Raw genomic sequence first — 55,525 nt, 5'->3', positions numbered from 1 at the left:
CGGATGACAGACATGCACACCAAAGGCGTTGACCTTATACTTGGCCAGCATGGCCACCAACTCATCAGTGACCCGAAATGGATTGAAACTCAATGCCCTTGAATGCACACGAATCAGCAAGTCATCCCTGATCGCGCGTAACGCCGCCAGATTTTCCTCAAGTTTGCGATCCGCGAGCATCAGCGGGTCGCCGCCACTGAGAATGACCTCCTCGATCGCCGGGTTATTACGGATGTACTCCAGGGAGTCCAGGAATGAGTGAGTGTTGGCGTTGGCCTTGTCCGAACTCACTTGCAAGGTACGCAGGGCTTCGAAACAAAACTGGCAATAGGCATTGCAGGTATTGGTCATCCGCAGGATGACGCGATTATCATATTTATGCTGGCAAATGGGCGTTTTCATCTCATGATGCAACTCCCAGTTCTCCGACGCACCATCGTATCCGCCAACTGCATTGTCGTCCCAATAAGGAACGACCTGCCGCCACAAAGGATGCTCGGTGATGGGGGTATCATCCAGCGACTTTTTAATCAATTCAATATAGTAAGGCGTTACTTGCATCTTGCGACTTTGCAGATTGTGCTCGATGCGCGTCGTCACCTCTGCCTGCCAACCGCCACAGCGCTCTCGAAGTGTCAATTCATCACGTATCGCATTCTTCTGTTGCCAGCGCCAATCACTCCAATTGCCAACGGGGTAAATAGTGTTTTCGAAGACGGACATCCCTGAAGCCTCCAGTGAAATAACCATGAGCGTCATGTTCCCGGCAGGCAGGCTTGCGTGGGCAGCGCTTACGAACGCCCCCCTGCCGCGCATGACTTTAGGTGTTTTAGCTAACGCTATGGATGGACCCCGACGATCGCATGGCGGTATTCCCTATACCGAGCGCGATAGTGTTTTCAACGTATCAGGGTCGTCACCACGAACCGACAGGCTGGTCTAACCGGCCCGGCACTGACTAAACGGCAATATATTCTTTTTTTAACATCCACTCATCGTTGAACATTTTCCCAAGGTAGCGCGTTCCGTGATCGTGAAATATCACAACCACGACATCTTCTTCAGTAAGTTGGTCGGCCATCTGCACCAACCCCGCCAGCGCGGCCCCCGCCGAGTTGCCGACAAAAATACCTTCTTGCCGCGAGATTTCGCGCGTCATCAGTGCCGCATCCTTGTCCGTCACCTTTTCGAAATGATCAATGATCGAAAAGTCGACATTCTCGGGTAGAAAATCCTCGCCTATGCCTTCGGTCACATAAGGGAAGATCTCCTCTTTGTCAAAAACTCCGGTGTCCTTGTACTTCTTGAATACCGAACCATAGGTGTCGATACCCCACACTTTCAAGTGTGGGTTTTTTTCTTTCAGGTAACGCCCGGTGCCACTGATCGTTCCACCCGTGCCAACGCCAACCACCAAGTGCGTGACTCGACCGTTGGTTTGCTGGAAAATTTCTGGCCCCGTTGTTTCATAATGGGCAAGCGCGTTACTGGGGTTGTCGTACTGGTTCGGTTTCCAAGAGTTCGGAATTTCCTGCTCAAGTCGTGAAGAGACCGAATAGTAGGAGCGTGGGTCATCTGGCTCGACATCCGTCGGGCAAACGATAACTTCGGCACCCAGCGCCCTCAAGGCATCAACCTTTTCTCGCGACTGCTTGTCGGTGGTGGTGAAAATACACCGGTATCCCTTGATCACCGAGGCAATCGCCAGGCCCATGCCAGTATTCCCGCTCGTCCCCTCGATAATAGTGCCCCCTGGTTTCAACAAACCCGCTTTTTCCGCGTCCTCGATCATCCGCAAGGCCATTCGATCCTTGATCGAGTTCCCAGGGTTGAACGTCTCCACTTTTGCCAGCACCGTGGCAGGAATGTGGCTGACGATCTTGTTGAGTTTCACCATGGGCGTATTGCCAATGGTCTCGAGAATATTCTGCTTCCACATATGCCTTTCCTTTTGCCTGTGTGTCCTGAGAGCGGATGACTTGAAACGACAACTCATTGCCTGCAGCCCCATCCCACTGCAAGCACAACACCTCCATCACGGGAATGGCCGCCTCACCGTCTATGTACCCAAGTTCTCGTCTTGGCAGACAGCCCTTCAATGGCCACCGGAAAAAATCAACCTGCGGCCTAGAAGCAACTGCACGATGCCATAGCCGATATAAATAGCTGACGTGGTGATAAAGGCAGCCAATAGCGTCATTGTTGCAAAAATGGCTGACAAGCCGAGGATGGCCAGTGCACTGGTCCCCATTATGAACATGCCCTGAATACCAAGAATCCGCCCCGAGGCGCCGACCTCGCTGACAATACCTTGCATCAGATTCCTGAACCCCAGCGCAGAGGCAGTAAAGAGCAAGTTGAAGAGGATTGCCGATAAAGACGCCAGCACAGCAGCCATTGCCAACGCGCCTGACTGGGCAACATGTACAGCGACAGGCATCAATGCCGTTGCCAGTGTGCCGGCGAATGCCAAGGGAAAGAAAAACTTGTACCTCTGCCACTGCGACACGGCTCCGGAAGATGCCCGCCAGTATTTATGCATTGCCCAGGCCGAAATGATGGATCCCACTTTTCCGACGGCGATCAGCAAGGCCGTATAGAAGGCGCCCTTCGCCAGATCCCCTGGCGCCAGGACCTTCAACGCAAAGGTGGCCAGCACGATGAGCAGCATCGAGTCTTCGATGGCGCGCTCAGCTGAATTCAGCAGAATCCGCCATCGAATGCGCTTTACTTGCCACGTAAGCTGCAAACCCGACCTCAGCCCCGCGTAGATGTCAGCGATTTCAGAAAGCGCCGAAGCTCCAACCACTCTTGGCGGCAACACAGGGTCCGACGGTATGTAGCGCAGATAGAAAAAGGCACCGACCAGGGCAGGCAACAAGAACCCCAGAGCCATGACGATTACCAGCGCATCGGCAGCAGAATTCAGGACACTGGCCATGACCAGCCCCAAAGTCGCCATCAAGGGCGCCATGATGACTCGCCCCACCGAAGCAAACCCTTCGTATATCGAGTTATAGCGATTGCGCAGATCGTCATCGACCGGGAAATCATATTGCTGCCCCAGAAGATCCAGACCGCCTTCATCAATATCCACCAACGAGACGATAGAGACCACCACGCCATCGATGAGCATCAGCGCCAGGAACAGCAACAACAGCGGCGCCGCCGACGGCAGTACGAGATAGCCAAAAGGCAAAATCACGGCCCATATCAAGGCACGCAAGGCAAACCCGCCAACCAGTATGGTTCTCACCGCGATACGCTCAGCCAATACACCGGCTATCGGCTGAAACAGCGCCACAGCCGCCGAGTAGACGGAGCGGCCCTGTCCCATGCCGCCAACCCCCGCCAGCGCAGCGGCCACAGGGGAAAACAGCGAATAGTAGATCGCAAAATTCGCGATGACCGCCAACTGCCCGAAGAGATACCCACGCAGTATCCGTTCACGCCTGTCCAGTCGATCAAGCTCAGGCCCACGACTTGCAGCTCGGTCAAGCAAGTCGCCGCCGGCCCCCCTACTCAAGGCCAACAAGCCCGCCGGGTCGGCGGGCTCCTCGTTGCTCACGTGGTTCACTGAGCAAACTCCTCGCAAGCCTGCACTCGAGGCATGACCTTGGTTGATGGCGGCGCGTCACGCACTTCAGGGGCGAGCAGGTTGAGCACCTCCACCTTTTCCTGAGCGTACGCGCCGGTCTGCTCCAGCAACGTGCCATCTGCCTGACGAATACCGATACGAATCGTGTCTATGGCAGCGAGTACAGCGTCCTGAGCCTGCTCATGGGTGTCCCCAACAGCTGCCACCCAGCCGAAAAAGTCATCGGGCAGCAGTTGCACATCCTCGCCGGCTTTCTTGAACCTGACGACACTATCAACCCCAGGTGCCTCGCGCGCCTCATCCAGCCCGTCCAATCGCTCGATCCTACCTGTGGCACCCGGAACCAGGTAGCGCACATCACCCACTCGCTGTGGTTGCGTGTAACCAACAACATCGAGCCCCAGGACAGAGCGAATACCCTGCTCTACAAGGTTGACCCCCGTGACAGCCTTGATCAGGCGCCAGATGAATGCCCCGCCCATTCTCGCATTGACCTCGAGCACCCGCGGCCCATCTGCGGTAGCCATCATCTCCACGTGCATGTTTGCGGTCGTGAGCCCTAGCGCCTGCACGGCCTTGCCAGCCGCCTCGACCAGCGCCTCTTGCCAGGCGGGTGATAATTGCGACGGATAGGATGCCCCCTTCTCCACCGGATACGGGATATCCGTCGGGGGGTTGTCGGAAACATGCCAGAACTTGACCGATCCGTTTTCCAATACCAGCTCAACGTCGACCTCATGTCCTTCGAGCTGTCGCTCCATCATGATGCCCGGGTGCTGGTCGAGCAGAAACACACCGGCGTCCGGACGTGAAGCGAACTCACGCAAACCGAGATCGATTTCCTGATAAACCTCGGCGACTCTCTGCACGCTATCGATATTGATGACAACCAGCGCCGATCCGCCTCCATGGATCGGTTTCATTACAAATTTACCGCCCCCCATCTCATGGTAGGCAGCGACCGCCTCGTCCATCGACTTGACCACCCTATAGGGCGTGGCAATATCCGGAAATTTCGAGAGTATTTCGCGCGCTGTCGATTTGGTATGGGCGGCCGCGACCGAGGCCCCGCTGTTTCCGCACGCACGAAAAGCGTCGACCATCATGCCAGCAAGCTCGGCGTATGGATTCAGGAAGGTGATGACTGCGTCGACCTTGCCCTGCGTCGCTTGCCTGACACTTTCGACGATCGCACGCGTCGTTTCGGGCTGATGGTTGTCGATGGGCGCACCGATGAAGTGGCTGTCGGCAATCACATTTTTTGAAATGAATCGCGCTTCGACGTTATCGAGCAATATCAGCTCGAGGCCCAAGGCTTCTGCGGTTTTTACAGACTCGTCAAGAATGAAGGGGCGTACTTGCGAAGTACCAATCAACAGCAGCCGCTTTTTTGTCAGGTGCGACGCCGGCACACCGTTATTTTTCTCAGGCATAAATATTCTCCATACTTCCGTGATCCACTTCCAAGAAGCGCTCTTCCTCAACCGCATAGGAAAAACAAATAATTTTCCTCAGGTCACTGGACATCAGCGGCGAGACCCGGTGCATGACTCTTTTCCCTAGCAAAACATAGGCAAAGCCAGGCGCCAACTGCAGACGATTAACCGTCAGCGTATTCAAATAATGCTCAACCTTGGCAGACTTTTTATCCCAGTGGGTGCCGTCCACATACTCCACCTGTGCGCCGTTATGTGCTTGGGGTGCCTCAAGCACAAGCACCAGCGAGTAGGTATAGTCATCCCAGTGCCAACCATGAGTATCGCCCACCTCGTTCATTCTATTAACCACGATTTGCTCAGGCTCATAGGGACAGGCAATGACACTGTTGTTCGCCAACAATTCAAGAAATCGCAACAGGTTGTCATCCGAATAGAACCCAGCAATAAGCGGCGCATGCTCAAACACATCATTTCGCCCGACACTTACATACTTTCTCGGGGTATTCCCTGTCGACTCGACCAGAACATTCACTCGCCGCCCATAGGTGTCCAACAACCCGTCGGCTTCCAACGCAAGACGTTGCCTAACGTCTTCGGGCAGGAAACCATCCAGGCACACCACACCTTCAGTGGCCAATGTATGCTGTAACACATCCATGTTCCGACCAGACAACAGCTGCTCCCAGGCAATCACGCCGGAAACTTGATGATTCGTGGTTTCCACGTTCAGATCCGTCCTTGTTTGATGAGGTCTATTTGACCAACGCAATCCTTTGACCCGCTTTCAAAACCAGCCCTCTTGATCCCACCTCGATACCTGTATTGCCAGTATCAATAGTAAACTCATGAATGACGCCCGGTTGGAAGAGCAAGCAGATACTACTGCCGCCATAGCTGAAGTATCCCAGTTCATCCCCCTTGCCAATCAACTGGCCGGGATAGGCATTGACGGTGATCGACGATATTTCTGAAATACCCACGGCGATCAAGCAGACCACGCCAATACGCGGATCGGGACTTTCGATGAATACCAGACTGCGAGTATTGACACACGCCATGTATGCCTGGGAATACGTACCAGCGGTCAGGTCCTCGCCCATGGACTCGGCATTGCTGAACATCAGCCCCTCGATGGTTTCAACCTTGCGCACAACGCCTGAAATGGGGGATTTGAAGCGATGATAGTTGCGCCCATCGAGGAAGCTCTGATAGACCGTACCGCCCTCGAACAGACGATAAGCCAAGTCTCCACCCAGCATATCCTTTAAAGAATAGGGCTGGCTCTTGATCCAGAAGCGATCGGCAGGCTTGGCATCCATGACCACCTTGTACAGCGTGCCGTCGTTTGGCGAGACGATCACCTGGTTATTGTCAGGCTCTGCAATTGGGCGACAAGCGGGTTTTATTTGGCGGTGAAAGAAGGCATTGAACGACTCAAACCCCCAGTGTGGCGCATGCTCGTCCGGAATTTCATATTCCTGCAAGTTGTTGCGCTCACACGAAGACGGTGAAAGCCAACCATCCTCAGCGGTGTGCAGAACGTTTCTGGATTGCGGGGAGTCCAGGTACAAACACCAACTCTTGAGTATGTCCCTGATGCAGCTATTAAATGACTCAATCCGAAACACCGCTTGTCCCGCCGTCGTCATCATCATGTAGACAAACAATGTTGAGACAGGGAAAAAATTTGTCCGCTGCGGGTCAGGATTGTAATGGGGGGCGCGGGTCGAAATGAGTTGCAAGGCGTTCAGCAAGCCTGGGAGGGTCGAAACAACCTGGCGCTCCGCAGGTACTTGTTGAATCATCTCCTGCACATACATCCGCACGATGGGATCGCGTTTCAACAGGTCTTCCAAAGCCCTGACAGGGCCAGACAAGTGCAAGCGGTCCGCGCCTGCGAGCGCAACCTCATCTTTTATATCATCGAGAAAGTCATCCACTTGACGTCGAACATGCGGCAAGTAACCGGGTATAACTGCAACAGTATCAGTCATCGCATCCTGCTCTGAAAGTTAGTGTTATTTATATATTTACATCCACTGCAACCCCGCCACCGACAGACCCGACGGGCGCGCATGAACAACCTGCGCACTCGCAGCCTGACGGTGCAACCAATACGCTTATTTACAGCGAGTAGTACATATCGAACTCGACGGGGTGCGTGCTCATCCGATAGCGCGCGACCTCTTGCATTTTCAGTTCGATGTAAGCATCGATGTATTCGTCGGTAAACACGCCGCCCCTTGTAAGGAAAGCCCGGTCCCTGTCCAGGCATTCGAGCGCCTGTTCAAGGCTGCTGCACACTGTCGGGATTTCCGCGTCCTCTTCGGGCGGAAGGTGATAGAGGTCCTTGGTGGCCGCCTCGCCTGGATGGATCTTTCTCTGCACGCCATCGAGCCCAGCCATGAGCATTGCCGAAAATGCCAGGTAAGGATTGGCCATCGGATCGGGGAAGCGGGCTTCGATCCGACGCGCCTTCGGGCTCGCCACATGCGGGATGCGAATCGACGCCGAGCGGTTCTTCGAGCTGTAGGCGAGCTTCACGGGCGCCTCGTAGCCTGGCACCAAGCGCTTGTAACTATTGGTCGTGGGATTGGTGATAGCGTTAAGCGCACGGGCATGCGTGATGATGCCGCCGATGTAGAACAGTGCAAACTCCGAAAGCCCCGCATAGCCTTCGCCGGCAAACAGGTTGCGCCCGTCTTTCCAGACCGATTGATGGATATGCATCCCTGAGCCATTATCACCCACTAGCGGCTTGGGCATGAACGTCGCGGTCTTTCCATACTCCGCCGCGACATTCTGGATCACGTACTTCTGCAATTGCCACCAATCCGCGCGCTCGACCAGGGTCGAAAACTTCGTGCCAATTTCCATCTGGCAACTCGCGACCTCGTGGTGGTGCACTTCGACCGGGATCCCCAACTGTTCTAGCACCAGCGACATCCGAGAGCGCATGTCATGCCCGGAATCAATCGGTGGCACGGGGAAGTACCCCCCCTTCACCGTAGGGCGGTAACCCTTGTTGCCATGCTCAAAGGCCTTACCGGTATTCCATGCCGCTGCCTGCGCCTCGATCTCGTAGAAGGCGCCCTTCATGCTCACGTCCCAGCGGATACTGTCGAACACAAAGAATTCAGGCTCAGGCCCAAAAAATGCCGTATCCCCCAGTCCCGTGGACTTTAGATAGTCTTGCGCTCGCTTTGCCAGCGAACGAGGATCTCGCTCGTAGGCTCGTCCGTGCAGAGGGTCGATGACGTCACAGCTTAAAATCAGCGTGGGGTGTTCGAAAAAAGGGTCGATGTTGGCAGTGTTGGGATCGGGCAGCAGCAGCATGTCTGAAGCTTCGATGCCCTTCCATCCGGCGATGGACGATCCGTCGAAGGCATGTCCATCGACAAACTTGTCCTCATTGAAATGCGAGACAGGTACCGTTACGTGCTGCTCCTTGCCACGCGTATCGGTGAAACGTAAATCCACGAACTGGATTCCCTTATCCCTCACCCACTCCATTACATCAGCAACTGTCTTAGCCATCACTAGCTCCTAATCCATTAGGCGACTTGCCGGGCAAATTAAACAATCAACCTTTACGGCATCGCGATGTTGCCACAGCAATCACCATGCCACAGCCTTTGGATCCAATCAACTATGAGCTAATCGCTAAACAATCTAATAAACACGCACCAAACTGGCTCAAACCACGACATTCAATGAATTAATTGCACCAGAATTGTGCATATGTGCTTTTTCGCCGCCAACGCTCTTTACCAACCCTAGCGAATTCAGCCATACAAAAAGTGGCTCAAGCCCAGTAAAACAGTACCCTCAGCGCTTTTTAACCCGGCGTTGGCAATACTGCACAAGCATTACGCATGCTTATTATCATTCATCATTAAAATCTATATATAAAACACACTACCACCGGTACTACTACCAACACAAAAAAGTGCAACCCACTTCATCGTAATTGGTTAACCTACTCTTTCATAAAGAAAAACAAGCAACACCTTGCAGCGCACACTTCAATTCCTTGAAGGTTCGCCGGCATTGTCTATTCAAGAAGTCCATAGCCCGTCATCACCCTCCTCATTCCGCCCTTTCGAGCATAAGCACCAGAACGAGGCACAGGAGCGCTCAGGCAAGGAGGCAGAGCGCTGTACAAGGCCGCTATCGCCTACACCTTCGCCTAAGGTGCCCTCACTCATGGGTCACAGACAAGGATCACGAAGCGCCCAAAAATTTCGGCTTTTACAGCTATCAGAGGTTTAGCAAACTACGTGCAACCCACAAACAAAAAGCCCCTGAAACCATTGGTTTCAGGGGCTTTCATTTGTATGGCGGAGAGATAGGGATTTGAACCCGCCCGCAACGGAGCGCAGGCCGCATGAGCCCCGCATTTATTGGACCTTTGACGCTTGCTATCGGGCTGCAACACCTATAGCGGCCCTAGTTTTGCCCTAAATCTGCCCTAAAAATACGCTCCCCTCCCAACGCCCTGCGCGGGTCTCGATGTAGCAGCACCTACCATTTTTTGCGTGGACCATCGCCAAGCCTTACACTGTATAAATATACAGTATAAAGATGACACCAATGCCTACAGAAGAAGACGACGTGCAGCCCGTTCGATTGGCCCTGGATGAAGAACAGCTAGAAACCATGGAATGGCTTATGGAGCACCTGCCACTTGGCTTTCGTGGCGCCCACTGCGCCGAAGCGCGCACGATGCTTGGCTGGAGCATCGAAGCTTTGGCATTCCGCTCGGGTGTAACACCTGGTGCTGTAAGGCGCCTGGAGTATGGGGCCGAGCTGCGCCGCGTGACGATGCAGGCCCTCGCCTACGCCCTGGAGGCAGAAGGATTGTTCTTCCTTCCAGGCCACCCACCAATGAAGGGAGACAATTTAAGAGGCGCTACACCGTGCCCCAGGACCAGGGATGACTTTCACTTGATCGAGTAATGCGCTGCCAAAATACGCCGCAATAGCGACATGCGCCCTGGGAGTACCAAGGCGTCATTTAGTGTTTGTTTAGAGAAAGGCTACTTCTTCGAAAGTAGTTCAGTCGAGCAACTCCAACCCTGCACCTTTTCTTCAGAGCCCAACGAAATAATTTTCAAACAACCTTCAACTGGTGGCTTTTTATCAATAGCAGTTTCAATATACGTTATAGGTTTCGGACCACTATCAATTTGACCCTGGCAATTCCGAGCTTCCTCGACATAAGCCGCCAAAGCATTCTCTGGAGTCTCTGTTTGGATGTTCCCCGCAACCACAGACCAGTACTCTTGGGCCTTGTAGCCCGCCCTACGACAGTACGATAGCGGGGAAAATATATCGCCTAATGCATCACCTTCAGTGCGTAGGGCAAGCATTTTCTTATGCTGGGCAGGTAAGGCCGGACCGGCGGGAAGCGACTTCATCGCCCGAATCTCACCGACATAAACGGTAGTCTTCAGCAAGTACGCTATTGCACCCTCTCGATGTGTCGAGTACTGATCGAGTTGCTTTTGATTATCACCAGTAACTTTATACCCAGGATCATTACACCCTGACAACCCAGAGATGGCCGCCGCGAGACACAATCCAGCAATCATTGAATCTTTTGCTCTTTTCATATTCCCTACTTCCTGTTTCGTACTTATCCATAAACTTCAGGCTCCCATGCCTGAGAAGCGGTATCCTATAGCAAAGACGGAACCCTAGATCAACCCGCCAAGCTCCGCAGGCACCCAATTCATAATCACCAACTCGCCCGTTACCTCGGCCTTGCCTTGCCGCTAATTGGCCGTGGTGTACCGTATATCCAGCGTTTCGAAGTGAAAGCCCTCGAATACACGCCGGATCTCCGGGTGGTCGTTGATGCTGACCATCACCTTGCCCTTGCAGCGGCGCATGAACTCGGCGATCCGCTCGTAGTTGTCGAAGGGGAAGTCAACGCCGTACCCGGCGGTCTGCCAGTACGGCGGGTCCATGTAGTGGAAAGTGTGCGCTCGATCGTAGCGCTCGGCGCATTCCAGCCAGGGGAGGTTCTCCACATAGGTACCGGCCAGCCGTTGCCACGCGGCGGAAAAGAACAGCGCAGCACCACCGGCGAAGACCTCGGCGTAACATTCATGAGGGGTAAAGAGTGGGATAAGGCGGTCGGCCAGGCGGCGTTTACCGCCCACCCAGGGAATGATTGGAGTCGTCATAGGCATGCAAGCCTTTACTGTATGGATAGATAGGCATTAGGCTCGCCGGGCTTTGTGCACAAGGCAGGGACTATGGCTGGACTTGCAGGAAGGGCCTGCGGGTTTTGCGGGCCGGGCTGGATGTTGACGCATCCAACCGGCTTGCCTCTTCATAGTGGGTGACGTCGCGGACGTATGCTTGGCAAGCCTGCAGTGCGATCAGCCCCCTCCCCGGTCGCCTTTGTCGATGACAGCTACAATTCGTTGAGCATGTGTTCGGTCGGGTTGGGTGAATACGGCTCCCTGTATTTGTTGAAATAATGAAATGAAGTATCCATCCCTTGGGCAATGGGATGGGCGACATTTGATGTGATATCAATATCGCCCGATTTAGCCCATTACCTTACTTAGGGCATTTGGGCCCTATGCACTCTCCACACATGCCATTACTTGAACAACAGACAATAGCATTGATTTCAATATCATCCATAGTGACAGCACCTACACCACCCACTTCAGGCATAACAGGATGGAAGGAAAACAACACTTGACGCTCGACATCCCCCTTGAGGGCGGTCAAACTAAAAACATTAACTTTCTCGTCTTGCGAATGAACAACTCTCCCACTTACATCAATCAACTCCATCTTCATCTGATGAAAACCTGTTGCACTTATAGCAGACAGAGCTGTTGCACGAGCCTTATAGTAACCATCAGGTATTGTGAGTTTTTTTGACTTGTAACGCATAATCGCGTAGTCAACCCCATCCCGATACTTGTCAACCGTGATCTTTTCGAAACCGACTATAATTGCCCCTTCATATACAGAGCCACTTTGTTCATAACGCACCAATGTCTTGACATCTAATTTACATCCAAATGCCAAGGCTGCCTCTTGGATTGTGTTCACTATACGACACTCCTATCGTCATGTTGCTGGCAAATAAAAGGCTAGCCAACCGTTAGCACCCCAAGAAAATTCCCGACAAACGGATTACTTCAAACCATTTCCAAGTTAAATTCTTAAAGGCTATGATATTTATGCCACCCAAGAATAAACATCATCATGACTCTTACAGTTACACCCAACAACTCAGCACTAACATTGATCAGTTTCAGCTCATCACTCCACATTATTAATAACTGACCGCTTGCATGCTCCTGGGGGCTTATTCGAATATTGACGCCCCCCTATCCCGCTTTTTATTTAGTTAGTTCGAGAACGTAGGTCTGACAGGCCTTCAGAGCGATCAATCCTTTGTCGCCTCGGTCGGTGATGCTGATAATTCGTTGAGCATGTGCCCGGTCAAGGTTGGCTCGAACTGTTCCATGAACCATGCCGACACCGCTGGCGGTGGCTGGCATCCCACAGTTACCACTCTGGGCGGTGGCATCGAGTAGGACTGACAACCGCAGATCAGCAGTAGCAAGGCGGTCACGCAAACGGGTCTGAGTCTGTTGGGCATCGAGCAGTTCCTGATAGTGGGTTTGATCATTCGCCTGCAGGCGATCCTCCAGCGCCCGGCGCTGGGTTTGCTCCTGGTACATTCGCCCAATCGCTGCGGCGGCTGCAGCCTCTCTCTCAGTTGTATGGTCAGCGTTCTGCTGGGCCAGCACCTTTTCGTAGCTGTTTGCCTGCCAGAGCCAGGCAGCACCGCCGCCCAGGGCGAGCCCCAGCAGCAGTGCCAGAGCTAACAGCTGCCAATCCAGGGCCTTCACTGCAGCACCTTCAAGGCGCGCTCATACAACTCTTCGCGATCCACCAGCCCGTTGGTACCGCCGTTGATCTTCTTGGTGATGGCGAGAAAGTCGCCTTTGTCGGCCAGGGAGTTGAGTCCCGCCCGCTGCCAGAACCAGCCCGCCGACAGCGCAGCATAGACCGGCTGTTCGAGCAGCTCAGGCGTGTTGAGTAATCGGCTGTTTCACTGCAGGCCTGGTAGTTGGCACGCCCGGTGACCTGAATCAGCCCACGACCGCGATACTTCTGGCCGTCGCCGTCAGCCTCTGGCGTGTTGCCCAGGCGCTGGGCCAGCCTGCCGGTGTCGTACTTCGCCAGATAGGTATCGTCACCCAGCTCACGGACATAACGCAGTTGGCCAGACTCGTGGCCGATCTGGGCGATGAACGCGGCCATGCGTAGGCGCGTGATGATGTCCGCGGTGTTTGGGGCAATGCATTCAGCGATGAGATTATCAAGCTGAATCCAATGGAGCGTATTGAGAATATTCAGTCCGACAGCGACAGCGAATTCGCCGACCCATTCACTCGCGGTGAGATCGACCTGATCGCAGTAGCGGCCCCAGACCGGCTGACAGACAGCCGGATGATAGTATTCAACTGCTGGGCCGGGCTGGCGCTGTCTGAGCTGATTGCAACTGCAGTCGAAGACGTCGACCTGGTTGCTGGCACCCTCACTGTCCGCCGCGCCCTGGTTGCGGGAGAGTTCAAGGTGCCGAAGGAGCGCGCACGGATCCGTACAGTAGAGCTGATCAAGCCCGCTCTGGAACTGATGACTGCGATCATGGCCGACGCCGTGCTGGGCGAGCCAAACACATCACCGTCGTCCAGAGGGAGAACATCACCAAGAAGCATGAACGAGTACGCTTCCTGTTCCACAGCTCCATCAGCGGCCTGACGTGGAACGGCAAGACCGTTAGTAACTGGTTCACTGCCTATCTGGAGAAGGCAGGCATCCGCCATAGGGGCGCGAACCAGGCTCGTCACACCTTCGCAAGCCAAGCGCTATCGAGCTACGTTCCCATCGAGTGGGTAGCCCGCCAAATCGGCCACACTGACACGACGATGGTACGCAAGCACTACGGCCGCTGGATATCGAAGGATACTAAAAGCATGGCAGATATTGTATCGAAGATGATGGGACTGTTGTAAGTCTTGTGTTATTAATGGGCCTCGGAGCGGACGTCCTCAATAAATTTCTCCAGCCCTTCCGGCGAGAATCGTGGCGACTTTAAATTTTCAAAAAGATGAGGCTCTCGCTTCTCAAAACTGACCCTTTTGTTACCCTCGACAGAAAATTTTTTGTCGAGAGCATCTCCCACATTTTTTAGGGCAGAATCTAAGGTCTGAATACTCTGATCAAGAACTGAGAGCATATTTTCCGTGACCGAATACAGCGCCATAATTCGGCCTGGCTCAAGTGCTCGCAATAAATCTCTAAAATCATTCCCCTTGCCACTTACCAACCCAAGTTCAGAAGCCCTTTGCCGGAAAGCATATAACGCCTTGTTACGCTCTCTAAAGTTTTCAAAGCAAGCGAAATAAGACTGATCACCAAGCAAAAGTTCTTGAATTGCTTCTGCCGCCTCAACATCAGCAAGCAAGTTAAGGATCCTGCCGTCAACCTGCTCTTTGATTGCTGGGGACTCAGGCAATGGACCAATGGAGACAAAACGATGTCCTCTGTCCTCAAGCGGGAGGACCGATAGCTTCTTGATGGAAACCAACTCAGACAATTTATTTATCAGTTGAAATTTCACCAAACGCAGGGCATGAACTGACTCTTTAAAATCCTTGTCGGACTCAGCTATTTTTTGAAACTTATATGCAACTAGCGCGCCCAAGCTAGCACCACCGAAGCCGGTAAAAACTGGCCCTAAAACATCTTTTAAATACGAAATCAACACCTGGTCTACCAGACCGGTGGCTGGAGGGTAGAAAGCAAAGGCGAACAGCGCTATCTGAAAAGCACTGAAAACCCCCAGAAAAAAACCTAAACCCAATTCACTCCACTTCATTTTTGTTTGTAACACTGCCGGCAGGCAGCCCTCCTCCTTAAGTCAATCGCCACTCCTGCCCCGAGGATCGCAGCTTCGACGCGGCCTGATCAGGCCTGCCCCGGACCATTGAACCAGAATTATGCCCTAGGATTGCCCTAAAGCATCAGCCTGAAACGACGAAGCCCCCGAAAACTCAACGTTTTCGGGGGCTTCGGCTACTTCTGTAATGGCGGAGAGATAGGGATTTGAACCCTAGGTACTGTCGCCAGTACAACGGATTTCGAATCCGTCCCGTTCGGCCACTCCGGCATCTCTCCAGTGGCGCGCATGATACCAGCAGTTTGCCCAAAGGCAAAGCCTGTTTGCGAAAAAAATTCGCGTGGTATCAGGCGCTTGCGTGAACTTACCGGTTACAGCGGCACGCCCAGGCGTTTGGCGACTTCTTCGTAGGCTTCGATAACGTCGCCCAGGCCCTGACGGAAGCGGTCCTTGTCCATCTTCTTGCGGGTCTCTTTGTCCCACAGGCGGCAGCCGTCCGGGCTGAACTCGTCACCCAGGACGATCTCGCCGTGGAATACGCCGAACTCCAGCTTGAAGTCGACCAGCAGCAGGCCTGCGTCGTCGAACAGCTTGTTGAGCACGTCGTTGACCTTGAGCGACAGCGCTTTCATCTTGGCCAGTTGCTCAGCGGTACCCCAGCCGAATGCCACGACATGGGATTCGTTGATGAACGGGTCGCCCTTGGCGTCGTCCTTGAGGAACAGCTCGAAGGTGTGCGGTTCGAGCTTCATGCCCTCTTCAACACCCAGGCGCTTGACCAGGCTGCCGGCGGCGTAGTTACGCACGACGCATTCAACCGGGATCATGTCGAGCTTCTTGACCAGGCACTCGTTGTCACCCAGCAGTTTGTCGAACTGGGTCGGGATGCCGGCTTCTTCAAGCTTTTGCATGATGAAGGCGTTGAACTTGTTGTTCACCATGCCCTTGCGGTCGAGTTGTTCGATACGCTTGCCGTCGAACGCCGAGGTGTCGTTGCGAAACAGCAGGATCAAGCGGTCAGCGTCGTCGGTCTTGTAAACCGACTTGGCTTTGCCGCGGTAGAGTTCTTCACGTTTTTCCATGATGGGCTCCGCTTGCTAAATGAGATGGGCTAGGCGATTTCACGCCAGTCGAGCCCGGAATCCTGATTCGCCACTTGCAGCCAGTCCGGGTCGCAGCCGAGGGTATCGACGAAGCATTGCCGGGCCAGCTGTGGCTGGTTGTTCTTGCTGCTGAGATGGGCCAGCACCAGGTGTTGCAGGTTCTGCCAGTCCAGCTCCGACACCAGGCGCGCGGCCTGATGGTTGTTCAAATGTCCGTAGTCGCCGCCTACCCGCTGCTTGAGAAACATCGGGTAAGGCCCGCGTCCGAGCAGATCGCGACAGTGGTTGGCCTCGATCAGCAGGGCATCCAGGCCCTGGTAGCTGCTGAGCAGGGCCGCATCGTACGAGCCAAGGTCAGTCAGCACGCCAAAGCGCCGGCCGCCATCATCAAACACATACTGCAGCGGCTCCAGCGCGTCGTGGCTGACGCCGACGGCGGTGACGCTCAAGTCGCCCAGTTGCAAGGTGTCGTTGGCGGCCAGAAAGCCTGCGGCTTCGACCGGCTTGCGCAGGCCGCGCAAGGTGCCGCGGCTGAGGTAGACCGGTACATTGTAGCGCCGTGACAGCAACCCGACCCCATGCACGTGGTCGGCATGTTCGTGGGTCACCAGCACCGCGCTCAATTGCGCCGCACTGACGCCGAGCAGCGCCAGGCGCCGCTCGGTTTCACGCAGGGAAAAGCCGCAGTCGACCAGGAGCATGGTGTTGCCACTGGCGATCAGCGTGCCATTTCCCTGGCTCCCACTTCCAAGTACGGCGAAGCGCACTTAACCCAGGTTGTCCTGAATCACGCTCAGCACGCGGCGGGCAACGTCTGCCGGGGCCACGGTGTTGATGTTCTTCTCGACGGTCACCTGGACGCTGTCGCCCACCTTGCTCAGGCGAACCTGATAACGCTCGGCGCGGGCTTCAAGCTCTTCCTTGCTCGGCGCGCTACCGAACAGGCGGCTGAAGAAGCCTGGCTGTTCCTTGGTTTCGGCTTTCTCGGCAAGGTTGATGTAGTACAGGCCCAGGCTGCGGTTGATGTCTTCAACGCGCCACTCACCCTGCTCCAGGGCACGGCCAACGCTGGACCAGGCGCGATCGAGGTCGGCGCCCAGGTTCAGTACCGGGTTGCCGCTGCCGTCTTCGCTCAGGCTGACGCGGCTCGGGGCGTCGAAATCGCGGGCGGCGAGCAAAGACACCGAACCACCCTTCTCGGCGCTGCGGGTCATGCTGGCGAGCATTTCGTCGACCAGGATGGCGTCTACACCGGTATTGGCCGAACGCGCCGGGAAGTCCTGCTCGGCAGTGCTGCCGGCTGGGCGTTCTACGGTGACGACATAGACTTCACTGGTGTTGCGCTGCACGCCCGGCTCAATGCGGATGCGCGCGCGGACTTCGTTGTCGCTGCTGCTCGAGGCACTGCCCAGGCGCTTGGCCATGGACGCCGAGAGCTCGTCGAAACGCTGCCAGGTGGTGTTGAATTCGCCGGTTTGCGGACGCTCTTCGGCAATCCGGAAACCGTTGTCTTCAAAGAACTGCCGGGCCACCGGCCAGACTTCGGCCGGGGAACGCTGGGCCAGGACCCAACGCGAACTGCCGCTCTTCTGCAGGCTGAAATCGCTGATGTCGGCAGCGCTGTTCAATGGCAGCGGACGCGGTACCTCGAACTCGCCCTTGACGCTGTCGTCGGCGACATTGCGCGGGATCGGCAGCAGCGGATCGAGCCGCTTGGCGCTGCTGATGTCCGGTGGCAGCTGCATCGGCGGCTTCTGGGTGGCCTCCAGATAATCGCTGCCGCGGTCACGGAAGTAACCCTCTTCACCCCAAAGCCAGCCACAACCGCTGGTGCTGGAGATGATCAAGGCAAGGGCGGAAAGACCAGCCAATCGCTTCATGCGGTGTACGTCCTCAATTAAAACTGCAGGCCGCACTGGCGCATCGCCTGGCGTACCGTATCGTGACAGGATTCGCTCAGCCAGGTCAGTGGCAGGCGGATGCCCTTGTGCATCAGGCCCATTTCGACCAAAGCCCACTTCACCGGAATCGGGTTGGCTTCGATGAACAGGTCTTTGTGCAGTGGCATGAGTTTTTCGTTGATTGCGCGAGCCTTCTCGGCATTGCCCTCAAGGGCGGCTTCGCACAGATCAGCCATTTCGCGCGGGGCGACGTTGGCGGTAACGGAAATGTTGCCTTTGCCGCCCATCAGGATCAGTTCGACAGCGGTCGGATCATCGCCGGACAGTACGATGAAGTCCTTGCTCACGCCGTCAAGGATCGCCTTGGCGCGCGTAAGGTCGCCGGTGGCTTCTTTGATGCCGATGATGTTCGGCACGGTCGACAGGCGGATTACAGTCTCGGCCTGCATGTCGCAGGAAGTGCGGCCAGGAACGTTGTAGAGGATCTGCGGGATATCGACGGCTTCGGCAATGTATTTGAAGTGCTGGTACAGGCCTTCCTGAGTCGGCTTGTTGTAGTACGGAACTACCAGCAGGCAGGCGTCGGCGCCAGCATTCTTGGCATTGCGGGTCAGGTGCACGGCTTCAGTGGTGGAGTTCGCGCCGGTGCCGGCAATCACTGGAACGGGGTGCTTGCTGCGCTTGACGCGCTCGACCACGTGCTTGATGACCAGGATGTGCTCTTCAACATCCAGGGTCGCGGACTCACCGGTAGTGCCGACTGCGACGATCGCATGGGTGCCGTTTTCCAGATGGAAGTCTACAAGTTTGTCGAGGCTGTCCCAATCAAGACGCCCTTGTGCATCCATGGGTGTGACCAATGCCACCATACTGCCCGCAATCATGAAACTGCTCCTGCCGGAAAAAGAGAGCGGTAATGGTACTGGCGCCATCGGCCTTGCACAAGCGAAGCAGGCGGGCGGAGCATTCCCCTCGGCGCCCATTTTCGCTACCCTTCTGTCTTTGATCGGTACATAGTGGCCCGCCGGGCTGCCGACAATGGGCGAAGCCTGCGCCCCAAGGCTCGATCCTGAGCCCCGGGCGCCTGCCTACCGGCCTTTTTGCCACGCCAGGTACCGACCGCTCATCGCTTTAGGAATGCTGCATGTCCACCCCCACCGTTCGCGAACAATTCCTTGTCATCAGCGCCCTGGGTGCCAACCCGATGGAGCTGACCAACATCCTGTGCCGCGCCAGCAACGACAATCGCTGCTCGGTCGTCACCTCGCGCCTGACCCGCCATGGCGAGTGCAGCGCCCTGGTGCTGCAGGTCACTGGCAGCTGGGACGCCCTGGCGCGCTTCGAAGGCGCACTGCCGGGCCTGGCCAAGAAGCACACCTTCACCGTCAACGTGGTGCGCAGCGCCGAGCTTGAGGTGCGTCCGCTGTCGCTGCCGTACGTAGCCTATGTCAGCGCCGCCTATCGCCCGGATATCATCAACGAGCTGTGCCAGTTCTTCATCGACCACCATGTAGAGCTGGAGAACCTGACCTGCGACACCTACCAGGCACCGCAGACCGGCGGCACCATGCTCAACGCCACCTTTACCGTGACCCTGCCGGCCGGCACCCAGATCAGCTGGCTGCGTGACCAGTTCCTGGACTTCTCCGATGCGCTCAACCTGGATGCGCTGATCGAACCGTGGCGCCCACAGAACCCGATGTAAGGAAGCTTTCATGGCCGTTGAACTCGACCAACCCGTCGCCGATTTCCAGGCACTGGCCACCAGCGGCCAGACCGTCAGCCTGGCTGAACTCAAAGGCAAGCAGGTGGTACTGTACTTCTACCCCAAGGACAGCACCCCCGGCTGCACCACTCAAGGACAGGGTTTCCGTGACCAGCATGCAGCCTTCGCCGCGGCCAATACCCTGGTGTTCGGGGTTTCGCGTGATGGCATCAAGTCCCACGAGAACTTCAAGGCCAAGCAGGCCTTCCCGTTCGAGCTGATCAGCGACAAGGACGAGGCGCTGTGCCAGCTGTTCGACGTGATCAAGCTGAAGAAGCTCTATGGCAAGGAATACCTGGGCGTGGACCGCAGCACCTTCCTGATCGACAAGGATGGCGTGCTGCGCAAGGCCTGGCGCGGGGTCAAGGTGCCGGGGCATGTGGATGCCGTATTGGCGCAGGCGCAGGCGCTGAACAAGGCCTGAGGCCTCAATCGCGGGGCAAGCCCGCTCCCACAGGTTCTTTCACTAACTGTGGGAGCGGCGATGCGGCGCCCCGACTTGCGCCGCGATGCTTTCAGAGCAGCGGCGCCACCATCGGCTCGCGCCGCGGCCAGGCGTCCAGCACGGCCTTGAACAAGGTCGCCAGCGGGATCGCGAAGAAGATCCCCCAGAAGCCCCACAGCCCGCCGAACAGCAAGACCGCGCAGATGATCGCCACCGGGTGCAGGCTCACCGCCTCGGAGAACAGCAACGGCACCAGCACGTTGCCATCCAGGGCCTGGATGATCGCGTACACCGCCATCAGGTAGATGAACTGGTCACCCCAGCCCCACTGGAACAGCGCGATCAGGGTCACCGGCACGGTCACCACCACCGCGCCCACATAAGGCACCACCACCGACAGGCCGACCAGCAGCGCCAACAGCGCCGCATAGTTGAGCCCCAGGCTGATGAAGGCGATGTACGTGGCCACGCCGCAGATCAGGATCTCGATGCCCTTGCCACGGATGTAGTTGGCAATCTGTCGGTTCATTTCTTCGGCCACCCGGGTCATCAGCGCCCGCTCCTTGGGCAGGTAGCCACTGACCCAATGGGCGATCTGCTCGCGATCCTTGAGAAAGAAGAACACCAGGATCGGCACCAGCACCAGGTAGATCATGATGTTGACCAGCAGCGGCAGGCTCGACAACGAGAAGGTCAGCGCCCACTGGCCAAACTTGCCGATTTCGCCGCGCATCACCTCGATGGCTTGCAGCACCTGCTCGTCGGAGACCAGGTGCGGATAGCGCTCGGGTAGCAGCAGCAAAAGCGATTGCCACTTGCCGAGCATGCCCGGCAATTCGTTGAACAGGGTGATCAACTGATGCCAGAGCAACGGCACCAGCACCAGCAGGAACGCCGCCAGGGCGCCCATGAACAACATGAACACCAGGGCCACGGCATAGCGGCTCGGCACCCGCAGGCGCTCCAGGGCGTTGACCAGGCCCTGCATCAGAAACGCCAGAACCATCCCCGCCAGCACCGGCGCCAGCATGCCGCCCAGGGTCAGGACAGCGGTGAACGCCAGAAACAGCAAGACCGCCAACACCACCGCCTCTTCATCGGAGAAGTAGCGCTGCATCCAGTCGCGAAGCACCTTGAACATTGACGATCCTTTAACAGAGAAAACTCAGGCTTTCTTCAACCAGTAACGGTACACACCGGCCTCGGCCTCTTCGCGCAGCAGGGTATGACCGGCCAATCTGGCAAAAGTGCGAAAGTCGCGCTGGGAACCGGCATCGGTGGCAATCACCTTGAGCACCGCGCCACTGTCCAGGCGGTTGAGCTCCATCTTCGCCTTGAGCAGCGGCAACGGGCAATTCAGCCCGCTGGCGTCGAGTTCGGCGTCATGGGTCGGGATAGCGCTCATGGGGTTCTCCAGGCAGGAATACGGACACAGGTAGCATTTTGAACAAGCCCGGTAGGATACCGCCACTGGTCGCCAACGTGCGAGCGGGCTACAGTAAGGTTCTTTGTCGATCAGAGCTTCGTGCATGAATTTTCTGCGCCCTACCCTGCTGACGCTGGCCTGCTTGATGGCGCTACCGAGTCATGCCGACGACCTGCCGTCACTGGGCGACGCCAGTTCTGCCATTGTCTCTCCACAGCAGGAACACCAACTGGGCCGCGCCTGGCTCAGCCTGCTGCGGGGCAATGTCAATCAACTGAACGATCCCCAGCTCAAGGATTACGTCGAAACCAGCGTGTACCGCCTGGCCGAAACCAGCCAGCTGCAAGACCGGCGCCTGGAATTCATCCTCATCGACAGCCGTGAACTCAACGCCTTCGCCGCCCCTGGCGGGATCGTCGGGGTCAACGGCGGGTTGTTCCTCAATGCCCAGACCGAAGGCGAATACGCCTCGGTGCTGGCCCACGAACTGGCGCACTTGTCCCAGCGCCATTTCGCCCGTGGCGTCGAGGCCCAGCAGCGCATGCAACTGCCGATGATGGGCGCGCTGCTGATCGGTATCGTTGCTGCCGCTGCAGGCGCCGGTGATGCCGGCATTGCCGCGATTGCCGGCACCCAGGCCGCCGCCATCCAGGAACAACGACGCTTCTCCCGGCAGAACGAACAGGAAGCCGACCGCATCGGCATCCTCAACCTGGAAAAGGCCGGTTACGATCCGCGCAACATGCCGACCATGTTCGAGCGCCTGATGCGCCAGTACCGCTACGATGCCAAGCCGCCGGAATTTCTCCTGACTCACCCGGTCACCGAATCGCGCATCGCCGACACCCGCAACCGCGCCGAGCAGGCACCCAAGGGCGGCACCGAAGACAGCAAGCGCTATCAACTGATTCGCGCACGGGTGGCGCTGATCTACGAAGGTACCCCGGGCCTTGCGGCAAAGCGCTTCCAGGCCCAGCTCGACGAGAACCCGCAGCAGGACGCCGCACGTTACGGCCTGGCGCTGGCGCAGATCAAGGGTGGCCGCCTGAACGAGGCGCGCGAAAACCTCAAGCCGCTGCTGGCCAAGGCGCCCAACGACATCACCTACAACCTGGCACAAATCGATCTGGACACCACCAACAACCGCCTGGCCGATGCCCAGCAGCGCGTCGAGCGGATGCGCGGCCTGTATCCCGGCAACTACCCGCTGCAACAGGCGCGCATCGACCTGCTGCTCAAGCAGAACCGCCCTGCCGAGGCTGAAAAGGCACTGGATGCACTGCTCAAGAACCGTCCGGATGACCCGGATGTCTGGTACGACGTGGCGGAAGTGCGTGGCTTGTCGGGCAATACCATCGGCCTGCACCAGGCCCGCGCCGAGTACTTTGCCCTGGTCGGCGACTTTGACCAAGCCTTGCAGCAGCTCGACTATGCCAAGCAGCGGGCGGGCAACAACTTTGTCCTGGCGTCGAAGATCGATGCCCGCCAGCGTGAGCTGATGGAGCAGCAGCGGATGGTCAAGGACATGATGCGCTAAAAGCATCGCGGGGCAAGCCCGCTCCCACAGGGGACAACTAACTTCTGTGGGAGCGGGCTTGCCCCGCGATTGAGGTTCCTCAAGCGTTACCGGACAACTTCATCCGCGCCGCCTGGGTAAAGTCGAGCATGCGCTTGAGCGGCTTGATCGCCTGGGGGATCAGGGCCGGCTCGACGAAGATTTCGTTGGTGCCTTCACGCAGGCACTGCAAGGTGCGCTCCAGGGTGTTCATCGCCATCCACGGGCAATGCGCACAACTGCGGCACGCCGCGCCGTTACCGGCGGTGGGCGCTTCGATGAAGATCTTGTCGGGGCACAGCTGCTGCATTTTGTAGAAGATGCCGCGGTCGGTGGCGACGATGAAGGTCTTGTTCGGCAGGGTTTGCGCCGCGCTAATCAGCTGGCTGGTGGAACCGACCGCATCAGCCAGGTCGATCACCGCCTCGGGCGATTCGGGGTGCACCAGGATCGCGGCATCCGGGTACAAGGCCTTCATGTCGGCCAGCTGACGCGACTTGAACTCTTCGTGAACGATGCAGGCACCGTCCCACAGCAGCATGTCGGCGCCGGTCTGCTTCTGGATGTAACGACCCAGGTGCTGGTCTGGCCCCCAGATGATGGTCTCGCCGTTGTCCATCAGGCTTTCGACGATTTCCAGCGCACAGCTGGAGGTCACCACCCAGTCGGCCCGGGCCTTGACCGCTGCCGAGGTGTTGGCATACACCACCACGGTGCGTTCCGGGTGCTTGTCACAGAAGGCCGAGAACTCTTCGACCGGGCAGCCTAGGTCGAGCGAGCAAGTCGCCTCGAGGGTCGGCATCAGCACACGTTTTTCCGGTGTGAGTATCTTGGCTGTCTCGCCCATGAATCGCACACCGGCCACCAGCACGGTCGTGGCCGCGTGATTCTTGCCAAAGCGGGCCATTTCCAGCGAGTCGGACACACAGCCGCCGGTTTCTTCGGCCAGGGCCTGAATAACCGGGTCGCAATAATAGTGGGCAACCAGCACGGCATTTTGCGCCTTGAGCTCGGCGGCAATGGCGGCGCGGTAATCGGCCTCTTGTTCGGGCGTCAGCGGCTTGGGCTGCTTGGCGTCGAGGTGGGCCTGGACGAGAAGGCGTTCGGAAATCTGGGTCATGATCGCTGGACCTGCAGGCGCTTGAGCGCGTAAGTCGAGTGTATCACCGAGCCCTGGCAAATCGGCTACAGGCTCCGCATGCAGGGCCAGGCAGCCTTGCGCACAGAACCACGGACCAGCTGCGGCCTCGGGTTTTTATAGGATGCCGAAGGCTACAGATAATCGGATGAATTCAAAAGGTTTTTTTAGTGAAACAAGCCCGGGGCGGGCGCCCCGGGCCTGAACATCAACCGCCGGTCGCCCGCAAGGCGCTGGCGTTGGCCATGATCACGCTGGCGAACTGCTCGACGGTCATCTTCTGGCCGTTGAAGTCGACCATGCCATCGGCATAGCGCAGCGTGGTGACAATGTCGTTGCCCTCGACCTTGGCCATCTGGCTTTGCACCGCCATCATGCTGACCATTTCCCCGGCCTGGGCCGCTTGCTGGGAGACGATGCTGGCATCGGTCTGGCCCTCGAACTGCGCCTGCAGGGTTGCCAGGTCACCGATCATCGGCTTGGACAACGACAGCTTGCTCTGCAGCTGGGTGATCAGCTGCTTGTACAGCTCCTGCGGTGGCAGGTCCAGGGACGCCGGGTTGGCCAGGTCTACACTGAGGCTGAAGCGGCTTTCGCCATTGGCGGTCTTGAACGACAGGTTCTCCAGGGCGATCTGCGGCTTGGCCGCCAACAGTCGCTGGACATCGCTGCGTACCTGGGCTTTCTCGGCGTCGGTCATCGCCAGCTCCGGCATGCCCGCTCCCTCTGCCGCCGCTTGCTGGAACTCTGGCAGACGGCTCTGGTACCAGGCAATCAGCGCCTGCATGGCCGGAATGTCGAGGCTCTTCAGGCTCCAGACCATCTCGGCGGCGCCGATTGGCTTGCCGTCGAAGTTGATGTCGGCAACCTTGTACTCCATGCGCACCGAGAGCTTGTCGCCGTCGTTCTTGTATTCGTTGTTCTGCGCCAGCCCCTTGAGCGTCAGGACCTTCTGCTCATCACCGAAGGTTGCGACGTTGTCAGCCAGGGCTACGTCCATCTTGCCGACATAGAAGCCGAACGGCGTCTTGGTCATGTCGCCGGTCAGGCTCAGGCCCTTGATCTCGACTTTCAGCGGCGCACGGTCTGCAGCCGAAAGGTTCAGGGTCAGGCCAGCCGATTGCCCGGTGAGCTGAACCCGCTCGGCCCCTTCGCTGGCATGACCGGTGACTTCCAGACCGGAGAACTTCAGCGACGAACCCTCCTCGCTCCACTCCAGCGGCGCTACCTGAAAAGCGCTGTCCATCGAGCGGTCATACCCATAGGCGACCTGGCCCTGCAGCGGTGAAACGTCCTTGGTCAGGGCAAACCAGTCGGCGGTGGCGACGTCTTTTTCCAGGGTGTAATGGCTGGCTGCCATAACCGGCATCAGCTTCAGGGCCTTGACCCGCGACAGCGGCAGCGGGCCGTGCTCGATCTGGTCAACGAAGCTCAGGTCAAAGCTTTTACGCTCTTCGCCAACCTGCAGGTTCTGCACCTTGAGGCGATATTTGGCGGTACTGCTGAACAGATGAGTGTCCAGCGACACCAGCTCCAGCACCATGCTGGTGTCCATACCCAGCAGCGCCTGCTTGGTCTGGGCATTGGACTCGGCGAGGGTGGTTTCCAGCACGCCTGGCAATTGCTTGCCGGTGTACCAGGCACCCGCCGTGCATACCGCTGCCACTGCTACCACGAGCCCGACTACGCCTGTAGATTTCTTCATGAACTGTTTCGCTTCCATTTGTAGAGAGTTGTTGCTTTGGCTAAGCCTTGGGGCTTATTCGTTGACATCCATGTACTCGCGGGCCCAGACGATGTAGTCGTCCGGCTGCGTGTAGGTATGGGTAAGTTCGGTGGCACTCAGGTCCGAGGTGCTGCAGGTGATGCCGCGTTGTTCGCGCAGGCAGTCGTAAGTGGCCTTGATGGCGGCAAAGTAGGCGCCATGGCCGTCGACGGCGATGCGCACGCCCAGCTCGGCCAGACGCGCATCGTCGTGCAACTGCGGGTTGCCGTAGGTCACCAGCATCAGCGGCACGCGGGTGTGCGCGGCAATCTGTTCAAGGTGGGCGAAATCGCGGACGCCAACCATGCACAACGCATCGGCACCGGCGTTCTGGTAGGCCACGACGCGGGCGATGACTTCCTCGGTGGGAATCAGTGCCGCGTTGGTGCGGGCGATGATCGACAGCTCCGGGTCAACCCGCGCCTCCAGTGCCGCACGGATCTTGCCAACGCCTTCGGCGATGCTGATCAGGTCGGTGGACTTGCGCCCGAACTGGGCTGGCAGCAGGGTGTCTTCGATGGTCAGCGCGGCAATCCCGGCCCGCTCAAGTTCGGTCACCGTACGCATCACGTTGAGCGCGTTGCCATAACCGTGGTCGGCGTCGGCAATCACCGGCAACTGGGCCACCCGGCCGATCCGCGTCGCCTGCTCGGCGAATTCGCTGAGGGTAATCAGGGCAAAGTCAGGGGCGGCCAACACCTGCAGGGATGCCACCGATCCACCGAGGATACCCACCTCGAAGCCCAGGTCGGCGGCAATGCGCGCCGACATCGGGTCGAACACGGAGGCGGTGTGGTAGCAGACAGGTGAGGCAAGCAGTTGACGGAACGCGCGACGCAGGTCTTGGTGGGAGGCTCTTGGCATGGTCTTTCCAGGCTATCGACTTCATTTAGTGGGTCGAACATTACCACTGCTGGCTATCTGACTGACAGCATCGCGCGTTTGCGGGTCTCGCTGGGCAGTTCCTTGAACAGCTTGCGGTAGCTGTCGGAAAACCTTCCCAGGTGCCAGAACGACCAGCGCATGGCCACCTCGGCCACGGTGGTGTCACCGGACTTGCAACTGAGCAGCTCGCGCCGCGCACTGTTGAGCCGACGCAAGCGCAACCACTGCGCCGGGGCCATGCCGGTAAAGGCCTTGAAGGCGTGCTGCAGTTGGCGCACGGGCACCCCGGCAACCCGGGCAAGCGCCAAAAGGTTCAAGGTTTCTTCCGGGCAATCGGCCGCCCACTCGCCCACTTTACGCATGATCGCCCGCTCTTCGCTGCGCCGCCACAACGCGCCGCGATCGAGGCAGATGCACGCGTTATCGAGGATGAACAGGCAGTCTTCGAACAGCTGCTCAGCCAGCGCGTCCTGGCTTGGCGGGTCGATGGCCTGGGACAGACGCGTGAGGGTCCCGCTCAACCAGCGGCTGAACAGATCGTTTTGCATCGAGTTCAGCGGCGCCATGAACAAACCGTCGAGGCGGGCAATGTCCAGGCCGTGGCGCTGGACGAACGCCGGGCCGAACACCACCGCCACTTCCTGGTAGTTTTCCGGGGTGATCCAGATGTTGCGGCTTTCACCATTGAGCACGTAGAGGCTGTGGTCGCTGCGGTCGAAACAGAATGCCAGGGAGCCGGCCGGCGCACTGAAATTCTGCTCGACCCGGGTGTTCATGCACTCCTCGTAGATCTCCACGCCCTGCAGGTCGAGGCAGCGTAACTGGCCGGCAAAATGCCCGGGCGACATCTGCTGGTAATGCTGGGTCCAGCCCGGGGTGGCGCGGACCTGTTCGGTGACATCGGCGGTGTTGAAAGCTTGAACCCGCAAGGGCGTTGACACTGTCATGAGCTGCTCTTTATGCACTCTTTTGGTGCATTTTTGTCTTGCTGAAAGTGGATAGATCGAATACGCAAGCGTCACCCAAGATAGACCTCAACGCGCTACAGGGGAAGCCGCTTGGGTGGCAAGCCGGTCGCAACTGCCGGTCCTGGCGTGGATAAAACCAATAACGAGGTCTTTATGAATGCCCCTTTCGATCAGCTGTCCGCGTGGCTGAAAGAACACAAGATTACCGAAGTCGAATGCGTGGTCAGCGACCTGACCGGCATCGCCCGCGGCAAGATCGCACCGACCAACAAGTTCCTGCATGAGCGAGGCATGCGCCTGCCGGAAAGTGTACTGCTGCAAACGGTAACCGGGGACTTTGTCGACGACGACATCTACTATGACCTGCTCGACCCTGCCGACATCGACATGATCTGCCGCCCGGACTCGGCCGCAGTGTATGTGGTGCCATGGGCGATCGAGCCGACGGCCGTGGTCATCCACGACACCTTCGACAAACAGGGCAACCCGATCGAGCTGTCGCCGCGCAACGTGCTCAAGAAAGTCCTCAAGCTTTACACCGACAAGGGCTGGCAGCCAATCGTCGCCCCGGAGATGGAGTTCTACCTGACCCAGCGTTGCGAAGACCCGGACCTGCCGCTGCAAGCGCCCCTGGGCCGCTCGGGCCGGGCCGAAAGCGGCCGCCAGTCATTCTCGATCGACGCCGCCAACGAATTCGACCCGCTGTTCGAAGACGTCTACGACTGGTGCGAAGCCCAGGGCCTGGACCTCGACACACTGATCCACGAAGACGGCCCGGCGCAGATGGAAATCAACTTCCGGCATGGCGACGCCCTGGACCTTGCCGACCAGATCACCGTGTTCAAGCGCACCATGCGTGAGGCCGCGCTCAAGCACAACGTCACCGCCACCTTTATGGCTAAACCTGTGGGCGATGAGCCGGGCAGCGCCATGCACCTGCACCAGAGCGTGGTCGATATCGCCAGCGGCAAGCCGATCTTCGTCGACGACAACGGGCAGATGAGCGAGCTGTTCCTGCATCACATCGGCGGCCTGCAGAAGTACATCCCCAAAGTGCTGCCGATGTTCGCCCCCAACGTCAACTCGTTCCGCCGCTTCCTGCCCGACACCTCGGCGCCGGTCAACGTCGAATGGGGTGAGGAGAACCGCACCGTGGGCCTGCGCGTACCGACCTCGAGCCCCGAGGCAATGCGCGTGGAAAACCGCCTGCCCGGCGCCGACGCCAACCCGTACCTGGCGATTGCGGCCAGCCTGTTGTGCGGCTACCTGGGCATGGTCGAGAAGATAAACCCCAGCGCCCCGGTCCAGGGCCGTGCTTACGAGCGGCGCAACCTGCGCCTGCCCATCACCATCGAAGACGCCCTGGCGCACATGGAAGACTGCCCGACCATCGAGCAATACCTGGGCAGCAAGTTCGTGCGCGGCTATGTGGCGGTCAAGCGTGCCGAGCACGAAAACTTCAAGCGCGTGATCAGCTCCTGGGAGCGCGAGTTCCTGCTGCTCAGCGTCTGAGCCCAAGCCTGTCAGCAGTATCGAAAACAACAATTCGAAAAGGTGTCGATATGCGTCCCATGAAAACAGTCGCAACTGCAACCCTGGCGCTGCTGGTCAGCGCTGCGGCCCAGGCCCAGCCCAGTGTCAGCGTGTACAACTGGACCGACTACATCGGTGAAACCACCCTGGCGGATTTTCAGGGCAGCACCGGTATCAAGGTCATCTACGACGTGTTCGACTCCAACGAAACCCTGGAAGGCAAGCTGCTGGCCGGTCGCACCGGCTACGACGTAGTGGTGCCTTCCAACCACTTCCTGGCCCGCCAGGTCAAAGCCGGCGCGTTCCTCAAACTCGACCGCGAGCAGTTGCCGAACTGGAAAAACCTCGACCCGGTACTGCTCAAGTTCCTCCAGGAGAACGACGCCAACAACCTGCATTCGGTGCCCTACCTGTGGGGCACCAACGGCATCGGCTACAACGTCGACAAGGTCAAGCAGGTACTGGGTGTCGATCACATCGACTCCTGGGCGGTGATGTTCGAGCCCGAGAACCTGAAAAAACTCAGCCAGTGCGGCGTATCGTTCATGGATTCGGCCGACGAACTGTTCCCGGCAATCCTCAACTACATGGGCAAGGACCCGCGCAGCAACAAGCCTGAAGACTACAAGGAAGCCGAGGCCAAGCTGCTGACCCTGCGCCCCTACATCACCTATTTCCACTCCTCCAAATACGTCTCGGACCTGGCCAACGGCGATATCTGCGTAGCCTTCGGCTATTCGGGCGACGTGTTCCAAGCCGCCAACCGCGCCAAGGAAGCCAACAACGGCGTCAACATCGCCTATGCCATTCCCAAGGAAGGCAGCAACCTGTGGTTCGACCTGCTGGCCATCCCCTCCGATGCCAGCAACCCGAAAGAGGCCTACGCCTTCATCAACTTCCTGCTCGACCCGAAGGTGATCGCCAAGGTCAGCGGCGTGGTCGGTTACGCCAATGCCAACCCGCCAGCCAAGCAGTACATGGACGCCGAGCTGGTCAACAACCCCGAGGTGTACCCACCGCAAGCGGTGCTGGACAAGCTGTATGTCTCCAACACCCCGACGCCGGCGATCATGCGCCTGATGACCCGCTCCTGGAGCAAAGTGAAGTCGAACAAATGAACCAGCACACCTGTGAACATGCCCGCTCCTACTACAGCGCCACGGCCCACACGCAGGTGGCCTACCCTGCCTTGGGCGCCGACCTGCAAGCCGATGTCTGCGTGATTGGCGGCGGCTTTACCGGCGTCAACTGCGCCATCGAACTGGCCCAGCGCGGGCTCTCGGTGATCCTTCTGGAAGCCCGGCGCATCGGCTGGGGTGCCAGCGGACGCAACGGTGGCCAACTGATTCGTGGCATCGGCCACGAAGTCGAAGGCTTCGCCCGCTATGTCGGCCAGGACGGGGTGAAGTACCTGCAGCGCGCCGGGATCGAATCGGTCGAGGTGGTGGCCGAGCGCATCCGCGAACACGCCATCGATTGCGACCTGCGCTGGGGTTTTTGCGAACTGGCCAACACCCCGGCACAGTTCGCCGCCTTTCGCGCCGAGCAACAAAGCCTGGCCGAACTGGACTATCGCCATGAAACGCAACTGGTCGGCCCCGAACAGATGCAGCAAGTGGTCGCATCCAACCTGTATGCCGGCGGCCTGATCGATCGCGGCTCGGGCCACCTGCACCCGCTCAACCTGGTCCTGGGCGAGGCGCGCGTAGCCCAGGCCCTGGGTGTGCGCCTGTTCGAACAGAGCCCGGTGCTGGAGATCCGCCATGGCGCCAGCGCACAGGTACGCACCCGCCACGGCACGGTACGCGCCGGCAGCCTGGTGCTGGCCTGCAACGCACATCTGGACGAATTGGAACCACGCCTGAGCGGCAAGGTACTGCCCGCTGGCAGCTACATCATCGCCACCGAGCCCTTGTCACCGGCACAGGCCGAGCAACTGATCCCGCAGAACCTGTCGCTGTGCGACCAGAAGGTTGGCCTGGACTACTATCGGCTGTCTGCTGATCGACGCCTGCTGTTCGGTGGCGCCTGCCATTATTCCGGACGCGACCCACAGGATATTGCCGCCTACATGCGGCCGAAGATGCTCAAGGTGTTCCCGCAGTTGGCGGACACCCGCATCGATTTTCAGTGGGGCGGCAAGATCGGCATCACCGCCAATCGCTTTCCTCAGGTCGGCCGCCTGCAGCAGCACCCGAACGTGTTCTACGCCCAGGGCTACAGTGGCCACGGCCTGAACGTCACCCACTGGACCGCGCGACTGCTGGCCGAGGCCATTCATGCCGGCCACAGCCAGGGCCTGGATGTGTTCAGCGCGGTGCCGCACCTGACCTTCCCGGGTGGCAAGGCCCTGCGTTCGCCGCTGCTGGCATTGGGAATGTTCTGGTACCGGCTGCGCGAGGTACTTGGCTGAGCACCCGGCCTGGACAAACATCCTTCTTTTCCTTGCACCGCCTTGCGGCTGACTCAATTACGGCTATTTTCAGTGAAGTCTTTGTTTCAGTACCTCACAGGCTTCGGAGGGAATCGAAGGATGATCTCAGCTCTCAAGCGTTACCCAGGTCGGCACTGCTTGCTTGGCGCAGTGCTGCTGGCCCTTGCCGGTTGCGCCAACATCGATGCGCGCACCACCGAATATGTCGGTGCGCCCCATGCCGCGCCCACCAATGCCGCCACTGTCGAAGTGCTGCGCAGCGAGCCGACCCGGCCTCATGCCCGCCTGGGTGAAATCGTCGTCGATGCCAGCGTCGAGCCGCCACCGCCCATCAGCGAAGTCGAGCAAAAACTGCGCGAGCAGGCCGCCAGCATTGGTGGCGATGCGGTGGTGGTGGTCTATGACCGCATCCAGCCGGTGTCAGCCTATGTCAGTGGCCCGTTGTGGGACCGCGACATCCGCACCATCGAAGGCCGCAAGCTCAAAGGCATCGTCATCAAGTATCAATAGGTGTAGTTGCACGATGACCTGTGGTAAGCAGGCTCAAGGCCAGGTTATGGGCCAGTGCCGCTCCCGGCACGGCCTGCACCGGCACGCCATACACCGCCGCCAGCACCGGCGCCAAGCCGGTCAGCTGGGCAAGGTTGCCCGGCTGCTCAGTTGCCGTCAGGACCATTCCCCGGCACAGCGATGCCAGCCACTGCCGGTGTACCTTGAGCCATAACACCAGGCGCTTGCGCGCTTGCAGGTCCTCCTCCTCAGGCGGCGGCAATGGCGGATAGACCAGAACAAACTCGCGCTTGATCAGCAGCAGCGCTTCAACCTCGATAATCCAGCGCTCCACCTCCTCCAGACACGCGGGCATGGACGTGACGTGAACCAGCGGAAATTCCCCGGCATCGAACAGAACCAATTCGTTGAGTTTCATCGCACACCTCGATTTAATACTGTACTGTACGATACACTTTAATCGACAAAGATCAACTCAAACGAGAAAAGCTCTCGTTAAGCAACGGACATCATCGATGAGCACAGCAGCACAAAAGGCCACCAAGGCCAGCCCGCGCCTGACTGAACGGGGGCGCCAGCGCCGTCATGCGCTGATCGAAGCAGCCACCCTGACCTTTCTCGAACACGGCTTCGAAGGCACCACCCTGGACATGATCATCGATCAGGCCGGTGGCTCACGGGGAACGCTGTACAGCTCGTTCGGCGGCAAGGAAGGCCTGTTCGCCGCCGTGATCGAGCGCATGATCGAAGAGATCTTCCAGGCCCCTGGCGAAGGCACAGCACCGCAAGACTCGATCCACGGCGTGCTCGAGCACTACGGTCGGCGGTTCGTCCAAAGCCTGCTGGCCCCGCGCACTATCGGCCTGTACCGCCTGGTCGTGGCCGAGGCACCGCGCTTGCCCAAAATCGGCGAGGCCTTCTACAGGCTGGGGCCCGAGCGCAGTTACCAGTTGCTGGCGGCACGGCTGGCGCAGCTGGAAGACGTTCAGACCGATATTGAAACCCTGGGCGTGATCGCCTGCCAGTTCCTGGAAATGCTCAAGGCCGACCTGTTCCTCAAGGCCGTCAGCATGCCGGACTACACCCCGGCCCCGGCCCTCATCGAACAGCGCCTGCAACTGAGCGTAAAGATCATCGCCCAGTACCTGCAAGGCACCGCCTGAACACCCTCAAGACGCCGGCAGTACACTGAGCGGGTCGATGGGCTTGCCGTTCTGACGGATCTCGAAGTACAGCTGCACACGGTCGGTGTCCAGGTCGCCGGCTTCGGCGATCTTCTGGCCCTTGCTGACGGTCTGGCCTTCCTTGACCAACAGCTTGCTGTTGTGGCCATAGACGCTGGCATGCGAGGTGCCGTGCTGCAGGATGATCAGGTTGCCATAACCGCGGATGTTCACCGCGAACGCCACCTTGCCGGCCAGGCTTGCGAATACCGGCTGGCCCTGGGTGGCGGCGATGCGAATGCCCTTGTTGAGCTTGTCGGCGGACGAGAAGCGGCGGATCACCGTGCCCTGTATCGGCCATGCCCAACCACTCAGGGTGACCTTGGTGGTCGCAGCCACCGGCCGCGCCTTGCTGGCCGTACTGGTGCGGGTCTGCGTGGTGGTTTTCGCACCGCCAAAGCGGATGGTCTGGCCGACATTCACGGCATAGGGCGCACTGATGCCGTTATAGCGCGCCAGCTCCTTGAAGCTCCAGCCATGGCGCGAGGCAATCGAATACAAGGTATCGCCGCGCTTGACCTTGTAGGTGCCCGCCGCGACTTTGTTGGCGGAGACAGCGGGGGATGGGGAATGTGAGCTACATGCGGACATCGCCAACATTACGGCGATCAGAACAAACCTGAAAAACACACCACTTCCTTTTCCCGGAGACGCTATTGACAAGGCGCCTACTATAAATCAGTCCGCAGCGTTACGCGGCAAAGTCCGTGCAAGTTCAATGAACGCCCGGGTCGCTGGCGAGATGATGCGCTCATCGACAACCGCCAGGCCGACCGTGCGTTTGACCGGCGGATCGAGCGGACGCAAGGCCAGATCCCGGGCCGCGCCCAGCGGCAGGGACGATTCGGCGACGATGCTCAGCCCTTCGCCACGGGCAACCATTGCCAGGGTGCTGAGCAGTTGCGAGGTGCGATAACGAATGCGCGGCTGTAGTTTGGCGGCGACAAACAAGCGCGAAACGATTTCGGCGGAACCGGCTTCAGTCAGCACGAACGGGTCGCGGCAGAGCTGTTCGAGGCGCACAGCAGGCTGCTGCGTCAAGCAATGGTCATTGGGTATCAGGGCGAGCATTTGATCTTCCAGCAGCGGGTAGGTGTCGAACGGCTCTTCGGGCAGCACCACAAAGCCGACATCGATACGCCGCTCCAGCAACCATTGCCGCACCAGGTGATCCGGGCCCTCGTCGACATGCACCTCGATACCGGGATACGCCCGGCGGTAGGCCGCCAGGATCGCCGGTAGCAAGCGCACCGAGGCCGTCGGCCCGAACGAGCCGATACGCAGCGTACCCTGCTTCATCCCCCGTGCATCCAGCGCTTCCTGGCGCATGGTCTCGGCCAGGCCGAGCATGGCCTGCGCTCGCTGCAGCAGGCGCGTGCCAATGTCGCTGAGTTCGATCCGCGCCTGTCGACGCTCGAACAAGGCCACACCCAGTTCCTGCTCCAGGGCGCGAATGGCGTGGGACACACCGGATTGCGAGATGTTCAGTTGCGCAGCCGCCAGGGTGAAACTTTGGCGCGCGGCAACGACGGCGAAAATCTCCAGCTGGGTCAAGGTCATCGACAGCAACACCCCATGAGCGATTGCTCATTTCCTTATGAGTCGGCATTCGGACAAGTATGGCGAATTCGTTGATCGTCGTCAGCCAGGGCCACCCATGCCATCCAACCTTTGCACCTACCTGAAACTCGCGCTGGTCTCGATGATCTGGGGCGGTACGTTCGTCGCCGGCCGTGTCCTTGCCAGCGGTCTGGATCCGCTGTTGCTCGGTAGCCTACGCTTTGCCTTGGCGAGCCTGGTGCTGCTGATCTTCCTGCTCCTAAAGCAAGGCCTGGTCCGGGTAAACACCGTCCAGGCCCTGCAGATCGCCGGCCTGGGTTTTTCCGGCATCTATGCCTACACCCTGTTCTTCTTCCATGGCCTGCACTACACCGATGCTTCGAGAGCCTCACTGATCGTGGCGACCAACCCTGCCGTGATGGCGCTCGTCGCCTACCTGTGCTTCAGACAACGCCTTGACCGGGCCCAACTGCTCGGTGTCGCACTATGCCTGCTGGGCGCCGCCGCAGTGGTGCTGGCCAGGGCACCCGGGGCGATCGGCCAAGGCAACTGGATCGGCGATGCGTTGATTTTCGGCTGCGTGCTGAGCTGGGTGATCTTCAGTGTGTTCTGCACACACCTGGTGAAACAGATTGGCGCGTTGCCTACCGTGACCTATGCGGTATTCGCCGGAGCGGCGATGCTCGGCGTGCACGCCCTGGTCACTGGCAGCCTGAGCATAAGCGCACTGCGCCTGCTGTCGGCGCGCGACCTGGCAAGCCTGGTATACCTGGGGGCGCTGGGTTCAGCCTTGGCGTACGTGCTGTACTACGACGCCATCAGCACCATTGGCGCGACCCGGGCTGGCAGCTTCATCGCCCTCAACCCGCTGACCGCCGTGGCCGCCGGCGCCCTGCTGCTGGGCGAACGCCTGACCACGCCAATGATGCTCGGCGGCGCCCTGGTGATCCTCGGCATCCTGCTCATCAACCGGGAGAAGGCGACGCTCAGTTCTCCTGTTTCCAGTGCAGGTTCAACGTGCCGACCTGACCCGGAACGAGAGTGACCGCAGCCCGTTGTTGCTCGCCATTGCGGCTGGCCACCACGCTGTACTTGCCCGCTGGCAGCTTGACCAACACTATGGGCCCGACCTGACTCAGTTGCAGTACAGCTTGCCCCTGCGCGCCCTGGAGTGTCAGATCAACATCCGGCACGTACTTGTTTTCCGGGCCAGAGGAGAAGGTCAGGTGCAGGTTGTAGCCCTGGATTTGCTCAATGGCGCGCGACTCATCGACTCCGATGCCGCCGGTAACATAACTCACGCCATTCTTCTGCTGGGGTTGCAGTTGCACGGCAGACATATCCACTGGCTCCTGATACTGGCCAGCCTGAAGCCCCTGGCTGGGCCAGCCCATCAGCAGCGCGCCCAGGCTGGTGACCAATGCGAGTGTGCTGAAGGGTTTCATTGCCATGACTCCCACGCTACATCGACCCCTCCATTTTACCCCTCTGCCCCCGCGCCTTTAGAACGATTCGGCGTGAGCGTACTGAGCAATACAATGGGCGCTTTTGCGCGTGGTACAGTCTGCGCCCCAACCCGAAGGTGGACCACGAATGGAACTCTCCCCCGCCGAACGCCAGCTGATGCAGGCCCATAAACTGGCCCTGTTTGAAGGTTGCGTGATCTTTGACAGCCAACCCCCCATCGACCCGGCCACCCTGGCCCGGCTCGAAGCCCACCTGGCCGGCCCCGTGCCCCAGGGCTTGCTGCAGTTGTGGCAAACCTGCCTTGGCGGCCGCGTCGGCTATGACCTGCAGGTGGATTACGACGGCCACCGTCACCCCTTCTCCTTCAGCGAATTGTTCTATCCCGACAGTGATGGCTACCACGATCTGTGGGGCTGGATCGAGCATGAGCGGGTACAAGCCGAACAAGCGGCGGTGGAGCAAGGCCTTGAGTGGAGTGGCAAGCTCGACTACCTGCCATTCGGCGGCTTCGAGTACCTGGAGCGCCTTTACGTCTGTGTCACCCCAGGCCCTGACCACGGCGCAGTGATCGCCTGGAGCCGCGGGCTGCCGCCAGCCTGGACGGGCAGCCTGCACCACGACAGCCTCGCGCGCCTGGCCGATGATGTCGGCGCGCTGTTCCGCGAGCTTGTCTATGAAGAAGACCCTTTCGATCCTGCGACCGAGTACAGCAGCGCCGGCGAGTTGCTTGAAGCACTGGATGAACTGGACACTGCCGGTGAGCCGGGGGTGGCCCTGAAGGCCCGCCTGGAGGCGCTACTGCGCCAGCGCATCCTTGACTGGCGCCCGGCCCTGGCCGATGGCAGCCTCGCCGCCCAGCCACGCCTGCGCCAGCTGGCCATGCTCGATGCCGCCGAAAAGGGTGATATCCAACGCCTGCACGCGTTGCGACAAGCCGGTTGCGACTTGGCCGAGCCCCTGCGCGGGCACAACACCAGCCTGGAGTGCTGCCTGCAGCGTGGGCACCTGGAGGCCGCCGACTGGTTGCTCGACCAGGGCATTCCCGTGCAAGCCGACACCCTGCTGATTGGCGCAGCCCAGGTGACCCCGGCTCTGGCCTTGCGCTTGCTCGACAAGGGTGCCCACAGCAACCCCAACGCCGTGCTCCGCGCCGCAGCCCAGGGCCACCTGGACAGCGCCGAGATCATGGCCAGGCCACTGCTGGAAACCTCACCGGACAGCGCCCAGGCGTTGCACCAGGCGCTGCGTGAACGCGCCGAGCAACTGCGTCGTGACGCCAAGCGGGTCAAGGCCGGCAAGTTGTTCAGCAATCTCAGTGCCGCAGATTATCTGGCCGAAGCCGAGCGCATCGACACCTTGTCCCGCAGGCTGCTGCGCTGAAGCACGGGTAACGAAATATTAAGAAACACCTATTACCGAAAGGAATGCAAGTCGAGCGATTATCATCAGTTTGTAACTGCTAATAATTCTCATAAACACTTGCATTTATTTCCTTGGGTGCCCCCTACAATGACTTGCGAACTCGCCCGCAACCGTTCCTCTCACTCACTCATGGCCTCAGCGCTGGGCCTTGCCGTCGCCTCGGCATCGAGCTATTCACTTGCCGAGAAGTCTTCCAGCACGCCCCTGGAGCTTGGCAACATCAACATCGATGCCCAGGCCAGCGGTGACTACAAGACCGAACGCTCGGCCTCCAGCAAATATGCAACCTCGCTGCTCGACACCCCGCAGACCATCACCGTCGTGCCCGCCCAATTGATCAAGGAGCAGCAGGCCCTGAGCTTGCGCCAGGTACTCTCGAACGTCTCCGGCATCACCTTCAACGCCGGCGAAGGCGGTGGCGGTTCGGGCGACAGCATCAACATCCGCGGCTTCTCGGCCAACAGCAACATCCAGATCGACGGCTTGCGCGACAGCGCCCAGACCAACCGTACCGACACCTTCAACATCGAGCAGGTCGAGGTCATCAAGGGCCCCAACTCGGTATTCGGTGGCGCCGGCACCACCGGCGGCAGCATCAACATCATCAGCAAGCAGCCCCAGAACCAGGCCTTTACCCGTCTGGGCGGCAGCGTCGGCACCGACAACTATTACCGCATGACCCTGGACAGCAACCAGCCACTGGACGGCGTAGGCCAGGACAGCGCGTTTCGCATCAACCTCATGGGCCATCAGAACGATGTCGCCGGCCGCGAACAGATCGACCGTGAGCGCTGGGGGCTCGCCCCGTCGTTGCGCCTGGGCTTGAACGAGTCCACGCGCCTGACCCTGAGCGCCTTTCACCAGGTTGACGACAACCTGCCCGACTACGGCGTACCGGCCCTGGACGGCAAACGCCTGGCCGGCGTGAGTCGTGAGGATTATTTCGGCTGGAAGAACCTCGACAAGGAAGAGATCGAGCAAAGCTCGTTCACCGCCAACTTCGAGCACGACTTCAACGACAATCTGCGCCTGCAGAATCTGACCCGCTACAGCCATATCGCCCGTGACACCACGGTGTCGGCGTCCCACGTCAACACCACCGGCGTTCCACCTGGCCGGTACCGCCCAGCCGGCCCCCAGGCCTACGGCCGTGACGCGACCACCGAAATGCTGATCAACCAGACCAACCTGATCAGCAACTTCAACCTGCTGGGCATGCGCCACGACCTGGTCACCGGCATGGAAATCTCACGCGAGACCATGGACCTGAAAACCTACGGCTACGGGCTGAGCAACGCGCTCTATCCGGCCAACGGCTACGACCTGAGCAACCCGCCGGGGCACTGGTCGGGCCCGGCCAACAAAGCCACCAGCAGCTACACCGACACCGAGCTTACCAACCAGGCGCTGTATGTGTTCGACACCATTGCCCTGCACGAGCAATGGGACCTGAACCTGGGCCTGCGCTATGACAAATTCAAAGGCCAGGCCAAGGGTTACGATGCCGCCCAGGTGCGCACCTCCGACTTCGAGTCCACTGACGAGAAACTCAGTGGCCGTGCCGGGCTGGTTTACAAGCCCACCGAGAACGGCCGTATCTACCTGGCGTGGGGCAACTCGTTCAACCCTTCGGCGGAAAGCCTGGCTTCCACTGGCGCCGGCTTGAGCGCTGCCACCGAAAACCTCGCCCCGGAGAAAAACGAAACCTGGGAGCTGGGGACCAAATGGGAGTTGCTGGACAAGCGCCTGGAACTGGACGCGGCCGTGTTTCGCGTAGAGAAGACCAACGCCCGCGAAACCATGGCCGACGGCTCGACCCAACTGGCCGGCAAGCAGCGCGTCCAGGGCGTGGAAGTGGGTGTCACCGGGCATATCACTGAGCAGTGGGATGTGTTCGCCAACTACACCTTCCTCGACAGCGAGACCCTCAAGGCCGCCAACACCGCAGCCGGCATTGCCCGTGAAAGCCAAGCCCTGGGCAACACGCCGCCGCGCTCGCTGAACCTGTGGACCACCTACGAGTTGCCGGCTGGCTGGACCCTGGGCTACGGCGCACGCTACGTCAGCGAACGCAACGTGACCTCCAGCACCCGCGCCAAGCTCGACGCCTACTGGCTGCACAACGCCATGGTTGCGTACCGGGTCAACGAAGACCTGGATCTGCAGTTGAACGTCAACAACCTGTTCGACAAGGACTACGTCGAGCGTGTGCGCCAGCAGAACGGTACTGACGCACGCTCTTCGGCGATTGAGTATGGCGATGCGCGTTCGGCGATTCTTTCGGCGACCTACGCGTTCTAATGGGTTAGCGCGGGCTTGCTAGCGATCGTGTGGGAGCGGGTTTGACCCGCGATGGCATTCTGTCAGCCACATCGCATCGCAGGGCAAGCCCGCTCCCACAAAAAATTCAGCGCAAACGAAAAAGCCCGCGACCTTTGCAGGACGCGGGCTTTCTCTTACAGCGTATGGTGGGTCGTGTAGGATTCGAACCTACGACCAATTGGTTAAAAGCCAACTGCTCTACCAACTGAGCTAACGACCCGTCTGATGGCGCGTATAATACTGATTTCTAACAGGAAATCAACACCCCATCGCAAAATAATTTAAAAATATCGGGTTGGGTCCTCTACACCGGCGGCTTTGAAGCCGTCAGCACGCAGGCGGCAGCTGTCGCATTTACCGCAGGCACGGCCTTCATCGTCGGCCTGATAGCAAGAAACCGTCAGGCTGTAGTCAACGCCGCGAGCCATGCCGGCCTGGACGATCTGCGCCTTGCTCATGTTCTGCAGCGGTGCCTGGATGCGGAAGCCGTTGCCTTCGACACCGGCCTTGGTGGCCAGGTTGGCCATGCGCTCGAAGGCTTCGACAAACTCCGGACGGCAATCCGGGTAACCGGAGTAATCCACCGCATTGACGCCGATAAAGATATCGCGGGCTTCAAGCACCTCTGCCCAGCCCAGGGCCAGGGACAGAAACACCGTGTTGCGCGCCGGCACATAAGTTACCGGAATGCCTTCGCTCGGCGCCTCAGGCACATCGATGCTGCTGTCGGTCAGGGCCGAACCACCGATACCGTCCAGGTTCAGGCCAATGACCTTGTGCTCGACCACGCCCTGGTCGCGGGCAACCCGCGCCGCAGCATTGAGCTCGGCGCGATGGCGCTGGCCATAGTCGAAGCTCATGGTGTAGCAGCTGTAGCCTTCGGCCTTGGCCATGGCGACTACAGTGGCCGAGTCCAGGCCGCCGGAAAGCAGAATTACCGCACGTTTGTCTGTCATTGCATCACTCCTGTCAGCGTCCCGGCTCGTCGTTCCACAGCAGCTTGTGCAACTGCATCTGAAAGCGAACCGGCAAATTATCGGCCACGATCCAGTCGGCCAGGTCCGTGGCACTCACCTGGTGGTGGCTGGGCGAGAACAATACTTCGCCCGCACGTTTTTCCAGGCCGTACTGAATGAGTTTGGACACCGCCCAGTCGTAGTCTTCACGAGAACAGATAACGAACTTGACCTGATCGTTGCGGGTCAGCAGTTCGATGTTCTCGTAACGGTTGCGGTGCACTTCCTCGGAACCTGGGGTTTTCAGGTCGACCACGCGACTGACCCGGGTGTCGACTTTGGAAATATCCAGGGCGCCGCTGGTTTCCAACGAAACGTCGTAACCGGCGTCACACAGTTGCTTGAGCAACGCAATGGCATTGGGCTGGGCCAGCGGCTCACCACCGGTGACGCAGACATAGCGCGGACGAAATCCGGCGACCTGTTCGAGGATCGAATCGAGGGTGCGAATGCTGCCGCCGCTGAAGGCGTATTCGCTGTCGCAGTACTGGCAACGCAGCGGGCAGCCGGTCAGGCGGACGAATACCGTGGGCAGCCCAGCGGTACGCGTTTCACCCTGCAAAGAGTAAAAAACTTCGGTGATGCGTAATGTGTCTTGCATAGTCGCCACGGGCGTAACAGCTAAACAGGCTGTCCGCCTCCGTCAGGCACCGCTGCAAACCCGTCATCGCGTAGTTCGCAGCAGCGTGTTTCATAAAAGGGCAGTGATTCTAACGAAAAAACCCGCGACTAGCGCGGGTTTCTTTTAAGGCGATTGCCTCAGAGCTTTTGCAGGTCGCGCTGGGCCAGTTGTGCAGCCGAGGTCCCCGGGTACTGGGTGACCACCTGCTGGAGAATGCCCTTGACCCGGTCGGTATGACCCAGGCGGCGCTCTACGTCGGCCAGCTTGTACAGCGAATCCGGCACCTTGTTGTGCTTGGGATACAGCTGACTGACCTTGGCGAAGGCCTGCCCTGCGCCTTGCAGGTCACCCTTGGCCAGGTTGACTTCACCGAGCCAGTACTGGGCATTGCCGGCGTACTGGCTGTTCGGGTACTTGCGCAGGAAGGCGTTGAACGCCTGGCTGGCCTTGTCGAAATCCTTGGCTTTGATCAGGTCGAAAGCAGCATCGTAGTAGAGCTTCTCTTTCGCCGGATCGCCAGGTTCGCTGCTGGCAGCAGGTTGTTGGCCAGTGGCCGCGCCTGCGGCGCCTGCAGCAGCACCGGCAGCGGCTTCGCCACCGGCTGGGGAATTGGTAGGAGTGGCGGCAGGTGCAACACCGCTTCCGATACGCCGATCCAGGTCCTGGTAACGCTCCAGGCTCTCCTGTTTCATGCGTGACACATCATTTTGCAACTCTTCAATGATGCCTTGTTGCCGCGCAATCTGCTCCTGCATTTGCTGCAGTTGCATGAACAGCTGGCCCTGTGCCGAGGCAGGGGCCGTAACCCCTCCCCCGGCATAGGCGCCGTTCGTACCATAACCCGCGGGCGGATAGCTGCTTGCGCCGCTATAGCCTGCGTTGTCATCAACAACAGGAACCTCAGCCCAGGCCATGAGAGGCAGGGTGAGAGCCAGGACGGTTACAGCACGACGGCACGTTCGCATATCGAATTACTTACGCAGTTCGACGCGACGGTTCTGAGCCCAGGACTGCTCGTCGTTACCGGTAGCAACTGGACGCTCTTCGCCGTAGGAAACCAGTTCCAGTTGGGCAGGAGAAACGCCTTGCAGTACCAGGTAGCGTTGAACGGCTTTCGCACGACGCTCGCCCAGAGCCATGTTGTATTCGCGAGTACCACGCTCGTCGGTGTTACCTTCCAGCACGACGCGAGCGCCGTTGCCTTTCAGGTCCTTGGCATGAACGTCCAGAGCGCGCATGGCTTCTGGCTTCAGGTCCGAGCTGTCGTATTCGAAGTAGAAGGTGGTGATTGCGCGCAGAGCAGCTTCTTCGCTCAGGCTGCCGTCAACAGCGCCAGTGTTGGCACCGTAGCCAGCGTTAGGGTCGACTTGGCCTTGGCCAGCGTCGTCACCGCCTTTGGAGGAGCAACCTACAGCTACGGCCATGGCCAGAGCCAGCGCAGCAAACTTACCAAACTTCAGCATTTCCATCGTGAAACTCCTAATGAACCCCAGTGTGTTAAGTACAACGTAAAGCGCCGCGTCAGTTCAGGTAAGGGGACCAGGACGGTTCTCTGACTTCGCCTTGAGCGGTAGGAAGCGGGAGCCTCACGCGTCCGTTGAGAGACACGAGCATCAAGACTCCCCGGCCCTGCTGGCGGGTGGCGTAGATTAGCATGGTGCCGTTGGGCGCAACAGTGGGTGACTCATCAAGACTTGTCTCGGAGAGAATCTTTACACTGCCACGCTGCAAATCTTGTGCAGCCACTTTGAAGTTGGTGAAACCTTGTTGGCGATGAATCATCACCAGGGTCTTTTCATCCGCCGACAGTTTAGGGTTGGCGTTGTAGTTACCCACAAAAGTTACCCGCTCTGCACCACCGCCGGAAACATTGGTTTTGTAGATCTGTGGTTTGCCACCGCGGTCGGAGGTGAAGTAGATGGTCGAGCCATCTTTACCCCAGAACGGTTCGGTGTTGATACCCGGGCCAGCAGTCACACGCGACAGCTGGCGCGAACCCATGTTCATCACGTAGATATCCGGGTTGCCGTCCTTGGACAGCACGAACGCCAGGCGCGAACCGTCGGGCGACCAGGCGGGTGCACCGTTGAGGCCTTCGAAGTTGGTGATCTGCTCACGGCGACCGGTGTCGATGTGCTGAACGAAGATGCGCGGACGCTTCTGCTCGAACGACACGTAGGCAATGCGCTTGCCATCGGGTGCAAAACGCGGCGACAGGATCGGCTCACGCGATTGCAGCAGGGTTACCGCGCGGGCACCGTCGTAGTCCGAACGTTGCAGGGTGTAACGGGTGTTGTTGGTCGAAAAGCGCTCGGCAGTCACGTAGAGCATGCGGGTAGAGAACGCACCCTTGATGCCGGTGAGCTTCTCGAACGACTGGTCAGCGATGTAGTGGGACATGTCGCGCAGTTGATCGACACTGCCCGAGACGCTGCCGGTCAGCACTTGCTGCTCGGTGGCGACGTTGAACAGGGCGTACTGCACCTGCAGGCGACCGCCCGAAGGGACGATGCTGCCGACCATGATGTACTGGGCACCCAGGGCTTTCCAGTCCCGGAAGATCACTTCGCTGGCCTGGCTTGGCTGGCTGATCATGTTCTGCCGCGGGATGGGCGAGTAATAACCGGAGTTGCGCAGGTCATTACCGATGATGTCTGCCATGTCTTCGGGCAGCACGCTGCCGCCCTGCAGACCGAACGGCACGACGGCGATCGGCGTGGCGCGATCGCTGCCGCTGGTGACCAGAATGTTCTTTTCATCTGCTACGGCCAACCCTGCTGCACAGCAGAGAACGACCAGCAGTCCTCGAAGAAGGTTAATCACAAGGCTAGATCCTCAGGTGTGAATGTCATCTTGAATGAACGATAGGGATTGAATTCGCTCGGTTTCAAGCCCTGCATTTCAGTTAATCGACCAATGTTCTTGACCGCTGCCACAGCCGAGCTGTCAAACGGACCGTCACCACTGGAGCGGGCCACGCTCACCGAGGTAATGGTGCCATCGGGCAACATGCCGATCTGCAGGACCACCGTCATGTTCTTGCGCGCAGAAGGCGGACGCGCCCAGCCTTCGGCCGCACGTGCACGAATCAGATCGTCGAAATCGCCGGCTACCTGATCACCCTGCTCGTCAGCCAGGGCCTGCTGCCGTTCGGTGGTATCGGACAGAAGCTCGGCCAGGGCCTGGGCTTTCTTGTCTTCCGCCGCCTTGCGGGCTGCATCCTGAGCCTTCTTCTTGGCCGCATCTGCTGCAGCTTTCTTCTTGGCGTCTTCAGCGGCTTTCTTCTTCGCTTCTTCAGCCGTTGCTTTTTTCTTGGCATCCTCGGCCGCCTTCTTCTTGGCGTCCTCGGCTGCTTTTTTCTTGGCCTCTTCAGCCGCCTGCTTCTTGGCTTCTTCGTCAGCCTTTTTCTTGGCTTCCTCTTCAGCCTTCTTCTTGGCGATGTCGGCCTGTTGCTTCTCAGTAGCCTTTTTCGCCTCTTCGGCTTTCTTGGCCTCAGCGGTTTTCTTCGCTTGCTCGGCCTTCTCGGCCTGCTCGGCTTTTTTCGCTTCGGCTTCGGCGCGTGCCTCTTCGGCCTTTTGAGCCGCTTCTTCCTTCTTTTGTTCCGCAGCTTTCACTGCCTGCTGCTCGACCTTCTTCTGTTCCATCTGTTCTTCTTCGGTTTGACGCGAAGCGGTCTTCTTGGCTTCCCCGGCAATCTTCTGATTGGTCTGGGTGGTGGCCTGACTCTTGGACTTGAGCTGGTACAGGGTTGCCTGGACGATAGGCTTGGCCGGCGGCAATTCCGGGGTCATGGCAAAACTGACGAACAGCATGCCGAACACCAGAACGTGCAGCGCAATGGCCCAGACACTGGGCCAGAAATAGCTTTCCGAGGCGGATGGCTCTCGCTGTTGCATCAGGGCGCCTCGGTAATCAGGCCAACGTTACCGACACCTGCCTTCTGCAACCCGCCCATGGCACCCATGACCGCGCCGTAGTCGACGGATTTGTCGCCACGGATGAAGACCTGGGTCTGCTTGCCCTGGTCACGTCCGGCGGCGATGATCTTGGTCACGGCGTCGGTCATCTGCGGCAAGGTCATGGCCTTGTCCATCTGCTTGTCTGTGTCGACTTCACTGCCAAGGTTCCAGAAATAGGTCTTGTCAGCCTTGATCGAAATGGTCAGGACCTGGACGTTGTTGTCCTGCGGCAAGGCTTCGCTGGAAACCTTGGGCAGGTCGACCTTCACGCCCTGGTTGAGCATCGGTGCGGTCACCATGAAAATGACCAGCAGTACCAACATCACGTCGATGTATGGCACCACGTTCATCTCGGCGACCGGCTTGCGTTTGTGGCGAACTCGGGCCATGGGCTTTTACCTGATCACTCTTCGCTGGTGTGCACTTTACGGTGCAGGATGGCCTGGAACTCGTCGGCAAACGTGTAGTAACGGCCGATCAAGACTTCACTGCGGGCAGCGAAACGGTTATAGGCAATAACCGCAGGGATCGCGGCAAACAGACCGATCGCAGTGGCGATCAGCGCTTCGGCGATACCCGGGGCCACGGTGGCCAGGGTCGCTTGCTGGGCCGAGGCCAGGCCGCGGAAGGAGTTCATGATGCCCCAGACGGTACCGAACAGGCCGATGTACGGGCTGGTGGAGCCGACAGTAGCGAGGAACGGCAGGCTTTGCTCAAGCTTCTCTTCCTCACGGGAGATCGCAACGCGCATGGCCCGGCCAACGCCTTCCATGACCGCGTCAGGGTCGACGCCTGGCTGCTGGCGCAGACGCGAGAACTCCTTGAAGCCGGCACGGAACACCTGCTCTACGCCCGAATCCGGGTCCGGGTTGCTGCCAGCCTGACGGTACAGCTTGGACAGGTCGATACCCGACCAGAAGCGCTCTTCAAAGCTGTCCAGCGCACGACGACCGGCGCGCAGCATGGTGCTGCGCTGAAAAATCATGATCCATGACGTTACCGATGCGGCCACCAGAATCAGCATAACCAGCTGCACCACGATGCTGGCATTGCTGACCAGGCTCCACATGGAGGTATGGTCGACGACGTTAGCTTCCACGCTTAATCTCCTGCATTTGAATGAGTACCCGGGTCGCCCGCCTCGGCAAAAGCCGCACGCAGCGCTTGGGGGATGGCCCGGGGTTTGAACGTATCGGCGCGCACACAGGCCACCAGGAACTGCCCTTCACAGAGCAGCGTTGCATCTTTTTCACGCCATACCTGCTGCACGAAGCGCAGGCTGGCGCGGTTCAATTCAAGCACTTGCGCGGTAACCCGCAACGCGTCGTCCAGCCGCGCAGGCGCGTGATAGCGCGCTTGGCTGGAGTGGACCACGAACAGCAGATTGTCCTGCGCCAGTGCCGACTGGGCAAAGCCCAGGTCACGCAACCGCTCGGTGCGGGCACGTTCCATGAATTTCAGGTAATTGACGTAATACACCACGCCGCCGGCATCGGTATCTTCGTAATAGACACGACAACGATGTGCGAACGGTTCCAGCTCATTTTGCGCGCGCATACTCTAGTGCTAACTCCTCAGCTTGCCAATCCGCCCCGGCAACTGTTTTTCATCGATTATGTCGTATTGCCAGCGTGACTGAGGCATGCCCGCGAATAGGACCACAGAAACGCTGGATAAATCTGTCATTCATCGGCCTGAGCGGAAAAACCCTCGCCACCGATCGATTCACCCAAGCGGTTGGGAATGTTCAGACCGAAATGCAGATAGGCGTGCCGGGTCACCACCCTGCCCCGTGGCGTGCGCATAATGTAGCCCTGCTGAATCAGATAGGGCTCGAGCACGTCCTCGATGGTGTGGCGCTCTTCGCTGATAGCGGCTGCCAGGCTGTCGACCCCGACCGGGCCACCGTCGAACTTCTCGATCATGGTCAGCAGCAGGCGCCGGTCCTGGTGGTCGAAACCACGCTCGTCGACGTCCAGCAGGTTCAACGCAAGGTCAGCAACCGGTTTGGTGATGTGGCCCTTGCCGCGCACTTCGGCGTAATCGCGCACCCGCCGCAGCAGGCGGTTGGCGATCCGTGGCGTGCCACGGGCCCGGCGAGCGATCTCGAAGGCGCCTTCATCCTCGATGGGCAAGCCAAGAATGCCGCCGGAGCGGCTGACAATGGTTGCCAGGTCGTCGGTGCTGTAGAACTCCAGGCGCTGGACGATGCCGAAACGGTCACGCAGCGGGTTGGTCAGCATGCCGGCGCGGGTCGTGGCGCCAACCAGGGTGAACGGCGGCAGATCGAGCTTGATCGAGCGCGCAGCCGGCCCTTCGCCGATCATGATGTCGAGCTGGAAGTCTTCCATGGCCGGGTACAGCACTTCCTCGACGATCGGCGACAGGCGGTGGATTTCGTCGATAAACAGCACATCGTGCGGTTCAAGGTTGGTCAGCAAGGCGGCCAGGTCCCCCGGACGCTCAAGGATCGGCCCCGAGGTGCTCTTGATCGAAACGCCCATTTCCTGGGCAATGATGTTGGCCAAGGTGGTTTTGCCCAGCCCCGGAGGACCAAAGATCAGGGTGTGATCGAGGGATTCGTTGCGCCCACGGGCCGCCTGGATGAACAGGTCCATCTGCTCACGCACCACCGGCTGGCCAATGTACTCGGCCAGGCGCAGGGGGCGGATCGCCCGGTCCTGGACCTCTTCGCGGTCGCGCCCAGTGGCGGTTATCAGTCGATCGGCTTCAATCACTTAGATCATTCCCTTCAGACTGCGACGGATCAGTTCTTCGCTGCTCAGGCCCTTGGCATCCACAGCGGCCACCGCCTTGCTGGCTTCCTGAGGTTTATAGCCCAGGGAAATCAGCGCGCTGACGGCATCGGCCTCGGCGCTGGAGACGCTGGCAATCGGCAATGGACCATTGGGGACCAGGGCAAACATCGCCGGCGAGGTTTCCCAGGCCTTGAAGCGATCCTTGAGTTCGACCATCAGCCGTTCGGCGGTCTTTTTACCCACCCCCGGCACCTTGACCAGGGCCGAGGCATCCTGGGCCTGGACACAGCGTACCAGTTCGTCGGCCTCCAGGCCCGACATCAACGCCAGGGCCAGCTTGGGACCGACACCGTTGAGACGGATCAGCTCACGAAACAGCTCGCGCTCGCGCTTTTCATGGAAGCCATAAAGCAGGTGAGCATCCTCGCGCACCACCAGGTGGGTGTGCAGGGTCACTGCTTCGCCGACCTTGGGCAGGCGGTACAGGGTGGTCATCGGCACTTCGAGCTCGTAGCCCAGGCCGTTGACATCGACAATCAGGTGCGGCGGCTGCTTTTCAGCCAGGGTGCCGCGCAAACGTCCAATCACGTTCCGATCCTTCCTCATGGGCACCGGCAAGCGACCGGTCAACCCTAACAGCAAATGCAATGGCCAATGGCATTGCCCAGGCAAAATTTGTTTCAGCAGATGATGCTATCAGAGCCGCAAGCGCCCGCTGCGGCTGCGCGCCGTACCCAGGCCATGAGGCACCAGGCTTGAACGGGTATGGGCATGGCACAAGGCGATGGCCAGGGCGTCGGACGCATCGATCTGTGGTTTCTGGGTCAGCTTGAGCAGATGCATGACCATCATCTGTACCTGCTCCTTGTTGGCGCCGCCAGTACCGGCGACCGCCTGTTTGACCTGGGTAGCGCTGTATTCGGCGATTTCCAGGCCTTCTTCGATGGCCGCGACGATAGCCGCGCCGCGGGCCTGGCCGAGTTTGAGCGCCGAATCGGCATTGCGCGCCATGAATACCCGCTCAATACCCATGGTCACCGGGCCGTGCTCGCGGATGATCTCGCGTACGCCGCGAAACACGATCTGCAAGCGCTCGGGCAGCTCCCCTGCGCCAGTGCGGATGCACCCGGAAGCCACATACTCACAGCCGCGCCCAGTATGGCGCACCACGCCGTAACCGGTGATGCGCGAACCGGGGTCGATGCCAAGAATCAGTGTCATACGTCTTTGCGCCATAGTAAAAACAGAAGCCGGACCGGCTCGCAGGTGCAATGCAACTGCAGGCGGATCCGGCCCCGAGTCAGTAGGAGCGGGCTTGCCCCGCGATTACGCAATACCGCCCAATCGCATCGCGAGGCAAGCTCGCTCCCACCTAAATGAACAACGTGAAACTAGCCGAGCTGTTCCATGACTTCGTCAGGAATTTCGGCGTTGGAGTAGACGTTCTGCACGTCATCCAGATCTTCAAGCATGTCGATCAGCTTGAGCACCTTTTGAGCGCCCTCCAGGTCGAGCTCGGCACTGGTCGTCGGCTGCATGACGATTTCCGCGTCCGCAGCCTTGAAGCCGGCCTCTTCCAGGGCATTGCGCACAGCATAAAAGCTGTTGAACGAGGTAAACACGTCGAACGAGCCGTCTTCGTTGCTGACCACGTCATCGGCATCGGCTTCCATCGCCGCTTCCATCAGGGCATCTTCGTCGATGCCCGCAGCAAAGCTGATCTGCCCCTTGCGCTCGAACAGGTAGGCCACCGAGCCATCAGTGCCCAGGTTGCCGCCGCACTTGCTGAAGGCATGACGCACAGCCGCCGCAGTACGGTTGCGGTTGTCGGTCATGGCCTCGACCATCACCGCCACGCCACCGGGACCGTAACCTTCATAGCTGAGCTCTTCAACGTTATCGGCTTCGGCCGTGCCAGCACCGCGGGCAACCGCCCGGTCGATGATGTCGCGGCTCATGTTCGCAGCCAGCGCCTTGTCCAGGGCCAGGCGCAAGCGCGGGTTGGAGGCTGGATCGCCACCGCCCTGCTTGGCGGCGACGGTCAGCTCACGAATCCACTTGGTGAAGATCTTGCCTCGCTTGGCATCCTGGCGCTCTTTGCGGTGCTTGATGTTTGCCCACTTGGAATGACCAGCCATAACGCACTCCGAATCCTTTGTCACAATGCCACGCCCCGGCCGCGCTCACGCCCGACCGAAACCTTGAAATTCATGCGCCTTAACGCAAAGGCGCATCCATGTGGATGCGCCCGGGGTCTGCTTACTCAGCCTTGGGCTGTTCGCGCAGACGGATATGCAGCTCACGCAGGGCCTTGGCGTCGACCAGGCCTGGGGCCTGGGTCATGACGCACGCGGCGCTCTGGGTTTTCGGGAAGGCAATGACTTCGCGAATCGACTGGGCACCGGTCATCAGCATCACCAGACGATCCAGGCCAAAGGCCAGGCCGCCGTGCGGCGGTGCACCGAACTTCAGGGCGTCGAGCAGGAAGCCGAATTTCTCTTCCTGTTCAGCCGCCTCGATGCCCAGCAGGCGGAAGACCGCCTGTTGCATCTCTTTACGGTGGATACGGATCGAGCCGCCACCCAGCTCGGTGCCGTTGAGGACCATGTCGTAGGCACGCGACAGCGCGGTGGCCGGGTTGGCCTCCAGCTCTTGCGGGCTGCATTTTGGCGCGGTGAACGGGTGGTGCAACGCGGTGAAGCTGCCGTCGTCGTTCTCTTCGAACATCGGGAAGTCAACCACCCACATCGGGGCCCACTCGCAGGTGTGCAGGTTGAAATCGTTACCGACCTTGATCCGCAGGGCGCCCAGCGCCTCGCTGACGATCTTGGCCTTGTCGGCGCCGAAGAACACGATATCGCCGTCGACTGCGCCAACGCGATCGAGGATCACATTGAGGTTGGCCTCAGGGATGTTCTTGACGATCGGCGATTGCAGGCCTTCGACACCCTTGGCGCGTTCGTTGACCTTGATGTAGGCCAGGCCCTTGGCACCGTAGATGCCGACGAACTTGGTGTACTCGTCGATGCGGCTGCGCGGCATGCTCGCGCCACCTGGCACGCGCAGGGCGGCAACACGGCTCTTCGGATCGTTGGCCGGGCCGCTGAACACTTTGAATTCGACTTCCTTGAGCTGGTCGGCAACGTCGACCAGTTCCAGCGGGTTGCGCAGGTCCGGCTTGTCGGAACCGTAACGGCGCATGGCTTCTTCGAAGGTCATGTGCGGGAATTCGCCGAACTCCAGGTCCAGGACTTCCTTGAACAGCTTGCGGATCATGCTTTCGGTCAGGCCCATGATCTCGGACTCATCGAGGAAGCTGGTCTCGATGTCGATCTGGGTGAATTCCGGCTGACGGTCAGCGCGCAGGTCTTCGTCGCGGAAGCACTTGGCGATCTGGTAGTAACGGTCGAAGCCGGCCACCATCAGCAGTTGCTTGAACAGCTGAGGCGATTGCGGCAGAGCGAAGAAGCTGCCTGCGTGGGTACGGCTTGGCACCAGGTAGTCACGCGCGCCTTCTGGGGTGGCACGGGTGAGGATCGGCGTTTCGACGTCGAGGAAGCCGTTTTCATCGAGGAAGCGGCGGATGCTGGTGGTGATGCGCGAGCGCAGGCGCAGCTTCTCGGCCATCTCCGGGCGACGCAGGTCGATGAAGCGGTAGCGCAGGCGGGTTTCTTCGCCAACGTCGGAGTACTCGTTGAGCGGGAACGGCGGGGTTTCCGCTTCGTTGAGCACGGTCAGCTCGTAGCCCAGCACTTCGATGGCGCCCGAAGCCATGTTGGCGTTGACCGCGCCAGCTGGACGCAGACGCACCTTGCCGGTGATCTGCACCACGTATTCGCTGCGCACGCGATCAGCGGCGGCGAAGCTTTCTGCGCGATCCGGGTCGAAGACGACCTGGGCCATGCCTTCGCGATCACGGATATCGAGGAAAATCACCCCGCCGTGGTCGCGGCGACGATGGACCCATCCGCAAAGGGTAATTTCCTGACCTTCCAGGCTCTCGTTCAGTTGGCCGCAATAATGGCTGCGCATCATGATGGTGGTTTCGCTTCTCGTCATTCGTATGTTCAGTGGAGGCCTTGCCGCCACAAAGGGCTAATAGTGCAAGACCCTGCCGGTGCAATCAACTCAGTCGGCCTTGTCGCCGCCTGCAAGGTTCTTTTTCGCACCGGTCTTGAAGTCGGTTTCGTACCAGCCCGTGCCGCCCAGGCGGAACCCCGGGGCCGAGATCAGCTTCTTCAACGCAGGCTGCTCACACGCCGGGCAATCGGTCAGCGGCGCGGCGCTGAGCTTCTGAAGGGCTTCGAGCTGATGATCGCAGGCAGCGCATTGATAGTCGTACATGGGCATAGGCGTGTCTCGTTAACCATAGCGCTGGCTGGTTCAGGCGCTAAAACGCGAGATTATATATGGTTAAGGTGTGCTGTGCAGCCCGGCAACCGACTAGCGTGACACTTCCAGCCGGAGCAGGAACACCACGCAAATCACCCGGACCAGGCCGCTGAAGTTTTTTACCCCACCATGACGCAGGTGCACCTCGCGATCGACATAGGACAATACCGTGTTGACCGAACACTGATTGGCCTTGGCGATGCGCTCAAGTATGCGCCAGTAGATTTGTTCCAGACGCAGGCAGGTGGCAAAGCCGTTGAGTCGCACCGAACGCGACAGCGGCTGGGCCAGGTTCATTTCGAAATCGGCCGCGAACGGGTCGATGCTGCCGTTGTGCGGCACGCCGCCTGTACGGCCCGGGCGATTCATCCATACCGACATACTGTTACCCAACCACTTTATCCAAGGGAAACACAACCACAGCAGGGGCTCGCCGTGGAACATGCCCTTAATGAAGCGCCCTGTAACGAGACTGCACTATCAGACGCAAAGGCTCTGCGCGTAGGCTCAATCCGTAACAGGCCAGGTATCTGCAAACGTCGGTAAACACTTCCATCACACTAAAAAACACCCGGCCTTCAGCTGGAAGACCGGGCAGGAGCAGCGCTCAGGCTTCTATTTGCCTTCAAGCAGGGAGCGCAGCATCCACGCGGTCTTTTCGTGCACCTGCATGCGCTGGGTCAGCAAGTCGGCGGTGGGTTCATCACTGACTTTATCGAGCAGCGGGAAAATGCTGCGCGCCGTGCGGGTGACCGCTTCCTGGCCCTCGACCAGTTGCTTGATCATTTCGTCGGCCGCCGGCACCCCCTCTTCTTCTTTAATAGAGGACAGTCGTGCATAGATCGAGTAGGCCCCAGGAGCGGGGAAGCCCAGCGCGCGAATACGCTCGGCAATGGAGTCGACCGCCAGGGCCAGCTCGTTGTACTGCTCCTCGAACATCAGGTGCAAGGTGCGAAACGATGGACCGGTGACGTTCCAGTGAAAGTTGTGGGTCTTGAGATAAAGAACATATGTATCTGACAGCAGGCGGGACAAGCCATCCACGATGGACTTGCGATCCTCTTCACTGATACCGATATCAATAGCCATGCAATTCCCCTTTCCTCAATGCTTGTGATCAAGCGGGTCCGAACCACTGTACCAATAGTTTTCGCCGCCTGCAGCCGCGCACCTGCGACACAGGGCTGCAGGCCGTGCGACACACGGTTGGCCGCTGATTTGAGAAGCCCGGGGCTTTGCTGTTAAATAGGCGGCGTGCCGCCCGCGCCGATTGTCATTGCGCTGGCGCATAGGCTGACCCTTTTTCACGTTTTTGCGCCTTTTAACCCCGTGCGCGCCGTGAAGTCAGCTCTTCCTGTGATCCGCCTTATCAATGTGAGCCAACCAACATGTTCAAGATCGTCCACCTGTTGACGGGCGTTGCAGCTTTGCTGCTGTCCTTCATACCCAGCCTCAGAACCGAAGCCATTCCCTTCCTGCAGCAACCGCAAGCTGTTTTCCTGGCCCTGTTCGGCCTGCTCAACCTGGTCCTCGCCCCCGTGGTCCCGCAACACTACCGTGGCGTGCGGCAACACCTGCAGCGCGCTGCCAGCGCCTTGCTGGTCATCGCCGTGGTCCTGCAGATCGTTACGCTGCTGGCTCGCCCGGAGCTTGGCGACCTGCCAGCCCTGGCCTGCGCCGTAGTGGCAACCGCCCTGCACCTGATCGCAGGCCTTGCAAAAGGCACCCGCGCACGCAGCCAGAGCACGTCGTACGACATGTCCAATCGCGATACCGGCACCGTGAAGTGGTTCAACACCTCCAAAGGCTTTGGTTTCATCTCCCGCGATTCGGGTGATGACATCTTCGTCCACTTTCGCGCCATTCGTGGCGAAGGCCACCGCGTTCTGGTCGAAGGCCAGCGCGTCGAGTTCTCGGTGATGAACCGGGACAAGGGCCTGCAGGCTGAGGATGTGATCGCCGCCCCACGGCGCTGATCGCCGAAAACAAAAAACCGCGAGGGCAGTCCTGCTGCCCATCGCGGTTTTTTTACGCCCCGAATTCAGTAATGGGGCGGTGGCGCCTCTTCTTCACTGGCCTCGTACTGACCGACCATCTCTTCGTAACGCTTGAGCAACGCCGCCATCTGCAACTGCAGGCGCTCCACTACACGCTGCTGCTCGACCAGCACATCGTTCAAGGCCAGCAAGGTATCGTCCTGAAAGGCCAAGCGGCTTTCCAACTCGGTCACGCGCGCTTCAAGAGTCATGATTCAAGCCTCCGCGAACTGAAAATCGTCAACCAATACCTCGGCAAGACGCAAACGGATATCGACCAACTGCTGTGGCGAGTATTCCACTGCAGGCTTATTGCCCCACACCGGCGCTGGCCAA

At 59.3% G+C, this 55,525-nt stretch carries 59 protein-coding genes, 2 tRNA genes and 2 pseudogenes (2 of these 63 only partly in view); 15 read left to right on the top strand and 48 right to left on the bottom strand.

All coding sequences use genetic code 11. From position 1 onward, the window contains the following. The 7 genes from EXN22_RS08145 to glnA form a co-directional block, all read right to left on the bottom strand. Window positions 1-723: the 5' portion of a KamA family radical SAM protein gene (locus tag EXN22_RS08145; RefSeq protein ID WP_130263574.1), read on the bottom strand. It extends 432 nt beyond the left edge of the window; the window shows 723 of its 1,155 coding nt (coding positions 1-723); it begins with the start codon at window positions 721-723; its stop codon lies beyond the left edge, outside the window. Between the two features lie 235 nt (window positions 724-958). After that, window positions 959-1,939, bottom strand: coding sequence for a PLP-dependent cysteine synthase family protein (locus EXN22_RS08140; RefSeq protein WP_130263573.1), 981 nt, complete (start codon window positions 1,937-1,939; stop codon window positions 959-961). Between the two features lie 156 nt (window positions 1,940-2,095). Beyond that, window positions 2,096-3,577 carry a hypothetical protein gene (locus EXN22_RS08135; protein ID WP_130263572.1) on the bottom strand — a complete coding sequence of 494 codons (1,482 nt, stop codon included), beginning with the start codon at window positions 3,575-3,577 and terminating at the stop codon, window positions 2,096-2,098. Next, window positions 3,574-5,031 carry an ATP-grasp domain-containing protein gene (locus EXN22_RS08130; protein ID WP_130263571.1) on the bottom strand — a complete coding sequence of 486 codons (1,458 nt, stop codon included), beginning with the start codon at window positions 5,029-5,031 and terminating at the stop codon, window positions 3,574-3,576. Before EXN22_RS08130 ends, EXN22_RS08135 begins: the two co-directional genes overlap by 4 nt. Continuing rightward, on the bottom strand, window positions 5,024-5,761 hold the full coding sequence (locus EXN22_RS08125) for a HalD/BesD family halogenase (protein WP_177414009.1): 738 nt from the start codon (window positions 5,759-5,761) through the stop codon (window positions 5,024-5,026). The genes EXN22_RS08130 and EXN22_RS08125 overlap by 8 nt, the downstream gene beginning before the upstream one ends. A 28-nt stretch (window positions 5,762-5,789) precedes the next feature. After that, window positions 5,790-7,031: a phosphatidylserine decarboxylase family protein gene (locus tag EXN22_RS08120; RefSeq protein WP_130263570.1), complete on the bottom strand. Its 1,242-nt coding sequence runs from the start codon at window positions 7,029-7,031 to the stop codon at window positions 5,790-5,792. A gap of 130 nt (window positions 7,032-7,161) precedes the next feature. Then, window positions 7,162-8,550: a type I glutamate--ammonia ligase gene (gene glnA / locus EXN22_RS08115; protein WP_407691963.1), complete on the bottom strand. Its 1,389-nt coding sequence runs from the start codon at window positions 8,548-8,550 to the stop codon at window positions 7,162-7,164. A 1,080-nt stretch (window positions 8,551-9,630) separates the two neighbouring features. Between glnA and EXN22_RS08110 the strand changes: the two genes are divergently transcribed. Then, window positions 9,631-9,996, top strand: coding sequence for a helix-turn-helix domain-containing protein (locus tag EXN22_RS08110; protein WP_233281692.1), 366 nt, complete (start codon window positions 9,631-9,633; stop codon window positions 9,994-9,996). 80 nt (window positions 9,997-10,076) lie between these two features. Here the strand turns inward: EXN22_RS08110 and EXN22_RS08105 are convergent, their stop codons facing one another. The 5 genes and pseudogenes from EXN22_RS08105 to EXN22_RS08080 all read right to left on the bottom strand — a co-directional run bounded on the left by EXN22_RS08105 (window position 10,077) and on the right by EXN22_RS08080 (window position 13,410). Next, window positions 10,077-10,652 (bottom strand): hypothetical protein, encoded by a 576-nt coding sequence (locus EXN22_RS08105; RefSeq protein ID WP_233281691.1) that lies wholly within the window; start codon window positions 10,650-10,652, stop codon window positions 10,077-10,079. Between the two features lie 84 nt (window positions 10,653-10,736). Continuing rightward, window positions 10,737-11,228: pseudogene (locus EXN22_RS08100) on the bottom strand (DNA adenine methylase). A gap of 382 nt (window positions 11,229-11,610) precedes the next feature. After that, window positions 11,611-12,117: a hypothetical protein gene (locus tag EXN22_RS08090; RefSeq protein ID WP_130263567.1), complete on the bottom strand. Its 507-nt coding sequence runs from the start codon at window positions 12,115-12,117 to the stop codon at window positions 11,611-11,613. 293 nt (window positions 12,118-12,410) lie between these two features. Beyond that, window positions 12,411-12,926, bottom strand: a complete 516-nt coding sequence (locus EXN22_RS08085) for a lysis system i-spanin subunit Rz (protein WP_130263566.1) — start codon at window positions 12,924-12,926, stop codon at window positions 12,411-12,413. Continuing rightward, a pseudogene (locus tag EXN22_RS08080) lies at window positions 12,923-13,410 on the bottom strand (glycoside hydrolase family 19 protein). The gene EXN22_RS08085 and the pseudogene EXN22_RS08080 overlap by 4 nt, the downstream one beginning before the upstream one ends. Before the next feature lie 3 nt (window positions 13,411-13,413). Here EXN22_RS08080 and EXN22_RS26330 point away from each other — a divergent pair. Together EXN22_RS26330 and EXN22_RS26325 are read left to right on the top strand one after the other, a co-directional pair. Then, complete coding sequence (locus EXN22_RS26330) at window positions 13,414-13,842, top strand: site-specific integrase (protein WP_233281690.1); 429 nt, start codon at window positions 13,414-13,416, stop codon at window positions 13,840-13,842. Next, window positions 13,761-14,096, top strand: coding sequence for a tyrosine-type recombinase/integrase (locus tag EXN22_RS26325; protein WP_325053301.1), 336 nt, complete (start codon window positions 13,761-13,763; stop codon window positions 14,094-14,096). The genes EXN22_RS26330 and EXN22_RS26325 overlap by 82 nt, the downstream gene beginning before the upstream one ends. Before the next feature lie 11 nt (window positions 14,097-14,107). Here EXN22_RS26325 and EXN22_RS08070 read toward each other — a convergent pair whose 3' ends face one another. The 6 genes from EXN22_RS08070 to dapA form a co-directional block, all read right to left on the bottom strand. Next, window positions 14,108-14,962: a hypothetical protein gene (locus EXN22_RS08070; RefSeq protein WP_130263565.1), complete on the bottom strand. Its 855-nt coding sequence runs from the start codon at window positions 14,960-14,962 to the stop codon at window positions 14,108-14,110. 209 nt (window positions 14,963-15,171) lie between these two features. Continuing rightward, window positions 15,172-15,261 (bottom strand) — tRNA-Ser (locus EXN22_RS08065). Window positions 15,262-15,354: 93 nt separating this feature from the next. Further along, window positions 15,355-16,065: a phosphoribosylaminoimidazolesuccinocarboxamide synthase gene (gene purC / locus EXN22_RS08060; RefSeq protein ID WP_130263564.1), complete on the bottom strand. Its 711-nt coding sequence runs from the start codon at window positions 16,063-16,065 to the stop codon at window positions 15,355-15,357. Window positions 16,066-16,094: 29 nt separating this feature from the next. Beyond that, window positions 16,095-16,853 (bottom strand): MBL fold metallo-hydrolase, encoded by a 759-nt coding sequence (locus tag EXN22_RS08055; RefSeq protein WP_130263563.1) that lies wholly within the window; start codon window positions 16,851-16,853, stop codon window positions 16,095-16,097. Next, window positions 16,854-17,966, bottom strand: a complete 1,113-nt coding sequence (gene bamC / locus EXN22_RS08050; protein WP_130263562.1) for an outer membrane protein assembly factor BamC — start codon at window positions 17,964-17,966, stop codon at window positions 16,854-16,856. It lies immediately after the preceding gene. A gap of 17 nt (window positions 17,967-17,983) precedes the next feature. Continuing rightward, the gene (dapA, locus tag EXN22_RS08045; RefSeq protein WP_130263561.1) at window positions 17,984-18,871 is read right to left on the bottom strand and encodes a 4-hydroxy-tetrahydrodipicolinate synthase; all 888 of its coding nucleotides are present in this window, start codon (window positions 18,869-18,871) and stop codon (window positions 17,984-17,986) included. 260 nt (window positions 18,872-19,131) lie between these two features. Here dapA and EXN22_RS08040 point away from each other — a divergent pair, with 260 nt between their 5' ends. Together EXN22_RS08040 and EXN22_RS08035 are read left to right on the top strand one after the other, a co-directional pair. After that, window positions 19,132-19,692 (top strand): glycine cleavage system protein R, encoded by a 561-nt coding sequence (locus EXN22_RS08040; RefSeq protein ID WP_130263560.1) that lies wholly within the window; start codon window positions 19,132-19,134, stop codon window positions 19,690-19,692. A gap of 10 nt (window positions 19,693-19,702) precedes the next feature. Next, window positions 19,703-20,176, top strand: coding sequence for a peroxiredoxin (locus EXN22_RS08035; protein WP_130263559.1), 474 nt, complete (start codon window positions 19,703-19,705; stop codon window positions 20,174-20,176). Window positions 20,177-20,267: 91 nt separating this feature from the next. On the opposite strand, the gene EXN22_RS08030 is transcribed toward EXN22_RS08035, so the two are convergent. Together EXN22_RS08030 and EXN22_RS08025 are read right to left on the bottom strand one after the other, a co-directional pair. Then, window positions 20,268-21,338: an AI-2E family transporter gene (locus EXN22_RS08030; protein ID WP_130263558.1), complete on the bottom strand. Its 1,071-nt coding sequence runs from the start codon at window positions 21,336-21,338 to the stop codon at window positions 20,268-20,270. Between the two features lie 24 nt (window positions 21,339-21,362). Then, on the bottom strand, window positions 21,363-21,602 hold the full coding sequence (locus EXN22_RS08025; RefSeq protein WP_130263557.1) for a sulfurtransferase TusA family protein: 240 nt from the start codon (window positions 21,600-21,602) through the stop codon (window positions 21,363-21,365). A 124-nt stretch (window positions 21,603-21,726) separates the two neighbouring features. Here EXN22_RS08025 and EXN22_RS08020 point away from each other — a divergent pair, with 124 nt between their 5' ends. Beyond that, window positions 21,727-23,160, top strand: coding sequence for a M48 family metalloprotease (locus tag EXN22_RS08020; protein WP_130263556.1), 1,434 nt, complete (start codon window positions 21,727-21,729; stop codon window positions 23,158-23,160). A 79-nt stretch (window positions 23,161-23,239) separates the two neighbouring features. On the opposite strand, the gene nadA is transcribed toward EXN22_RS08020, so the two are convergent. From nadA to EXN22_RS08000, 4 genes are all read right to left on the bottom strand, one after another. Then, complete coding sequence (gene nadA, locus EXN22_RS08015) at window positions 23,240-24,298, bottom strand: quinolinate synthase NadA (RefSeq protein ID WP_130263555.1); 1,059 nt, start codon at window positions 24,296-24,298, stop codon at window positions 23,240-23,242. A 226-nt stretch (window positions 24,299-24,524) separates the two neighbouring features. Next, window positions 24,525-26,021, bottom strand: coding sequence for a YdgA family protein (locus EXN22_RS08010; protein ID WP_130263554.1), 1,497 nt, complete (start codon window positions 26,019-26,021; stop codon window positions 24,525-24,527). Window positions 26,022-26,075: 54 nt separating this feature from the next. Continuing rightward, window positions 26,076-26,945: an isocitrate lyase/PEP mutase family protein gene (locus EXN22_RS08005; RefSeq protein WP_130263553.1), complete on the bottom strand. Its 870-nt coding sequence runs from the start codon at window positions 26,943-26,945 to the stop codon at window positions 26,076-26,078. A gap of 53 nt (window positions 26,946-26,998) precedes the next feature. Continuing rightward, window positions 26,999-27,913, bottom strand: a complete 915-nt coding sequence (locus tag EXN22_RS08000) for a helix-turn-helix domain-containing protein (protein ID WP_130263552.1) — start codon at window positions 27,911-27,913, stop codon at window positions 26,999-27,001. 174 nt (window positions 27,914-28,087) lie between these two features. Here EXN22_RS08000 and EXN22_RS07995 point away from each other — a divergent pair, with 174 nt between their 5' ends. The 4 genes from EXN22_RS07995 (at window position 28,088) to EXN22_RS07980 (ending at window position 32,411) form a co-directional block, all read left to right on the top strand. After that, window positions 28,088-29,446 carry a glutamine synthetase family protein gene (locus EXN22_RS07995; RefSeq protein ID WP_130263551.1) on the top strand — a complete coding sequence of 453 codons (1,359 nt, stop codon included), beginning with the start codon at window positions 28,088-28,090 and terminating at the stop codon, window positions 29,444-29,446. Window positions 29,447-29,505: 59 nt separating this feature from the next. Beyond that, window positions 29,506-30,585 carry a polyamine ABC transporter substrate-binding protein gene (locus tag EXN22_RS07990; RefSeq protein WP_407691946.1) on the top strand — a complete coding sequence of 360 codons (1,080 nt, stop codon included), beginning with the start codon at window positions 29,506-29,508 and terminating at the stop codon, window positions 30,583-30,585. Further along, window positions 30,582-31,880: an NAD(P)/FAD-dependent oxidoreductase gene (locus tag EXN22_RS07985; RefSeq protein ID WP_130263549.1), complete on the top strand. Its 1,299-nt coding sequence runs from the start codon at window positions 30,582-30,584 to the stop codon at window positions 31,878-31,880. Before EXN22_RS07990 ends, EXN22_RS07985 begins: the two co-directional genes overlap by 4 nt. Before the next feature lie 120 nt (window positions 31,881-32,000). Further along, a complete protein-coding gene (locus tag EXN22_RS07980; RefSeq protein ID WP_130263548.1) occupies window positions 32,001-32,411 on the top strand; it encodes a hypothetical protein in 411 nt (136 codons plus the stop codon). Here the strand turns inward: EXN22_RS07980 and EXN22_RS07975 are convergent. Next, entirely contained in the window at window positions 32,398-32,829 is a 432-nt protein-coding gene (locus EXN22_RS07975; protein ID WP_130263547.1) for a hypothetical protein, read from the bottom strand. The two genes, EXN22_RS07980 and EXN22_RS07975, sit on opposite strands and share 14 nt — an antisense overlap. 97 nt (window positions 32,830-32,926) lie before the next feature. Between EXN22_RS07975 and EXN22_RS07970 the strand changes: the two genes are divergently transcribed. Then, window positions 32,927-33,574 (top strand): TetR/AcrR family transcriptional regulator, encoded by a 648-nt coding sequence (locus EXN22_RS07970; protein ID WP_130263546.1) that lies wholly within the window; start codon window positions 32,927-32,929, stop codon window positions 33,572-33,574. Between the two features lie 6 nt (window positions 33,575-33,580). Here the strand turns inward: EXN22_RS07970 and EXN22_RS07965 are convergent, their stop codons facing one another. Together EXN22_RS07965 and EXN22_RS07960 are read right to left on the bottom strand one after the other, a co-directional pair. Further along, window positions 33,581-34,264 carry a peptidoglycan DD-metalloendopeptidase family protein gene (locus EXN22_RS07965; protein WP_130263545.1) on the bottom strand — a complete coding sequence of 228 codons (684 nt, stop codon included), beginning with the start codon at window positions 34,262-34,264 and terminating at the stop codon, window positions 33,581-33,583. Window positions 34,265-34,312: 48 nt separating this feature from the next. Then, window positions 34,313-35,194, bottom strand: a complete 882-nt coding sequence (locus EXN22_RS07960) for a LysR family transcriptional regulator (RefSeq protein WP_130263544.1) — start codon at window positions 35,192-35,194, stop codon at window positions 34,313-34,315. 97 nt (window positions 35,195-35,291) lie between these two features. Here EXN22_RS07960 and EXN22_RS07955 point away from each other — a divergent pair, with 97 nt between their 5' ends. After that, window positions 35,292-36,239, top strand: coding sequence for a DMT family transporter (locus EXN22_RS07955; protein WP_130263543.1), 948 nt, complete (start codon window positions 35,292-35,294; stop codon window positions 36,237-36,239). Here EXN22_RS07955 and EXN22_RS07950 read toward each other — a convergent pair. Further along, entirely contained in the window at window positions 36,181-36,639 is a 459-nt protein-coding gene (locus EXN22_RS07950) for a carboxypeptidase regulatory-like domain-containing protein (RefSeq protein ID WP_130263542.1), read from the bottom strand. The two genes, EXN22_RS07955 and EXN22_RS07950, sit on opposite strands and share 59 nt — an antisense overlap. Before the next feature lie 148 nt (window positions 36,640-36,787). Here EXN22_RS07950 and EXN22_RS07945 point away from each other — a divergent pair, with 148 nt between their 5' ends. After that, a complete protein-coding gene (locus tag EXN22_RS07945) occupies window positions 36,788-38,041 on the top strand; it encodes an ankyrin repeat domain-containing protein (RefSeq protein ID WP_130263541.1) in 1,254 nt (417 codons plus the stop codon). A 129-nt stretch (window positions 38,042-38,170) separates the two neighbouring features. Then, complete coding sequence (locus EXN22_RS07940; protein WP_130263540.1) at window positions 38,171-40,384, top strand: TonB-dependent receptor; 2,214 nt, start codon at window positions 38,171-38,173, stop codon at window positions 40,382-40,384. Window positions 40,385-40,549: 165 nt separating this feature from the next. Here the strand turns inward: EXN22_RS07940 and EXN22_RS07935 are convergent. The 18 genes from EXN22_RS07935 to EXN22_RS07850 all read right to left on the bottom strand — a co-directional run bounded on the left by EXN22_RS07935 (window position 40,550) and on the right by EXN22_RS07850 (window position 54,242). Next, window positions 40,550-40,625 (bottom strand) — tRNA-Lys (locus EXN22_RS07935). A 61-nt stretch (window positions 40,626-40,686) separates the two neighbouring features. Beyond that, a complete protein-coding gene (gene queC, locus EXN22_RS07930) occupies window positions 40,687-41,361 on the bottom strand; it encodes a 7-cyano-7-deazaguanine synthase QueC (protein WP_130263539.1) in 675 nt (224 codons plus the stop codon). 13 nt (window positions 41,362-41,374) lie between these two features. Continuing rightward, complete coding sequence (gene queE, locus EXN22_RS07925) at window positions 41,375-42,022, bottom strand: 7-carboxy-7-deazaguanine synthase QueE (protein WP_130263538.1); 648 nt, start codon at window positions 42,020-42,022, stop codon at window positions 41,375-41,377. A gap of 158 nt (window positions 42,023-42,180) precedes the next feature. Next, window positions 42,181-43,008, bottom strand: coding sequence for a tol-pal system protein YbgF (gene ybgF / locus EXN22_RS07920; protein WP_130263537.1), 828 nt, complete (start codon window positions 43,006-43,008; stop codon window positions 42,181-42,183). A 6-nt stretch (window positions 43,009-43,014) separates the two neighbouring features. Continuing rightward, window positions 43,015-43,512, bottom strand: coding sequence for a peptidoglycan-associated lipoprotein Pal (gene pal, locus EXN22_RS07915; protein ID WP_010223188.1), 498 nt, complete (start codon window positions 43,510-43,512; stop codon window positions 43,015-43,017). A gap of 52 nt (window positions 43,513-43,564) precedes the next feature. Next, window positions 43,565-44,866: a Tol-Pal system beta propeller repeat protein TolB gene (gene tolB / locus EXN22_RS07910; RefSeq protein WP_130263536.1), complete on the bottom strand. Its 1,302-nt coding sequence runs from the start codon at window positions 44,864-44,866 to the stop codon at window positions 43,565-43,567. Then, complete coding sequence (tolA, locus tag EXN22_RS07905; protein ID WP_130263535.1) at window positions 44,863-45,939, bottom strand: cell envelope integrity protein TolA; 1,077 nt, start codon at window positions 45,937-45,939, stop codon at window positions 44,863-44,865. Before tolA ends, tolB begins: the two co-directional genes overlap by 4 nt. Next, a complete protein-coding gene (gene tolR / locus EXN22_RS07900; RefSeq protein WP_130263534.1) occupies window positions 45,939-46,391 on the bottom strand; it encodes a protein TolR in 453 nt (150 codons plus the stop codon). Before tolR ends, tolA begins: the two co-directional genes overlap by 1 nt. Window positions 46,392-46,405: 14 nt before the next feature. After that, on the bottom strand, window positions 46,406-47,101 hold the full coding sequence (gene tolQ, locus EXN22_RS07895) for a protein TolQ (protein WP_010223192.1): 696 nt from the start codon (window positions 47,099-47,101) through the stop codon (window positions 46,406-46,408). 2 nt (window positions 47,102-47,103) lie between these two features. Then, complete coding sequence (gene ybgC / locus EXN22_RS07890; protein WP_130263533.1) at window positions 47,104-47,559, bottom strand: tol-pal system-associated acyl-CoA thioesterase; 456 nt, start codon at window positions 47,557-47,559, stop codon at window positions 47,104-47,106. A 125-nt stretch (window positions 47,560-47,684) separates the two neighbouring features. Beyond that, entirely contained in the window at window positions 47,685-48,740 is a 1,056-nt protein-coding gene (gene ruvB / locus EXN22_RS07885; protein ID WP_130263532.1) for a Holliday junction branch migration DNA helicase RuvB, read from the bottom strand. Then, on the bottom strand, window positions 48,741-49,349 hold the full coding sequence (gene ruvA / locus EXN22_RS07880; protein ID WP_130263531.1) for a Holliday junction branch migration protein RuvA: 609 nt from the start codon (window positions 49,347-49,349) through the stop codon (window positions 48,741-48,743). A 108-nt stretch (window positions 49,350-49,457) separates the two neighbouring features. Next, window positions 49,458-49,982, bottom strand: coding sequence for a crossover junction endodeoxyribonuclease RuvC (gene ruvC / locus EXN22_RS07875; RefSeq protein WP_130263530.1), 525 nt, complete (start codon window positions 49,980-49,982; stop codon window positions 49,458-49,460). A gap of 170 nt (window positions 49,983-50,152) precedes the next feature. Continuing rightward, the gene (locus EXN22_RS07870; RefSeq protein WP_130263529.1) at window positions 50,153-50,899 is read right to left on the bottom strand and encodes a YebC/PmpR family DNA-binding transcriptional regulator; all 747 of its coding nucleotides are present in this window, start codon (window positions 50,897-50,899) and stop codon (window positions 50,153-50,155) included. Between the two features lie 121 nt (window positions 50,900-51,020). Further along, window positions 51,021-52,796 (bottom strand): aspartate--tRNA ligase, encoded by a 1,776-nt coding sequence (gene aspS / locus EXN22_RS07865; protein WP_130266775.1) that lies wholly within the window; start codon window positions 52,794-52,796, stop codon window positions 51,021-51,023. 93 nt (window positions 52,797-52,889) lie between these two features. Then, complete coding sequence (locus tag EXN22_RS07860) at window positions 52,890-53,111, bottom strand: FmdB family zinc ribbon protein (protein WP_130263528.1); 222 nt, start codon at window positions 53,109-53,111, stop codon at window positions 52,890-52,892. Window positions 53,112-53,204: 93 nt separating this feature from the next. Beyond that, a complete protein-coding gene (locus EXN22_RS07855) occupies window positions 53,205-53,522 on the bottom strand; it encodes a ribbon-helix-helix domain-containing protein (RefSeq protein WP_233281718.1) in 318 nt (105 codons plus the stop codon). Between the two features lie 246 nt (window positions 53,523-53,768). Further along, window positions 53,769-54,242, bottom strand: a complete 474-nt coding sequence (locus EXN22_RS07850; RefSeq protein ID WP_130263527.1) for a Dps family protein — start codon at window positions 54,240-54,242, stop codon at window positions 53,769-53,771. 299 nt (window positions 54,243-54,541) lie between these two features. On the opposite strand from EXN22_RS07850, the gene EXN22_RS26520 reads away from it, so the two are divergent. Beyond that, complete coding sequence (locus EXN22_RS26520) at window positions 54,542-55,129, top strand: cold-shock protein (protein WP_130263526.1); 588 nt, start codon at window positions 54,542-54,544, stop codon at window positions 55,127-55,129. Between the two features lie 65 nt (window positions 55,130-55,194). On the opposite strand, the gene EXN22_RS07840 is transcribed toward EXN22_RS26520, so the two are convergent. Then, window positions 55,195-55,401, bottom strand: a complete 207-nt coding sequence (locus EXN22_RS07840) for a SlyX family protein (RefSeq protein ID WP_038996659.1) — start codon at window positions 55,399-55,401, stop codon at window positions 55,195-55,197. Between the two features lie 3 nt (window positions 55,402-55,404). Next, a protein-coding gene (locus EXN22_RS07835) for an HIT family protein (RefSeq protein ID WP_130263525.1) crosses the window boundary here: on the bottom strand, window positions 55,405-55,525 show its 3' end. The gene runs 305 nt beyond the window's last position; 121 of the gene's 426 nt are visible here — the last part of the coding sequence; its start codon lies beyond the right edge, outside the window — the gene reads right to left on this strand; its stop codon occupies window positions 55,405-55,407.

The sequence above is a fragment of the Pseudomonas tructae genome (genome assembly GCF_004214895.1).
Classification (GTDB): Bacteria; Pseudomonadota; Gammaproteobacteria; order Pseudomonadales; family Pseudomonadaceae; genus Aquipseudomonas; species Aquipseudomonas tructae.
This window is presented reverse-complemented; position numbering and strand designations above follow the sequence as displayed.

What these genes read in the sequence shown, in the direction of transcription:
- EXN22_RS08140 (WP_130263573.1), bottom strand. Translation starts at nt 1,939, where the DNA reads ATGTGGAAGCAGAATATTCTCGAGACCATTGGCAATACGCCCATGGTG.
- EXN22_RS08130 (WP_130263571.1), bottom strand. Translation starts at nt 5,031, where the DNA reads ATGCCTGAGAAAAATAACGGTGTGCCGGCGTCGCACCTGACAAAAAAG.
- EXN22_RS08120 (WP_130263570.1), bottom strand. Translation starts at nt 7,031, where the DNA reads ATGACTGATACTGTTGCAGTTATACCCGGTTACTTGCCGCATGTTCGA.
- glnA (WP_407691963.1), bottom strand. Translation starts at nt 8,550, where the DNA reads ATGGAGTGGGTGAGGGATAAGGGAATCCAGTTCGTGGATTTACGTTTC.
- EXN22_RS08110 (WP_233281692.1), top strand. Translation starts at nt 9,631, where the DNA reads ATGCCTACAGAAGAAGACGACGTGCAGCCCGTTCGATTGGCCCTGGAT.
- EXN22_RS08105 (WP_233281691.1), bottom strand. Translation starts at nt 10,652, where the DNA reads ATGAAAAGAGCAAAAGATTCAATGATTGCTGGATTGTGTCTCGCGGCG.
- EXN22_RS26330 (WP_233281690.1), top strand. Translation starts at nt 13,414, where the DNA reads ATGGAGCGTATTGAGAATATTCAGTCCGACAGCGACAGCGAATTCGCC.
- EXN22_RS08070 (WP_130263565.1), bottom strand. Translation starts at nt 14,962, where the DNA reads ATGAAGTGGAGTGAATTGGGTTTAGGTTTTTTTCTGGGGGTTTTCAGT.
- purC (WP_130263564.1), bottom strand. Translation starts at nt 16,065, where the DNA reads ATGGAAAAACGTGAAGAACTCTACCGCGGCAAAGCCAAGTCGGTTTAC.
- bamC (WP_130263562.1), bottom strand. Translation starts at nt 17,966, where the DNA reads ATGAAGCGATTGGCTGGTCTTTCCGCCCTTGCCTTGATCATCTCCAGC.
- dapA (WP_130263561.1), bottom strand. Translation starts at nt 18,871, where the DNA reads ATGATTGCGGGCAGTATGGTGGCATTGGTCACACCCATGGATGCACAA.
- EXN22_RS08040 (WP_130263560.1), top strand. Translation starts at nt 19,132, where the DNA reads ATGTCCACCCCCACCGTTCGCGAACAATTCCTTGTCATCAGCGCCCTG.
- EXN22_RS08035 (WP_130263559.1), top strand. Translation starts at nt 19,703, where the DNA reads ATGGCCGTTGAACTCGACCAACCCGTCGCCGATTTCCAGGCACTGGCC.
- EXN22_RS08030 (WP_130263558.1), bottom strand. Translation starts at nt 21,338, where the DNA reads ATGTTCAAGGTGCTTCGCGACTGGATGCAGCGCTACTTCTCCGATGAA.
- EXN22_RS08025 (WP_130263557.1), bottom strand. Translation starts at nt 21,602, where the DNA reads ATGAGCGCTATCCCGACCCATGACGCCGAACTCGACGCCAGCGGGCTG.
- EXN22_RS08020 (WP_130263556.1), top strand. Translation starts at nt 21,727, where the DNA reads ATGAATTTTCTGCGCCCTACCCTGCTGACGCTGGCCTGCTTGATGGCG.
- nadA (WP_130263555.1), bottom strand. Translation starts at nt 24,298, where the DNA reads ATGACCCAGATTTCCGAACGCCTTCTCGTCCAGGCCCACCTCGACGCC.
- EXN22_RS08010 (WP_130263554.1), bottom strand. Translation starts at nt 26,021, where the DNA reads ATGAAGAAATCTACAGGCGTAGTCGGGCTCGTGGTAGCAGTGGCAGCG.
- EXN22_RS08005 (WP_130263553.1), bottom strand. Translation starts at nt 26,945, where the DNA reads ATGCCAAGAGCCTCCCACCAAGACCTGCGTCGCGCGTTCCGTCAACTG.
- EXN22_RS08000 (WP_130263552.1), bottom strand. Translation starts at nt 27,913, where the DNA reads ATGACAGTGTCAACGCCCTTGCGGGTTCAAGCTTTCAACACCGCCGAT.
- EXN22_RS07995 (WP_130263551.1), top strand. Translation starts at nt 28,088, where the DNA reads ATGAATGCCCCTTTCGATCAGCTGTCCGCGTGGCTGAAAGAACACAAG.
- EXN22_RS07990 (WP_407691946.1), top strand. Translation starts at nt 29,506, where the DNA reads ATGAAAACAGTCGCAACTGCAACCCTGGCGCTGCTGGTCAGCGCTGCG.
- EXN22_RS07985 (WP_130263549.1), top strand. Translation starts at nt 30,582, where the DNA reads ATGAACCAGCACACCTGTGAACATGCCCGCTCCTACTACAGCGCCACG.
- EXN22_RS07980 (WP_130263548.1), top strand. Translation starts at nt 32,001, where the DNA reads ATGATCTCAGCTCTCAAGCGTTACCCAGGTCGGCACTGCTTGCTTGGC.
- EXN22_RS07975 (WP_130263547.1), bottom strand. Translation starts at nt 32,829, where the DNA reads ATGAAACTCAACGAATTGGTTCTGTTCGATGCCGGGGAATTTCCGCTG.
- EXN22_RS07970 (WP_130263546.1), top strand. Translation starts at nt 32,927, where the DNA reads ATGAGCACAGCAGCACAAAAGGCCACCAAGGCCAGCCCGCGCCTGACT.
- EXN22_RS07960 (WP_130263544.1), bottom strand. Translation starts at nt 35,194, where the DNA reads ATGACCTTGACCCAGCTGGAGATTTTCGCCGTCGTTGCCGCGCGCCAA.
- EXN22_RS07955 (WP_130263543.1), top strand. Translation starts at nt 35,292, where the DNA reads ATGCCATCCAACCTTTGCACCTACCTGAAACTCGCGCTGGTCTCGATG.
- EXN22_RS07950 (WP_130263542.1), bottom strand. Translation starts at nt 36,639, where the DNA reads ATGAAACCCTTCAGCACACTCGCATTGGTCACCAGCCTGGGCGCGCTG.
- EXN22_RS07945 (WP_130263541.1), top strand. Translation starts at nt 36,788, where the DNA reads ATGGAACTCTCCCCCGCCGAACGCCAGCTGATGCAGGCCCATAAACTG.
- EXN22_RS07940 (WP_130263540.1), top strand. Translation starts at nt 38,171, where the DNA reads ATGACTTGCGAACTCGCCCGCAACCGTTCCTCTCACTCACTCATGGCC.
- queC (WP_130263539.1), bottom strand. Translation starts at nt 41,361, where the DNA reads ATGACAGACAAACGTGCGGTAATTCTGCTTTCCGGCGGCCTGGACTCG.
- queE (WP_130263538.1), bottom strand. Translation starts at nt 42,022, where the DNA reads ATGCAAGACACATTACGCATCACCGAAGTTTTTTACTCTTTGCAGGGT.
- ybgF (WP_130263537.1), bottom strand. Translation starts at nt 43,008, where the DNA reads ATGCGAACGTGCCGTCGTGCTGTAACCGTCCTGGCTCTCACCCTGCCT.
- pal (WP_010223188.1), bottom strand. Translation starts at nt 43,512, where the DNA reads ATGGAAATGCTGAAGTTTGGTAAGTTTGCTGCGCTGGCTCTGGCCATG.
- tolA (WP_130263535.1), bottom strand. Translation starts at nt 45,939, where the DNA reads ATGCAACAGCGAGAGCCATCCGCCTCGGAAAGCTATTTCTGGCCCAGT.
- tolR (WP_130263534.1), bottom strand. Translation starts at nt 46,391, where the DNA reads ATGGCCCGAGTTCGCCACAAACGCAAGCCGGTCGCCGAGATGAACGTG.
- ybgC (WP_130263533.1), bottom strand. Translation starts at nt 47,559, where the DNA reads ATGCGCGCGCAAAATGAGCTGGAACCGTTCGCACATCGTTGTCGTGTC.
- ruvC (WP_130263530.1), bottom strand. Translation starts at nt 49,982, where the DNA reads ATGACACTGATTCTTGGCATCGACCCCGGTTCGCGCATCACCGGTTAC.
- EXN22_RS07870 (WP_130263529.1), bottom strand. Translation starts at nt 50,899, where the DNA reads ATGGCTGGTCATTCCAAGTGGGCAAACATCAAGCACCGCAAAGAGCGC.
- aspS (WP_130266775.1), bottom strand. Translation starts at nt 52,796, where the DNA reads ATGATGCGCAGCCATTATTGCGGCCAACTGAACGAGAGCCTGGAAGGT.
- EXN22_RS07860 (WP_130263528.1), bottom strand. Translation starts at nt 53,111, where the DNA reads ATGCCCATGTACGACTATCAATGCGCTGCCTGCGATCATCAGCTCGAA.
- EXN22_RS07855 (WP_233281718.1), bottom strand. Translation starts at nt 53,522, where the DNA reads ATGAATCGCCCGGGCCGTACAGGCGGCGTGCCGCACAACGGCAGCATC.
- EXN22_RS07850 (WP_130263527.1), bottom strand. Translation starts at nt 54,242, where the DNA reads ATGGCTATTGATATCGGTATCAGTGAAGAGGATCGCAAGTCCATCGTG.
- EXN22_RS26520 (WP_130263526.1), top strand. Translation starts at nt 54,542, where the DNA reads ATGTTCAAGATCGTCCACCTGTTGACGGGCGTTGCAGCTTTGCTGCTG.
- EXN22_RS07840 (WP_038996659.1), bottom strand. Translation starts at nt 55,401, where the DNA reads ATGACTCTTGAAGCGCGCGTGACCGAGTTGGAAAGCCGCTTGGCCTTT.